This is a genomic window from Ruegeria profundi (assembly GCF_049800715.1).
GTDB classification, from domain to species: Bacteria; Pseudomonadota; Alphaproteobacteria; order Rhodobacterales; family Rhodobacteraceae; genus Ruegeria; species Ruegeria profundi_A.
Map to the genome: position 1 here is coordinate 115343 of NZ_JBNAFO010000008.1, position 57671 is coordinate 173013.

At 53.2% G+C, this 57671-nt stretch carries 38 protein-coding genes (2 of these 38 running past the window's edge); 29 read left to right on the top strand and 9 right to left on the bottom strand.

The window, feature by feature from the left end; all coding sequences use genetic code 11:
• Positions 1-19, top strand: the 3' end of a protein-coding gene (locus ACP15L_RS14150) for an RraA family protein (protein ID WP_425084658.1). It extends 677 nt beyond the left edge of the window; 19 of the gene's 696 nt are visible here — the last part of the coding sequence; the start codon falls outside the window, past its left edge; it ends in the stop codon at positions 17-19.
• Positions 20-411: 392 nt separating this feature from the next.
• Here the strand turns inward: ACP15L_RS14150 and ACP15L_RS14155 are convergent, their stop codons facing one another.
• Positions 412-1542 (bottom strand): hypothetical protein, encoded by a 1131-nt coding sequence (locus tag ACP15L_RS14155; RefSeq protein WP_425084659.1) that lies wholly within the window; start codon positions 1540-1542, stop codon positions 412-414.
• 1101 nt (positions 1543-2643) lie between these two features.
• Here ACP15L_RS14155 and ACP15L_RS14160 point away from each other — a divergent pair.
• The 5 genes from ACP15L_RS14160 (at position 2644) to ACP15L_RS14180 (ending at position 8581) form a co-directional block, all read left to right on the top strand.
• Complete coding sequence (locus tag ACP15L_RS14160; RefSeq protein WP_425084660.1) at positions 2644-3771, top strand: DegT/DnrJ/EryC1/StrS family aminotransferase; 1128 nt, start codon at positions 2644-2646, stop codon at positions 3769-3771.
• A gap of 350 nt (positions 3772-4121) precedes the next feature.
• Positions 4122-5420: a glycosyltransferase gene (locus ACP15L_RS14165; RefSeq protein WP_425084661.1), complete on the top strand. Its 1299-nt coding sequence runs from the start codon at positions 4122-4124 to the stop codon at positions 5418-5420.
• 328 nt (positions 5421-5748) lie between these two features.
• Positions 5749-6777, top strand: coding sequence for a glycosyltransferase family 2 protein (locus ACP15L_RS14170; protein ID WP_425084662.1), 1029 nt, complete (start codon positions 5749-5751; stop codon positions 6775-6777).
• A 7-nt stretch (positions 6778-6784) separates the two neighbouring features.
• Positions 6785-7177 carry a GtrA family protein gene (locus tag ACP15L_RS14175; RefSeq protein ID WP_425084663.1) on the top strand — a complete coding sequence of 131 codons (393 nt, stop codon included), beginning with the start codon at positions 6785-6787 and terminating at the stop codon, positions 7175-7177.
• A gap of 9 nt (positions 7178-7186) precedes the next feature.
• Positions 7187-8581 (top strand): hypothetical protein, encoded by a 1395-nt coding sequence (locus ACP15L_RS14180; RefSeq protein ID WP_425084664.1) that lies wholly within the window; start codon positions 7187-7189, stop codon positions 8579-8581.
• Positions 8582-8823: 242 nt separating this feature from the next.
• On the opposite strand, the gene ACP15L_RS14185 is transcribed toward ACP15L_RS14180, so the two are convergent.
• On the bottom strand, positions 8824-9759 hold the full coding sequence (locus ACP15L_RS14185) for a hypothetical protein (RefSeq protein WP_425084665.1): 936 nt from the start codon (positions 9757-9759) through the stop codon (positions 8824-8826).
• A gap of 337 nt (positions 9760-10096) precedes the next feature.
• On the opposite strand from ACP15L_RS14185, the gene ACP15L_RS14190 reads away from it, so the two are divergent.
• The 4 genes from ACP15L_RS14190 to ACP15L_RS14205 are packed head-to-tail and all read left to right on the top strand — an operon-like array spanning position 10097 to position 14008.
• Positions 10097-11527, top strand: coding sequence for a UbiA family prenyltransferase (locus tag ACP15L_RS14190; protein ID WP_425084666.1), 1431 nt, complete (start codon positions 10097-10099; stop codon positions 11525-11527).
• Positions 11524-11952 (top strand): GtrA family protein, encoded by a 429-nt coding sequence (locus tag ACP15L_RS14195; RefSeq protein ID WP_170380976.1) that lies wholly within the window; start codon positions 11524-11526, stop codon positions 11950-11952. The genes ACP15L_RS14190 and ACP15L_RS14195 overlap by 4 nt, the downstream gene beginning before the upstream one ends.
• Positions 11949-13274: an FAD-binding oxidoreductase gene (locus ACP15L_RS14200; RefSeq protein WP_425084667.1), complete on the top strand. Its 1326-nt coding sequence runs from the start codon at positions 11949-11951 to the stop codon at positions 13272-13274. The genes ACP15L_RS14195 and ACP15L_RS14200 overlap by 4 nt, the downstream gene beginning before the upstream one ends.
• Positions 13271-14008, top strand: a complete 738-nt coding sequence (locus ACP15L_RS14205; protein ID WP_425084668.1) for an SDR family oxidoreductase — start codon at positions 13271-13273, stop codon at positions 14006-14008. Before ACP15L_RS14200 ends, ACP15L_RS14205 begins: the two co-directional genes overlap by 4 nt.
• Before the next feature lie 21 nt (positions 14009-14029).
• Here ACP15L_RS14205 and ACP15L_RS14210 read toward each other — a convergent pair whose 3' ends face one another.
• Positions 14030-15664: a hypothetical protein gene (locus tag ACP15L_RS14210; protein WP_425084669.1), complete on the bottom strand. Its 1635-nt coding sequence runs from the start codon at positions 15662-15664 to the stop codon at positions 14030-14032.
• 342 nt (positions 15665-16006) lie between these two features.
• Between ACP15L_RS14210 and ACP15L_RS14215 the strand changes: the two genes are divergently transcribed.
• Positions 16007-17596: a hypothetical protein gene (locus tag ACP15L_RS14215; RefSeq protein ID WP_425084670.1), complete on the top strand. Its 1590-nt coding sequence runs from the start codon at positions 16007-16009 to the stop codon at positions 17594-17596.
• Between the two features lie 150 nt (positions 17597-17746).
• A complete protein-coding gene (locus ACP15L_RS14220) occupies positions 17747-18946 on the top strand; it encodes a hypothetical protein (RefSeq protein ID WP_425084671.1) in 1200 nt (399 codons plus the stop codon).
• Between the two features lie 487 nt (positions 18947-19433).
• Here ACP15L_RS14220 and ACP15L_RS14225 read toward each other — a convergent pair whose 3' ends face one another.
• Positions 19434-25196, bottom strand: a complete 5763-nt coding sequence (locus tag ACP15L_RS14225) for a PA14 domain-containing protein (protein ID WP_425084672.1) — start codon at positions 25194-25196, stop codon at positions 19434-19436.
• Between the two features lie 746 nt (positions 25197-25942).
• Between ACP15L_RS14225 and ACP15L_RS14230 the strand changes: the two genes are divergently transcribed.
• Entirely contained in the window at positions 25943-26728 is a 786-nt protein-coding gene (locus ACP15L_RS14230; protein ID WP_425084673.1) for a WecB/TagA/CpsF family glycosyltransferase, read from the top strand.
• Positions 26729-26829: 101 nt separating this feature from the next.
• On the opposite strand, the gene ACP15L_RS14235 is transcribed toward ACP15L_RS14230, so the two are convergent.
• From ACP15L_RS14235 to ACP15L_RS14245, 3 genes are read right to left on the bottom strand one after another with little or no spacing between them, the layout of a single operon-like run.
• The gene (locus ACP15L_RS14235; RefSeq protein WP_425084674.1) at positions 26830-27666 is read right to left on the bottom strand and encodes a CpsD/CapB family tyrosine-protein kinase; all 837 of its coding nucleotides are present in this window, start codon (positions 27664-27666) and stop codon (positions 26830-26832) included.
• Between the two features lie 15 nt (positions 27667-27681).
• The gene (locus ACP15L_RS14240) at positions 27682-29238 is read right to left on the bottom strand and encodes a GumC family protein (RefSeq protein ID WP_425084675.1); all 1557 of its coding nucleotides are present in this window, start codon (positions 29236-29238) and stop codon (positions 27682-27684) included.
• Positions 29235-30131, bottom strand: coding sequence for an ExeA family protein (locus ACP15L_RS14245; RefSeq protein WP_425084676.1), 897 nt, complete (start codon positions 30129-30131; stop codon positions 29235-29237). The genes ACP15L_RS14240 and ACP15L_RS14245 overlap by 4 nt, the downstream gene beginning before the upstream one ends.
• An 853-nt stretch (positions 30132-30984) precedes the next feature.
• Here ACP15L_RS14245 and ACP15L_RS14250 point away from each other — a divergent pair.
• The 16 genes from ACP15L_RS14250 to ACP15L_RS14325 all read left to right on the top strand — a co-directional run bounded on the left by ACP15L_RS14250 (position 30985) and on the right by ACP15L_RS14325 (position 56324).
• Positions 30985-31950 carry an NAD-dependent epimerase/dehydratase family protein gene (locus ACP15L_RS14250; protein WP_425084677.1) on the top strand — a complete coding sequence of 322 codons (966 nt, stop codon included), beginning with the start codon at positions 30985-30987 and terminating at the stop codon, positions 31948-31950.
• A 3-nt stretch (positions 31951-31953) separates the two neighbouring features.
• Complete coding sequence (locus tag ACP15L_RS14255; RefSeq protein ID WP_425084678.1) at positions 31954-32796, top strand: sugar phosphate isomerase/epimerase family protein; 843 nt, start codon at positions 31954-31956, stop codon at positions 32794-32796.
• On the top strand, positions 32793-33845 hold the full coding sequence (locus tag ACP15L_RS14260; RefSeq protein ID WP_425084679.1) for a hypothetical protein: 1053 nt from the start codon (positions 32793-32795) through the stop codon (positions 33843-33845). Before ACP15L_RS14255 ends, ACP15L_RS14260 begins: the two co-directional genes overlap by 4 nt.
• Positions 33842-35017: an FAD-dependent oxidoreductase gene (locus ACP15L_RS14265; protein WP_425084680.1), complete on the top strand. Its 1176-nt coding sequence runs from the start codon at positions 33842-33844 to the stop codon at positions 35015-35017. Before ACP15L_RS14260 ends, ACP15L_RS14265 begins: the two co-directional genes overlap by 4 nt.
• 4 nt (positions 35018-35021) lie before the next feature.
• Positions 35022-35417, top strand: a complete 396-nt coding sequence (locus tag ACP15L_RS14270; protein ID WP_425084681.1) for a GtrA family protein — start codon at positions 35022-35024, stop codon at positions 35415-35417.
• 4 nt (positions 35418-35421) lie between these two features.
• A complete protein-coding gene (locus tag ACP15L_RS14275) occupies positions 35422-36264 on the top strand; it encodes a glycosyltransferase family 2 protein (protein ID WP_425084682.1) in 843 nt (280 codons plus the stop codon).
• 515 nt (positions 36265-36779) lie between these two features.
• On the top strand, positions 36780-37349 hold the full coding sequence (gene rfbC / locus ACP15L_RS14280) for a dTDP-4-dehydrorhamnose 3,5-epimerase (protein WP_425084683.1): 570 nt from the start codon (positions 36780-36782) through the stop codon (positions 37347-37349).
• Positions 37346-38386: a dTDP-glucose 4,6-dehydratase gene (gene rfbB / locus ACP15L_RS14285; protein WP_425084684.1), complete on the top strand. Its 1041-nt coding sequence runs from the start codon at positions 37346-37348 to the stop codon at positions 38384-38386. The genes rfbC and rfbB overlap by 4 nt, the downstream gene beginning before the upstream one ends.
• Positions 38383-39252: a dTDP-4-dehydrorhamnose reductase gene (gene rfbD, locus ACP15L_RS14290; RefSeq protein WP_425084685.1), complete on the top strand. Its 870-nt coding sequence runs from the start codon at positions 38383-38385 to the stop codon at positions 39250-39252. The genes rfbB and rfbD overlap by 4 nt, the downstream gene beginning before the upstream one ends.
• A gap of 11 nt (positions 39253-39263) precedes the next feature.
• Positions 39264-40133 (top strand): glucose-1-phosphate thymidylyltransferase RfbA, encoded by an 870-nt coding sequence (rfbA, locus tag ACP15L_RS14295; RefSeq protein WP_425084686.1) that lies wholly within the window; start codon positions 39264-39266, stop codon positions 40131-40133.
• 469 nt (positions 40134-40602) lie between these two features.
• Complete coding sequence (locus ACP15L_RS14300; RefSeq protein WP_425084687.1) at positions 40603-41295, top strand: sugar transferase; 693 nt, start codon at positions 40603-40605, stop codon at positions 41293-41295.
• Positions 41296-41590: 295 nt separating this feature from the next.
• Positions 41591-48034, top strand: a complete 6444-nt coding sequence (locus ACP15L_RS14305; RefSeq protein ID WP_425084688.1) for a type I polyketide synthase — start codon at positions 41591-41593, stop codon at positions 48032-48034.
• Positions 48035-48036: 2 nt separating this feature from the next.
• Entirely contained in the window at positions 48037-49047 is a 1011-nt protein-coding gene (locus ACP15L_RS14310) for a glycosyltransferase family 2 protein (RefSeq protein WP_425084689.1), read from the top strand.
• Positions 49048-49049: 2 nt separating this feature from the next.
• The gene (locus ACP15L_RS14315) at positions 49050-53696 is read left to right on the top strand and encodes a MupA/Atu3671 family FMN-dependent luciferase-like monooxygenase (RefSeq protein ID WP_425084690.1); all 4647 of its coding nucleotides are present in this window, start codon (positions 49050-49052) and stop codon (positions 53694-53696) included.
• Between the two features lie 81 nt (positions 53697-53777).
• Positions 53778-54710, top strand: a complete 933-nt coding sequence (locus ACP15L_RS14320; protein ID WP_425084691.1) for a hypothetical protein — start codon at positions 53778-53780, stop codon at positions 54708-54710.
• Between the two features lie 120 nt (positions 54711-54830).
• The gene (locus tag ACP15L_RS14325; protein ID WP_425084692.1) at positions 54831-56324 is read left to right on the top strand and encodes an O-antigen ligase family protein; all 1494 of its coding nucleotides are present in this window, start codon (positions 54831-54833) and stop codon (positions 56322-56324) included.
• Here the strand turns inward: ACP15L_RS14325 and ACP15L_RS14330 are convergent.
• Both ACP15L_RS14330 and ACP15L_RS14335 read right to left on the bottom strand, forming a co-directional pair.
• Positions 56321-56881 (bottom strand): serine O-acetyltransferase, encoded by a 561-nt coding sequence (locus ACP15L_RS14330; RefSeq protein ID WP_425084693.1) that lies wholly within the window; start codon positions 56879-56881, stop codon positions 56321-56323. The genes ACP15L_RS14325 and ACP15L_RS14330 overlap by 4 nt on opposite strands.
• A gap of 19 nt (positions 56882-56900) precedes the next feature.
• Positions 56901-57671, bottom strand: partial view of a 2OG-Fe(II) oxygenase gene (locus ACP15L_RS14335; RefSeq protein ID WP_170380734.1) — the 3' portion only. The gene runs 69 nt beyond the window's last position; 771 of the gene's 840 nt are visible here — the last part of the coding sequence; its start codon lies beyond the right edge, outside the window; the stop codon is at positions 56901-56903.

Below are 57671 nucleotides of genomic sequence, written 5' to 3' on the forward strand. Positions count from 1 at the left end.
CGAAAAGGCAAGGGTTTGATTGCTGCAAACGAGTGACAGACCTCGCCCGAATAGTAGGCTACAGAGCTCAAGTCTCTGGAATGACATCACAAGTCCAAGTCTGACCTTCACATCTTGGTCGGTGCATGACAAAGGCAGCCTTATTGTAACGTTGCCAGAAACCAGGATTGACGGAGCATAACCGTTCGTCAGATGGCGCCTTAGAACCGGCCAGATTCAAAACCGTGTTGACTGAACAGCCAGTCCACTCTTTCTTTTAGGGATGATTGGGTTCCAAAACTAACAACACGACCAACTTGAGCAGCGGTAATGCAGAGATTGCGTAGACATCGTTAGGCCGTCACGAAGTCCAACGCTAAGTCCACAAAAAAGTAACTACCGCTGCAACCCGTATTTCAACGCAAATCCCCATCACAGAACAACCAACAGGGCATGAACGAAATTAAAGGCAAAGCCTTCAATTGGTTCAGGCGCGATCTGGTTGATCCCGATCAATAAGCAAAAACACAAAACCAAAGCATAGGGCAACTTGTGCATTGGAAGTTTCAAGCCATCCCGGGTCTCTGCAAGGATCAAAAGTAAAAAGGTCATTACAAATACCTGCATCGACAACCAACGGCTCCAGTCAGTGGCGATCGGATAAAGCAGAAATGGAGTGCAAGCACTCAACAGAAACAGACTCCATTCAAAGCCGCCACTTAACACCCGGGTCGCTGCCCACAAACAAGGCAACATTAACAGTATAGTCATCAACACTACGACAGGAACATTCACACGATCCAACACTATGATCTTGACCGCCGAGGTCGTACCTCCAAATCCGTCTACAAGCCATGGAAATATCCCGCCGCACAACCGGTCCGACAGCCCGGCGGCCAACAGACGCGAGCACATAGCGTCGGTATCCGGAACGCTGACATAAACTGTGGAGAACACGGCTGCTGTCAGCGAGATTATGCATAGGCATGCAATCGGACCAAACGACGCTTGTTTTCCGTGACGCAAATAAAACGCTACGCTCAATCCCGGAGCCAAGACTAAATTTCCTTCATGAAAAAAGACAGATACGCCATAGAGAATTAGGGCGGTCATAGTTCCGATAAAGCCGCTACTTCTGGCAAATAGCAATGGAAGGAACGCGGCTAAACCAATCAGCTCTTTGCGATACGCAGACGTAGTATCGTTGACCCAGAATAATACGAGTGCAGGGCTGACCAAAAGGATCACAACCACATCCGGCATTTTTAGTGAAAGACCTTTGCAGAAAAGGATAACAATTATCAGAATTGTCAAAGCCGCTTGTACCAGGCTTACCAACACCAAGGGACTGACATTCGACAATTCGGAAAGTTTCAGAAAGAACTCACCCGAAATGCCCCGTCGAACGATACCACTTGAGAAGTTCACCAACCAATCCGCGTGCTGAAACTCGCCCCCACCTGCTTTGGTCAAGTAAATCAGGCGCCGCAACAATAGCGCTATCGACACAAGAAAAACAAATGAAACAAGCAACACGTTAAAGCGCCTTGACCCAAACAGCATGTATTCCCACCCTTAATGATCAAATTTGTTCAAACATATTGTTGGTTAGGATGCTAAGCTGCGTTCAAGATGTTCTCAAGCAGGCGCCGAGTAGTCGTTGGAAAACGTATTGGTTCTGAAAAAATTCGGGAAATGTATTGAACAACTTTCACCGCGAAAAATTTGCGCGATTGCATCGGATTTGCGAGGTTCTGCTGACAGAGGCCAAGATAAGTCTAGGTTTCGGGTTAGATCGAAAAATTGAAGAGTTGCAATAGTTGTTCAAGCTTAAGGAGACCTTCAGTTGCTCCGACTCAAGCAAACAAGGCATCCAAGTCCCTGCTATCACTCTGAGTTTGGTTCAGTGGGGCGAAGGGTCACTAATCGAACTTTCGGTCTTAATTGAATATCGAGCTGTTGCTGGATTTCGACAACGCAACTAACTGGTATGCAACTCACGTGCATCGCGGGTTCACCCAGAAGGTCCTTCCATTTCACCTCGGGGGATGCAGTCACTTTTGGGACTATCGATCCTTGCCCCCGCGCATAGAAGTATATCCCAATCTAGCGATGCCTAAAATTTCGTCGCACAAGACAGATCTTTAGTCGGTAGCTTGCTTGATTGAATGCATCCGCATCAGCAAAGTTACATCTTAGAAATTTGATGAATTGTTTTTCCTTGCTCGGAAGCTTCAGCCCAATCTGGGTTTCAGAACGCCCGCTCTCAAACTGCTATGGAACCTTGCCAGAACATGTACCCGTTCTGGCCACTCTGCTTGGCAATTCAACAGAATTTTGTTTTTATCCAGCTTTTTTGGGATATCCACAAAACGGAGCGGGCGGTTCCTTGAGCTTTGTTGAGCAGGATAGCGTTGTTATCCAAATCATGGCAATCTATGCCGCAGTTATCTCCGAACCCATCACTTTGGAGTGTCAACAAGACCGAAAATGTATCGCGAAATCCACAGGAAGACGCGCACTTTCATAATCTATAAGCATTTTTCATTTGTGTAGCCGATTGAAGCGTGAGTGGTGAAGTTCTCGACATACTAGTGACTAAATTGCGTATAAATATGACAAGAATCGCCAACCCCGTAAGCTGTCAGTTTTTGTGTTTGAGGAATGCTTGATTTGGAAAACCGTCGTCCGACCTTTGTCACTCGGCCTGGCCTTCCGGAAATAGGTGATGTCCTGCCCTACCTTGAACGGATATGGTCCTCTCGTGTTCTCACAAACGGCGGTCCACTGGCGCAAGAACTCACAGTGGCACTACAAGACTATCTGGGTGTCGCGCATCTAAGTCTTGTTTCGAACTGTACCAGTGGCTGTATCGCGGCTTTGCGCGGCCTCAAGGTAAAAGGCCAGGTTATCACGTCTCCTTTTTCTTTTGTCGCAACAGCAAACTCGATTGTACTTGCGGGTGCAGAGCCGGTTTTTGCGGACATTGATCCGGTAAGCCTTAACCTTGATCCGGAACAAGTGGAAAGGCATCTAACCTCGGACACTGCCGCTATTATGCCTGTACACAGCTTCGGGAATCCCTGCGACCATGCCGCACTTGAAGAGATTGCCAACCGCCGAGGTATTCCGCTAATCTATGACGCTGCACACGCATTTGGAGTGAAGTCGAATGGTCAGAGTTTAACAAATCTGGGAACTTGCTCGGTTGTTAGCTTTCATGCCACCAAAGTATTCAATACCTTCGAAGGCGGCGCCGTCATCACGCACGACGAACAGTCAAAGGCAGCCGTGGAGCGCTTGATCAATCACGGTATAGAACATGAAACCTCAGTGCCAGAGATTGGTTTAAACGGCAAGATGAGCGAACTCCACGCAGCAGTTGGCTTGGCGCAACTGCCTTATGTGGATGAAATCATCAATCAACGGATGATGATTGCAAATAAATATTCTGCTCGGCTTAGTGGCACACAGGGAGTACATTTGGTTCAGCCGTCGCCGGACGTGCGGTATAACTATTACATGTTTCCTATACTTCTTGATACAACTTACCCGCTGTCCCGCGACGAACTTTGCGCGACAATGGAGGCGGAAGGGATTTTTCCTCGGCGCTACTTTTTTCCTTTGGTTTCCGATTTACCTTCTTTTCAACATCATTCTTCAGCTGAGCCGTCGAATCTTCCGGAAGCCCGGAGAGTTGCGAATAGCATTGTCTGCCTGCCGATTTATCCTGACCTCCCATCGGTTGTTCAGGACAGGATCATAGAGATAGTTTTAAGTCCAACGCGCTGATGTGGATTATCCTCCGGTCGCAACGAACAAATCGTGCCTTAGACAGCGCCCAAGTTCAGACGCCGCCGAACCAACTTTCACAGGCTGATGTACGCAGGCCTGTGAATCCTCCTTAAGCAATCTATCTGTTCGATATTCAAACAGATTGAGTAACTCTTCGAAGGCTCATGTTGGCTGGCAACACAAAGACCTCTGGGTCATTTGGCCGCCCGCGGAAAGTTAAGGTTTACAGCGACCCAAACCTGCCACGCTTCGCATGTGTGGCGCTCAGAATGTGGGCTAAGGTTATTCGATCCGTGCTTGGTCAGAGCAATCGAGTTCGCCATACCTGCACAAGAAAACTAGAATATTTGGATAAGCCCATTGAATTTCAGGTTGGCGAACTTCCGGATCATGGCTACGTTACACGCCGTCATGACTTCTACAATCCTTTGGAAAATTTTTTGATCGAGCGCGGCCTGTCTAATGAACTTATTCTAATACCGGTGTTGAAGGCTCATAGAGGACCCAACGGCGGATTGGTTCTAACGCAAAAGTATCTGGATGGCGCGGTTGAATATGCCAAACACTGGGATGGCCCCGTAACCACGCTTGCCGAAGTTTCTCAGACTCCCTCAACAGATATGGACCATGTTGAGGTGCAGGCAGATTGCGATGCGCAACACCGGATTGAGGAACAGCCAAAAACACTTGATACCTTGATCTCTCGCCTTCAAAACGCAGGGGCTGTGGTAGGATTTCTTGATCCCAGTCAGGGGGCGATGACGCGGCAGTGTTTTCAACTCGGGGTTCCGGTCATTCACGTGTGCGAATACACCCTGAAAACTGAATTTCAGATCATCGATGCATCGCCGGTCAACCCACTCATTAAGTTGCGCAGGAAAATCTGGATTCGGAACGCGGAGCGAACACGCAGAGCCTTGCTTGGCTCGCTGGCCGGACTGCAGTGCAATGGTGTACCAGTCTTCGAAGCGTATAAACCTGAGCGCCCCGACGCGTTCCTTTTTTTTGACAATCGCGTCAGAAAAGCCGATGTGGCGAGCGACCAGGACCTGGAAAGAAGGGCGGCAAGATTGAAAAAAGGCGAACGTCTCCGTCTTTTGTTCGGCGGTCGTTTTGTCCCAATGAAAGGGACGCGCTATCTTCCCCTCGTTGCGCATGAGCTTGTAAAAAAATGTGTCGACTTTCAATTTGATATCTACGGATCTGGACCGGAGCGAGGTCAACTGGTTGACGCGATTCGAAAACTTAAACTTGAAGATCGGGTAACGGTTCACCCACCCGTCGATTTCATGTCAGAATGGGTTCCTCTTCTGAAAAATGCGCCGGACTTATTCGTCAGCTGTCACCCACAAGGTGACCCGTCGAGCACCTACTCAGAAGTGATGTCGTGCGGCTTACCAATAGTTGGCTTTGATAACGAAGCATTTAAGGGAATTGTAGCGCATTCCCGTAGCGGATTCTTAACACCTTTGGGCGATACAGAAAAGTTGGCAGACCAAATTGCTAAACTTGATCAGCACCGTGAAGTATTGACCCAAGCTGCTCGCCGAGGTCGCGATTTCATGCGAAGCCACTGTTTCGAAGAGACTTTTGCGCGGCGCACGGCGCATTTTTCTAAAGCTGCAGAAACTAGGCGGCGCAATTAGAGTTGCTCATTCCTGGTAAAAAATCCTCATTTCTTGGACATCCAACAATTGCTTAACTACACGGGTGAAACAAGGAAAGTATGCCTTGTCACATGGAATCATCGCGTCCTCTTTTTGGGCTATAAGGCCGAAGCACAGACTGTTGAACCTGCCATGAAACTAGCCATGCTGCCGTAATTGAGGTAGACGTAAGGGGAAGTTTCGGTATCTGAAGGCACGTTCAGTCGAATATTTCCTTAACTGCAACAATTGGCGTAGAGAGACTTTTTTGTTACTCGAACCTGAGGAGATCCCCCTTTTTGGTTTTATCTTCTTAACTTAGAAGAAATTGCCGACTATTCTGATCACTGAAATTTTAACGTTCGCTATAGTTGGTGTTATGGTTCAAATTGATGTCCCAAAGCTGAATGCAACGGAAACTGAACCTTCGCTGACAAGCGTTGCCGTCCTTGTACCATGCTACAACGAAGAAGCTTCAATCGGTATTGTCGTACGCGATTTCAAAGCCGTGCTCCCGAACGCAACGGTATATGTTTACGATAACAATTCGAACGATCGCACTGTTGAGGTAGCCACAGAAGCCGGTGCTGTGGTGCGCAGCGAAACCCAACAGGGCAAAGGACATGTCATGAGGCGAATGTTCGCCGATGTTGATGCCGATTGCTATGTGCTGGTCGATGGCGACAACACTTACGAAGCAGCCGCGGCCCCGCGTCTGGTAAATATGCTGCTAGCACAGAATCTTGATATGGTAACTGGATGTCGTGTTACGAATATTGAGGAAGCTTACCGGCCCGGGCATAGGTTCGGCAATTGGGCATTGACCGGTTTGGTGCGGTGGATTTTCGGAGACCGCACCCGTGATATGCTCTCTGGGTATCGCGTTTTTTCGCGCCGATTTGTTAAAAGCTTCCCAGCTTTGTCACGAGGTTTTGAGATCGAAACCGAACTTACAGTGCACGCACTGGAGTTGCGCATGCCTATCGCGGATGAGGAAACGGCTTATATCGACCGGTTACCCGGATCCGAAAGCAAACTCAGCACATTTCGAGACGGCTTCCGCATCTTGCGGCTTATCCTCACTTTAATAAAGGAAGAGCGCCCGATGCCTTTTTTTTCGGCAATCGCCGCCTCCCTGCTGGTACTTTCGTTGGCGCTTGGATACCCAATTATCGCTGAGTTTATCGAAACCGGGCTTGTGCCACGTTTTCCCACGGCAATTCTGGCCGCAACCATCGCCGTTATTTCCGTCCTGTCGTTCTTTGCTGGCTTGATCCTGGACACCGTTACGCTTGGGCGGCGTGAAATGAAGCGGCTACACTACCTTTCGGTACCAATCAGAAACCACTGTGAGTGACTAGTGGATGCCAAGTTATACTAGTTTCTTTCGGTTCTGTGTCGTTGGCACAATCGGGTTCATTACTGATGCCACTGTGCTTGCTTTGTTGCTGGAAAACGGTGTTTCTCACTATGTCGCCCGGATACTCTCTTTCCCGGTAGCTGTCTTTGCCACATGGTGGCTAAACCGCGTTTGGACCTTCAGCACTGCGAACCGTACCAGGACTGGTCGACAAATTGTGCGCTACTTTACGGTTCAAATCCTAGGAGCGATTGTAAACTTAATGACTTACCTGTTGGTTTTGCTGTTTATCGAAAAAACAGTCGTCAACGCATTATTCGCGCTTTCGGTCGGTTCGGCAGCGGGGCTTGTCGTCAACTATCTTGGCGCCCGACGCCTCGTATTCCTGACCAACTGAGGCCGCGTCATGACACGTTCGTCATTTACCTTCTCTGTAGCCTTGTTTGTGTTCGGATGGGCTCTTTACCTGGCGATCTTATTTCCTGGCTTTTTGAGCGTGGACTCAGTTGTCCAACTACTTGAGGCCCGTAGTGGGGAAATCGGCGATTGGCACTCGCCTTTCATGACTTTGCTTTTCGGAGTGGTGGATCAGTTCTTTCCGGGACCAGTCGGCATGCTTATCCTGCAAATCACCTTGCTGTGGGGCGGGTTGATGCTGTTTTGGTACGCGGCGTTGGTTCCATTTGCCCCACGGCTTGGGGCAGTCTTGCTTTTTTTGTTAATGTTTTACCCGCCAGTTCTGGGTATCAACGGAGCAATCTGGAAAGACATTCTAATGGCGGGCATGCTCACTGTGTTGAGCGGTGCCCTTGCAGGTGTTTATTCAGGCCGTTTGCCTCAAGGGCCAATGATTGCACTTGTTTTAGTGACCGCGTTTGTGGCGCTTCTGGCCCGTGTGAATGCAGTCTTCTGCTTGACACCTCTGTTGTCGCTTCTAGCGATCTGCATCATCCGTCCGCACCGTGTCGTTGGGTTTACAGGCTCTATATGCCTGGGCGCCGGGCTGGCCCTGAGCATTGCGCTTGGGTCGATGAGTATTAATGGCCAAATTGCCGATCGCTCGGAAAACCCAATGTTGTCGGTAGCCCTTTTTGATGTAAGCGGCACAATCGCCTATCTGCCAGATGGAGAACGGCGAACCCGTTTGCACTCTAAATTACCAACTCCACTCACCGAAGGGCTTACACCTCAGAACCTGAGCGAAAGCTATTCACCGCGCGATTGGCAATCTGTTTTTTACGGGGATCAACCCGGATTAAATGCACTGAATCAATCCCAAGACACTCATGTCCCGACCGATACATTTGGTGCTTTGGACCCGGAACAACAATCCGAGATACTTGCCTCCTGGCGCCATGCCATCACTACCGAACCGAAGGCCTATCTAAGTCACCGCCTCGCTGCATTTGATTGGGTGTTGGCGTTCCGAAAAACACTTTGGCAACCGGTCTTATTTGATCCCGCAAACTATTCCGAAGAAATGCAACAGATTGTACCACCTATTTCAGAACAGACATCGCTGCAAAAAGAGTTGGCTTTGCTCTTCAACAAGCTGGCCTATTACCCGCCATACAAACCTTGGCTATGTCTGGCAGCGGCGATGACCTTGCTCGTCATTTTGTTGTTCAAACCAGCTGGCCATGGGCTGGAGATAGCCCTTTTACTCGCCGTTCCTGCACATTTGTTCGGTTTGTTTTTGTTGGCGCCGACACCGGACTTTCGCTATTCGCACATTATATTTTTGTTCACTGGGTTAGCCTTCAGCAGGGCAATATGTATCCTTTTTAAACCCCGTACCTGAAGTAACCTTTTGAAGGCAACGGTCGAAGTGGCCGTTCGCAGACAGGAAGGTTTTTTGGCAACCATCCTATCGTTTCTAAAACTGGCACCAGACAGCATTCAGCCCTAGTGATCTGGTACGTGAACCAGTACACGCTGCAAATTCACTAGGCTGCATTTTACTACGATCAGAGAACCCAGCCCACAGTAAAGCAACCCACAAACTGGGGTTGGGAATGTGGTCAGATTCGTTCGATATCGTCCTCAGGATCCTATGTAGGGAGTGACAACTTCAAAAACATGAGATGCGATTTCGTCATAGTTGTCCATGAATACCCCGTTGACGTCCAAGCCGGAAACATCAGGCCTAGGGGCCGTTTCTTCAAAGATAGTCGAATACACGATCATCGCTGCCAGCAGATGCAAAGTGTCATGCCCATGAGGGGCATCGTCTGCGAACCAGTCATCGGCTGAAAGCGTTGACGCAGGCGTGTTTTCCATCACGGATACCATTGTACGCGCGACAGGAATGAGTTTGATACGTGATGCCGCATCAGGAACGTTTTCCCTCACCCGCTTGACCAAGTTGTCGAACCATCCTGTATAGTTGAATTGGGTCGTCGTTCTTTCACGCCAAGCGGCAAAATCGCGCGACGATCCTGCACCTGTTGCCTCATCAAACAGTTTGCCCCCATCCGACCAACCCTCGTAGATCCAGTAATTCGGCTGACCAGACGTGTTTTCTTCGTGAGAGGAGACGACAACAGTAAACATCCCTGCCCAAACAGTAGACTGCCCTTCCGCAACTCTCCAGGGAATAGGGCCACCAACACTCGGATCGGGGTCAGGGCCTTGTGACGTGTAAGCAGGTGGCCCGGAAAAGTTATCCGTCACCATAAAGATATCCGTGACATTTGCCCGATCTACCGCAGGCCACGAATTTCCAGCTCCGGTGGATGGAACACCAAACCGTGTCCAGTTTTGGTCCCAGTTTGGCGCTGCAGGCGGCTGAACGCCATAGCTTCCCTGTGCCGCAAAAAACTGCTCGCCGTTTGCCTCGGTCAGCAGTTTCATCATGGGAGGGATACGATCGTACAGGCTGTTCATGTATGCACCCGTGGCGCGCCTTTGCTGTACTTCGCCGTTTGCATCAGTGGGTAAAGAAGAAAAGGCCATCAAAGAAACAAGGGCTGCACTCAAAAATCGCACTGCTTAAACTCCATGTCGGTTGGTTGTCTGTCAGAGAGAATATAGCGCTCTTTTTCAAAGTACATCCTGGATCAAGCGTTTACTGAATGCTCGCCTCTAAATTCACCATCAATGCGGTCACTATCGCCAAAACCGAAACAACCAGAACCGATGTTTGCCTTAAAATTAGGTGATGAAATGCCCTTTTGCGGCCATAGAGCCATACCTTTGACCTGTCTGTGAAATAGCTCCTCGCCAGACATACATCCGCCGTATTATATGCATATCGGAGTCAATTAGACTCTAGTTAGCTAAAAAAACATTTGAGGGGCCTTGGCCGTTAGTTCGCATGACGAGTGAAGCACGTAAACCAGTTCTGGTGGTTGACCTAGACGGAACGCTTTTGCGATCCGACATACTCTTCGAAACTTTTTGGAGCGCGTTGGGAAAAAACTGGCAAACACTCTTTAAGTCGGCTAGCGCATTGTCGCACAGCAAGGCCAGGCTGAAGCACGAGCTCGCCGAAGCAGGTCCTGTCGACGTCGAAACGCTCCCCTATGATCCGGAGGTTATCGCCTATGTCGAAGATTGGCGGCGAAAAGGCGGTCAGACGGCTCTGGTAACGGCCAGCGACGAGACCATAGCCAAGGACATTTTCGACCATCTTGGTATTTTTGACGAGGTCTATGGGTCAGACGGTGTGAGAAACCTCAAAGGCCCGGCGAAGGCCACCTTTCTGAAAAACCACTATGAAGACGGCTTCGCGTATATGGGGGACGCCCAGGCTGACATTCCGGTTTGGTCGCAAGCTAACCGTGCAATCACCGTCAACGCACCCACGAAGTTGCGCAGTACCGTGGACGATCTTAGCCCAGAGGTTGACCATTTGAGCACTCAGGTCACTTCCTTAAAGCCTTATATTAAAGCTATTCGGCCCCATCAGTGGTTAAAGAACATTCTTGTTTTCCTTCCGATGCTTGCCGCTCACCAGTATGATTGGGGGACATTTTGGGCGTCGTTGCTGGCGTTCATCTCATTTTCCATGGTCGCGTCCAGTGCGTATGTCATGAACGATCTTCTGGACTTAGCAGCTGATCGCGCACATCCGCGCAAGTGCAAGCGCCCATTTGCATCAGGCGCGATCCCAATCGCGCATGGAACTTGGATGGCCTTCGGAATGCTTGCCACAGGCGCTATTATCGCGGCCAGCGTCAATTGGGCTTTTCTGGGCGCGATGACCTTCTATTACGTCGCAACCACTGCCTATTCGCTAAACATAAAGCGCCGCATTGTAATCGATATCATTACGTTGGCTGGTCTCTACACTACCAGAATCATTGCCGGGGGGTATGCTACTCAGATTCCACTGTCTGTGTGGCTTTTGGCATTCTCAGTGTTTTTCTTTCTTTCACTTGCATCAGTAAAACGCCAGGCCGAACTAATCGACACCGCCAAGCGTGGCGCAATGGAAGCCACAGGACGCGGCTATCAGGTCGACGACCTGCCGCTAATCAGCCAGGTAGCTATCTCTTCCGGATATGTTTCAGTTCTGGTTATGGCGCTATACATCAACTCTCCCAACGTGATGGAATTGTATCGCTCTCCTACTGCGCTTTGGGTGGTGTGTTTGATTCTTCTGTATTGGTTGACTCGTGTCACCATGATCACCCACCGCGGGCATATGCATGATGACCCCGTCGTCTTTGCCGCGAAAGACAGAACCAGCCAGTTGTGTTTTCTCGCCATACTGTTTTGTGCTGTTTGGGGTGCCTTGTTATGACCTTGGGGAGTTTGATACTTCGGTATGGAACATTCGCGATCATCGCGACCGCCGGGAACCTTGCTACGCAACGGGTTTTCTTGATGTGGGGTGAAAGCCTAACCCATTTTGTTGTCGCACTATGTGCTGGAACCCTCGTGGGTTTGGTCATCAAATACCTATTGGACAAACGTTGGATTTTTTACGACTTGTCCTCCGGAGTGGTTGAGCACAGGAAAAAGTTCACGCTCTATACGATTATGGGGTTAGCTACGACTGCAATCTTCTGGGGTACTGAAACCGCTTGCTGGCTGATATGGGGGACCGATTTGGCTCGCGAGATTGGGGCTATTGTTGGTCTAACCATAGGCTATGTGGTCAAGTACAATCTGGATCGGCGGTTCGTGTTCACCGATTCAACCCTTTCGCTGGGACGTGCGACATGATGCTGAGTGGGTGGGGTCGATTTCCAGTCATTTATTCACCGATAGTCAAGGCCCCGCGGTCCGATGTCGAACTGGCTTCTGCGTTGCGTTACGGGGGTGTCATCGCACGGGGCAACGGACGCTCCTATGGCGACAGTGCGATCAGCCGGCGCGGTACAATTGACATGCGGCGCTTCAACCGCATGATTTCGTTTGACAATGAAACTGGAATCCTTGTGGCAGAAGCCGGCGTTCTGCTGGCCGACGTAATCTCGTCCTTCTTGCCGCGTGGATGGTTTCCTCTTGTGACGCCCGGGACAAAATACGTGACACTTGGCGGAATGATCGCCGCCGACGTGCACGGGAAGAACCACCACCGTGACGGTTCAATGGCCAAATCACTGGAATGGGTCGATGTGATGGACGCTTCGGGCCAAGTGCACCGTGCCTCGCGCGACGAAAATCAGGAGCTTTTCAACAGTATACCAGGGGCCATGGGGCTGACTGGGATAATACTTCGGGCCGCGATCCGGTTACAGCGGGTCGAGACAGGCTGGATCCAGCAGAAAATGATCCCCGCGAGCAATCTTGCTGAGGCGATGGAAGTATTTGAAGCCAATAACCAGAGTCTTTACTCGGTTGCCTGGATTGACTGCCTGAAGCGCGGCGCGAACCGCGGTCGATCATTGGTAATGCTCGGAGAGCACGCTTCGCTCGATATGTTAAGCGCTCGGCAAAAACTTGACCGCTACGCTATGAGACCTCGGCGAATGAAACGGGTGCCGTTTGACTTTCCAAGCTTTGCAATGTCGGGCCCTGCGGTGAAGGCTTTTAACGCGCTGTACTACCGTTCTGGGTTACGCAAAGCCGGTGACAGCATTGTGGACTGGGATAGCTATTTCTATCCGTTAGATGCGATATTGAATTGGAACCGGGTCTACGGTCGCAAAGGTTTGCTGCAATTCCAATGTGTTTTGCCCTTGGAGACATCCCGTGAGGGCTTAAACGCCTTACTGGACACGATCTCTGAGGCCGGCTCTGGCTCTTTTCTGGCGGTTCTTAAGCGTTTCGGAGAACAAATCAGCGCGTTTTCTTTTCCAATGCTCGGCTATACTCTAGCGCTAGATTTCCCCGCCACCGACAAGAACCTCAGCCTGCTGGAACGCCTTGATCAAATAACGATAGCGCACGGTGGAAGATTCTATCTTGCCAAGGACGCCCGTATGTCAGCCCAAACATTGATGGAAAGCGACGCGCGTACGGCCGCTTTTGTCGCACAGCGACAGAACAGCAATGCATCGGTGGCCTTTCAATCCTCACAATCCGAAAGGCTTGCACTATGAGCAAAGGCCCCGTACTCATCCTTGGCGCGCGTTCCGACATTGGTCTCGCCGTAGCAAAAAATTTCGCCAGCCTAGGACACCCCATCCAACTTGCCGCGCGCGAAGCTCAGAAATTGGCTCCTGATCGCGACGATATCTCCACGCGGTATAATGTAGAAGTCACGCTGCATGAATTCGACGCGCTGCACCCCGACAGATTTGCTGGTTTCCTCGACAGTTTGCCAGAACTTCCAGAGGTCGCTGCTTGCGCAATCGGCTATATGGGCGAGCAAGAGGATAGCGAAAGTAACCTGACAGCCGCCAGCCTTGTGATGCGTTCAAACTATGAAGGCCCTGTCGGCATTCTGTCCGAGCTAGCTAATCGGTTCGAAGATCGTGGGTCAGGTGTAATTATCGGGATCAGTTCGGTGGCCGGTCAACGTGGCCGCGCCACAAATTATTTCTATGGCTCGGCCAAAGCCGGCTTCACTGCCTTCCTTTCAGGACTGCGCAATCGACTGGCCAAGAAAGGTGTGCATGTAATCACAGTTTTGCCCGGGTTCGTTGCGACACGTATGACTGAAAATCTCGATCTGCCCAAAAAACTGACGGCTCAACCTGCAGAAGTGGCCGAAAAGATAGCGTTGGCAGTCAAAAAAAGCAGAAATGTAATCTACGTCCGCTCAATTTGGTTTTTGATCATGACAATCATCTGCAACATCCCTGAAAGCATTTTCAAGAAGATGAAGCTGTAATGTTCAAGGCGCTTCCGTCTTTCAGTCGGACGGTGGGCAATTGACTTCGAGCACATAACCCGGGCTTAGCAGAGTGTCAAAAACCGCAACTGGTTTATAAGAACATGATCTTTCGTCCAATACCTGCCTCAGTCCTGCGGTTGCCCGTCCCGGTAACCCAGGCCAGCTCGCATGTATCGACGCTATATAAAAAGTCCTGCCATCTGACGGCCTGGAATCCAGAACGAACCTTGCCAATGGACTGAAATCAATTCTTCGGCGCAACAAAATGTACATCTTTGCCCAGCCGATTGGATCGTTTTGCAAGATGTTCTCCACCTTTTCCGAGAACAGATGGCTATCGATTTCGTTCCATTCTGAATCGAAATAAGATGGGTCGATCGCACCACTTTGGGTCGAAAGACTAGGTGCGTACCGGTGCTGCGCAATTGGCGCGCCCCTTTCGATCATCAGCGGAATCAAACGGAAGGTTCCAAAATAATACAGCACGTCCGAGGGCGGCAAATTGGCAAGTGTCTCGACCACCTGTTCGCTTGAACCTTCGACCAATTGCGGCGGCCACTTCATCGCCACCCGTAACCCGGAGGCAGCGAAAGCAATTCCCAGAAAAACCAAGCAGCCCAGCGCTAGTCGGCGGCGTGGGTCATCGCGTGGCACGAGCAACGCATCGGCCACCGCTCCAGCTAGAACCCCTACGACCCCCAAAATCCAAAAAAGATGACGTGAGCTGACCGCAGGATATTTGCCTATTGCGGCCAACACTAAGAAGGTCAAAACGATAGTTGCGATGAACAGCAACAAACTGACAAGTTTTGAACGTCGAGTGTCACCACAAATAAAAAGTGCGGCGCCAGAACTTCCCAAAAGTACCAACACAATAAACACCCCTCGTGATTGCAACAAGAGCATGGTGGCTTCATCGAACCGCTTCAGGGCATCAAAACCCAGAGCCCCATAGGCGTCCGGAAATCCGGTTAATTGAATTTTTGTCGCGTAACCGATTTGCAAGTAATACGCCACGGCAACACCGCAGAAGAGCGCGGCCAAAGCGACCTCCTTCCACTCTAGCTGTCTCCGTTTCAGACGTTTGAGCAGAAAAAAAGCTACAACCAGACACCCTGCGACAATTGTAGATAGACCCAAAAACAATCCAACAAACAAAACCGCCATGTCCCGTAAACCAAAGGGTGCGTCACGATTTTTGCAGTAGATCCAGGCAGCAAATATGGCGAAACCAGCCGCATCGAACGCGTAGAACTTCAACATCGAGCCATTGATCAGGAAAGATGGCTGCGACAATAGCACAAATAGACCTGCAGCAATTGGAATAGGGCGCCTGTCGAAAGCGAAGGCCATAGCAATAGTGATGATGCCAAGCGTCGTCAGGATCACGATCCATCGAGCCGTTTGAATTGATAGGTGTGAAATCGAATGCAAAAACAGATTGAAAACGGGCGGGCCGGCTTGTTGCGCCTGCGGCAAGGGGCCAAAGGCTTGCGCAAGGTTGTCCAAAGGAAAGTTTAGAAGTTGAGAAACTTCATCAATCCAAATACTGCGATCTGTCCAAAAAAAAAGCTGCACACCCCCGAAAGCTATAACTAGAACTAATATCGCAATGCCAAACGGGCTGTCCGAGCGGGCAATATCCTTTGGCATCGAATTCTCTCTGAAATCGTTTGATTGTCTGTGATTTAATCGGAAAAGCGTTGTGGACTCAAGTTGGGGTTTCTGTTCAATCGCGACAGACTGAACACGCTTAAGTCCCCACAGTTTAAGGCGATGTACTCTGCGCTCTAACCAAGGCTGCCGACAAATAGCTCTGTTGGCCCTTTCGAGTTGTTTCGCCTACCAAATCACTGCTGTCAGCCAATCAGAAATGAGGTCTCGCCTGAAGGTCTGACCTTGATGGGAAATTGCCACGAGTCCGTATTTTTGTGCATGCCCACTAGCTTTTTTTTTCGTTTTAGCTAGCGATAGTAACGGTCATTGGAGAACGCCATGCTGCTTTTCAGGCTTTGCCTTGTCGTCGTTATTTTATCAGTGCTCCTGGATTACGCAGTTAACCTGTCCGACACACGCTGGAGCTGGGACATCAACCATATGATGTATTTCGGCCAACGTCTTCTCGAAAACGACCTTCATTGGACGGTTGAGTTTGATGACAAACTGCCAGTTAACCAATTCCTCTTCGTTATCCCAGCCGCATTCGACAGCGTTCTGGCATGGCAAATCCTTTCCATCTTTGCAATGCTGAGTGGCGCGATTGCGACGGCGTTTGTCACTCGGCAGGTTCTTGTCTCCGGACTGGATCTGCCGGATCGGGTTACGACGATGTGTGCGCAAACGTCAGCAGTCGCAAGCTTAGCGGGTTTTGCGTTCCTTCCCGGCGGGATTTACCACATCAATCCCTTGGCAAGCGCCTCGGCAATTGGTGCAATAGCCTTGCTTATGGCTGCGGTTGCGCCCATCCGCTTTGGAAAAACCCCGTCTATTTGGCTTTTCGCTTTTTCAGCTCTGCTTGCAAGCCTTGCCATAGGGATACGCCCCTATTTTTTGCTGTGTCTCTGTTGCGCAGCATTCTGGTTGACTTTGCGCCTTATACCAACAGGGCTTACTCTGCTAAAGGCCGTTTATGTCGCTACATTCTGGATTGCTGCCGTCGGTTTGGCCGGAGCGCTGACGAACGTCATGCCATACGTTCTCGCCGGCAACTTACAGGCCTTTTTGGATGGAATGCAGTTGCTACGACAAGACCTGATCCTCCAATCATTGACGAGCAATTTGAAAGAGCAACACAGCTGGTTCACCGATCGCGTTCTTCCTGTTTTTCCCTTCCTCGCACTGGCTTCGGTCTCCACTGCGATCGCAGCTGTTATACATTTGGTCCGAGGTCGAAAGACGCGACTATCAGACCAAACAAAGGGTCTTTGGACAGATATCTTAGTGCTAACCTTAATATTGCCCGGCCTGATCGAGGCAGCGATACTCTACAAGCATTTTTGGTCACACTACCTACAACTGTTTGTACCGTTTTTTGCTATCGGAACAGGGTTCTTCGCCGCTCTTTTGTGGCGTGGGCCGTTGCAAGCCAGAACAGGAAGCGAAGTTCTAAAGTTAGCGCTGGTCTTTTTGACAATGCTGCCACTATGGCGGATTTCGCTGGAGCATGTCCGTTGGTTTGCATCCCGGGACAATACAGCTGAGGAGATCGACCTGCTGTCCAACCAGATCGCGCAGGTTCAAGAGACACTGCCCAGTGGGTCACGCGATTTTCTGGCGCCGAATCTGATGTATGAACATTGGAGGTTGCGCGAACCGCGCCATGGCTTTCCTCATGCCGCCAATACCGATTTTATCGTTGGTAAGAACTGGTGGGGCGATCTAGAGATTCCAGCAGGATACGACCTGCCGAAAAACTACAATGAGTACTGCAACCAAATCGACCGCAAAGGTCCCAGCATCATCGTACTTAAAATCCAAGACGAGCTTGCAAACTGTCTCAGACAAAGCGCATTGTATTCGGCCTTTGAACCGGAGAACGCGACATCAGATGACGTCTTGTTTTTTTTACGCGGAAACGGAAGTTGAATCTTTGAAGCGTGTAAATGCAGTCGGATTAAGGAAGGGTTTCATAAGCGCAACCATCCCAATGCCCAGGGTAAGTTGGATTCCTAGTCCTCTTTTACACACGCTGGGCTTGGCTTATGCTGTTTACCCTTACTCAGGCGTAGCTAACCTTTGATACAGGCCATTACTTTGCAGAGATATATTTACTCCATTCCGATGCTTTTGATTTGGGGATTCACACTCTTCATCGCCTTGACTGCCTATCAGGACTTTCTGCTTGGCGGCAATTCCTGGAAACAGGGTGATTGGCTTATCAACAGTATAGAAATCACTATCCGCCGGGGGATGATGGGCTCGATGCTGCTTAAGGTAGCACAGGGTTTGTCGATTGATGTCCTGCTATTGGTTGTCGTTGTGCAGGTCGGCTTGCTGCTTGCAACCGTGGGACTAACTACTGTTGCGCTTAAGCGAAAATGCAGTCCTTCAACCCTTTGGCTTTTGATCCTGTCCCCGGGCTTTTTTATCGGTTTTTGGGCACTGGACAGTCAAGGTGGTTTGCGGAAGGAATTGATTTCCTTTTTTGCCTTTGCATTGATGCTGTTTGCCGCCAGTCAACATACTCCGAACAAGTTTTTGATCTATTTTTCGGCTGTCGTCTTCGGGTTCGCAACTATTAGCCACGAGGGAAACCTTTTCTTTGCGCCCTTCTTTGCGTTCTGCTTTTGGCTGGCTCGATCTAGACTGGTGATCTCGCGGTTGGACTTCGTCGCCTTGCTAGGAATTATCGGCAGTGCTTGCCTGATCGCCGTGCTAATTGCGTTCGCAGTTGGAGAGTTGACTGACTATATGGCCGTATGTCAGCCCATACTGAACGCGGGTGTTTCGGCGGAAATGTGTGAAGGCGCAATCAAGGCGCTTGAGATTCCCCTGAGCGAATACATGACGGCAACCTTTTGGGTTTTGTTTTCATCGAAGATCTTTTCGTTCGCGCTTTTGTATGCGTTGACTGCAGTCTCGATTTTGGTCATCGGATCCTACCTAATAGGCGGGCGCATTTTTGTGCGTGCCTACATTGCGTCGGCATTCCTTTTTCTCCCGCTTTACGTTGTTGCCTTAGATTGGGGCCGATGGGTCAGCTGGCATACAACCGCTGTTGTTTTCACTTTGCTAATTGCGATCAGCTTTGGTGTACAAAAACGAGCAAATGCTCAAGAAATGCCAATTCGGATGTTTTCGGTACTCTTGGTTTTCAATGTAGTTTGGGGATTTTCACACTTCGTGGACGTAATTTGGGGCGGTATTGCCTGGAAAACACTCAAAAGCACATTCATTCTCCTCGGTCTCGACCATGTTGCTCTACCGGCCACGTAGGCCACGAGCGACGGACAGAAGCGGCTTCCAATCAGGGTGTAGCCCATACCTCCTTCGTTTCGGCGCGAATAGGCCTTAGTACGACCCTGGCTGCCTTAGTCGCGACAATGAAACGATGTACTGAACCAAGACCCACCAGCAACTAAGCGATCCAGCCAGACACGCCTCCGTTACGCTTAAACTTGAGATTTCAAACGACGGAGCGGGGAACTTTCTGCGAATGGATCATCGGCAGACAACGAAGCAACGACCAAACAAATGGTAGATCGCGCCAGGTCGACGGCCCATTGATCACGTGGGTAGCACTAAAGTTTTCGACGCTACCCAACCTGGAAACAAACCGGCAATGAGTCCGGCCAGCATAACCAAAAGCCACGCACCTGAGATACCCTTTTGCACGATGGCAAGCAGGACAACTCGGCCAAGCATGGCTTTTGTAGGCAGTACGGCCTCTTAAGACATCTGCAGATTACGTGCGAAACTCAGATCATAGGTCCCACACCTCAACCACGACAGTCGCCTCAGACAGTTGACCAGACGAGTCCGCTACCCAGTACTCAAATGTGTCGGTGCCCTCGAAGTTGATGTTTGGCTGGTACAGCAGCTGCCCATCTTCTTGAACATATACATCGCCATTCTCGGGGTCGGTGAAACCACTTACATTGAGTTCAGCACTTTCTGCATCTGAATCATTGGCAAGCACGTCAACAAGAACACCCTGGTTCATTCCAGTGGAGAAATTGTCGTCCACTGCATCCGGAGCCGAACCTCCCAGATCAAGCATGCCGTTAAACCGGGCACCGTTCGCGTAGTTGTTAATCATCCAGTTGTTGGCTAGTTCACCGTCCGTCATTTCAAGCGTGACAACATGGGTGATCTTCATAACTTCGCCGGTTGCTCTATCGGTGATAAAGTCGTCGATCAAAAGCACATTCCGCCCGTCTTCTGTCCGGTAGTATCCGTTTTCGGAGATCAGATAGATGATGTGCTCATAAAACTCGATCTGAAGCGGCTCTTGCTCAAACGCCCGGTCTCGGGTCCCAATCGAGTCGGTTCTGACACCATCAAAGCTGAAGTTTTCACCTAGCGCGATGCTAAGACCACCGTCATGGACAAATTCCAGCCTGCCAGGAGTCAAATCATCCGACGTCAGTATCTGGTGAGCAGCGGGGTTGTAGCCAAGGATATCTGTGCCGTTATTGATCGATTCAAAATCAATCAGGATATTTGCGACATCGCTATCCGGGAACGAAGCTGTGAAATCCGAGCGGAAGTCAACGGCCGCATCAAAACCTTCCACACGCAGCCCATTTAGAACCATGTCGTAGATGTTTGTTCCGAAGTCTATCCCGTAATTATTGACGTCGCCCAGGCGCTCTCTCGCGTTGATGAGATCGAAGTCAATGAACGTATAGTGCGAGGTGTAACTCAGGTTAGCGCCGGTGGAAGTTTCCCAGTTCAGAAAACCGTCAAAAACAGTGCGAAGATCGTGCTGCGTCTGCCAAGGGAAATCCTTGATGACTATGATCCCTGTGTTGGTGCCAAAAGCCTCGTTGTCGCGAAACCCTTGAATCGGCGCCAGGTTGTTCAGAATGGTATCCCGGCCATACCCTATCTCAGGGTGATCCAAGTTATCGACTGAAGGATCGGCTTTGTTGTTGCGCATCATCCAGACGAAACCATTGTTGGTATTCGCTGCGACGTTTTCCGCTGCCTCAACCAAACGACCAGCGAAGAAGAACCCGTCGCCAGTATGTCCGATATCTTGACTCGAGACACGTGCTCCGTCCTTGACTTCCCAATCGCCCCAGTTCGTACCTTGGGCATTGATCGCCATGTTTCTGAACCAGGAGCCTGTCTCGTCACCGGCTTCAGCTACAAATGCAGCCCCGAAAACATCAAAGGCGACATTCTCTGCGAAGTTAGCATTGCTGGAATGGTGGACAAATCCCCAGCCAGGCGAGCCATCAACGGTATTTCCAACAGCAATCGCCGGGTTGTCCTGATCAGAAGTGCCCGTCAAGTGGAAATGGAATGAATAGCGACCTTGGATGTTACTGTCCGGTTCCACAACCGCCAAGTCAGCAGTGCTAAGTGCGGCGGGTGTAGATTTGTCGGTCCGTCCCAGGTCTTCGAATGCTGCGTAGCGGACGTCGACGTCATCATTGTGCATGAACATTACGTGCCCACGGTGATGAGTCTGGGTGGCATCCCCATCCTCACTCGAGAACGTAATGTTTCTGGACATGTTCGCGACGTAAGCAAACAAATCGTCACGCGGTGTATCGTGATCATGCTCCAGTGGAGGTTCAAAGGTGATCTGATTGCCGTTGATAGCGGTGATCGTGATCTCTTCGTCTTGGCTTTCGATGTAGCCAAGAGCTGTACCAGTATGACCAGTTTGGTGCGTTCCTGTCAGAACCAGATTGTCACCGACTTGCCATCCATCGGGGATTTCGGAAAGCGACAGAGTGTTCTCACCACGCATCGGGGCTTCCGACACGGTCAAGAACGCTTGCTTTTCTGCTCCGTGAATTTCGACTTGACCATGCGAGATCACACCGCGCGACAGCAGGGTCGGATCCCAACTGACGTCAATGTCACCGTTGTTGGCAATGACAATTTCGGCATTCACATTGGCTGCAATCGGATTGTCTTCTGTTCCAATTTCAAGTCGGCCGGATGTGTCGACAACCATCGTGTCAACGACCATGCGCGTGTTAATGTTGGTCGCGAAGGACAATTCACCATCAACACGAACTGTGAACAGTGATGCATCGCTCACACCATTGTAGGTGACTGCGATGTTCTTCGGAATCAAGACGTTAGCACCTTCGTCCGGGATGCGCCCTTCATACCAAGTGTTGGGGTCAAACCAATCGCCATCTGATACGGCCACATGAGTGGCGTCAGAGCGATCAACAAGATCCAGCAGCGCACCATGCTCCGTGGACATAGTCATATTGTCGCCATGCGCGTGCGCATTGGGCTCGGCCATTACCGCCGCAACAAACGCGTCATGTTCGGAAGGGTCAGTTGGCTCTGGGATCGTGCCAGGAAGGTTCTCACCACCATGATCCACTTCGTCGCTGTCGGCATGATCATCGTGGCCCGTATGGCCATCATCAGTCCCGCCATGATCGCCGTGATCAACCACATCATCGGTGGTATCCGAACCATCCGTTCCATGATCTCCGCCGTCGTGGACCATGTCGCCATCATCGGTCCCGCCATGATCGCCGTGATCAACCATGTCATCGGTGGTATCCGAACCATCCGTTCCATGATCTCCGCCGTCGTGGACCATGTCGCCACCGTCGGCCCCGCCCTGATCACCGTTATCAACCACGTCGTCGGTGGAATCCGATCCATCCGTTCCATGATCTCCGCCGTCGTGGACCATGTCGCCATCATCGGTCCCGCCATGATCTACCTGATCAACAGCGTCATCGGTGGTATCGGATCCATCCGTACCGTCGTGACCATCATGTACGGTATCGCCGTCCGGCAACGAATGACCGAGGCTATCTCCGGAAATGACTTCGGTTACACCGTTCGTGTCAGGACCACTCCACTCCAGCCTCAGGACCTGGTCGCCCCAAATCTCAAAATAGCGGACTTCGAGGTCGTGCTCGCCAGCTTCCAAATCGACCACGACCGGAATGGTCACAGCTCCATGAGGGCCATCATTGTCGATAATGCGCTCACCGTTCAGGTATACTGCGGACCCGTCATCGGATGTCAGGTAAATCGTGTATGAACCAGCCGTTTCAACATTCAGTTTACCTCTGTAACGGGCCGCGAATTCATCCTGTGCGCCATTTTCCCAGAACGGGTTATTTGAGTTCTCGAAATTCAGCTCCGAGACGGTGCTTGTCAGATCGGGCGTTGCGTCAAAATCAATTTCAGCAAGGCTCCAAGCCGCTGTCGGCAAAACAAAATACTGAGCAACCAGACCACGGTTCTGTGATGTTTGGTCGTCATTGCTGTCATGCCCGCCGTCGTGACCCATATCGCCACCGTCGGTGTCAACATGATCACCGTGGCCTGCGTCACCATCATCGGTCCCGCCCTGATCTACCTGATCAACAGCGTCGCCGGTGGTATCCGATCCATCTGCACCATCATTTCCGCCGTCGTGGACCATGTCGCCATCGTCGGTCCCGCCCTGATCTACCTGATCAACAGCGTCGTCGGTGGTATCGGATCCATCCGTACCGTCATGACCATCATGTACGGTATCGCCGTCCGGCAACGAATGACCAAGGCTATCGCCGGAAATGACTTCGGTTACACCGTTCGTGTCAGGACCACTCCACTCCAGCCTCAGGACCTGGTCGCCCCAAATCTCAAAATAGCGGACTTCGAGGTCGTGCTCACCAGCTTCCAAATCGACCACGACCGGAATGGTCACAGCTCCATGAGGGCCATCATTGTCGATGATGCGCTCACCATTTAGGTAGACTGCGGACCCGTCATCGGATGTCAGGTAAATCGTGTATGAACCGGCCGTTTCAACATTGAGTGTACCTCTGTAACGGGCCGCGAATTCATCCTGTGCGCCATTTTCCCAGAACGGGTTATTTGAGTTCTCGAAATTCAACTCTGAGACGGTGCTTGTCAGATCGGGCGTTGCGTCAAAATCAATTTCAGCAAGGCTCCAAGCCGCTGTCGGCAAAACAAAATACTGAGCAACCAGACCACGGTTTTGTGATGTTTGGTCGTCAGGGCTGTCATGCCCGCCGTCGTGACCCATATCGCCACCGTCGGTGTCAACTTGATCACCTTGGCCCGCATCGCCATCATCGGTCCCGCCCTGATCTACCTGATCAACAGCGTCGTCGGTGGTATCGGAACCATCCGTGCCATCATTTCCACCGTCCTGGCCCGTATCGCCACCGTCGGTGTCAACATGATCACCATGGCCGGTATCGCCATCATCGGCCCCGCCCTGATCTACCTGATCAACAGCGTCGTCGGTGGTATCCGAACCATCCGTACCATCATATCCACCGTCCTGGCCCGCATCGCCATCATCGGTCCCGCCCTGATCTACCTGATCAACAGCGCCGTCGGTGGTATCCGATCCATCCGTACTATGATCTCCGCCGTCGTGGACCATGTCACCATCATCGGTCCCGCTCTGATCTCCCTGATCAACAGTGTCGCCGGTCGTATCCGATCCATCCGTGCCGTCATCATCAGTAACGCTGCCTGGCAGCGAATGACTCAGGCTTTCTCCCGCTATCAGAGTTCTGCCACCCTGAGTATCCGGTCCGCTCCATTCCAAGACCAAGGTCTGTCGACCCTTGTTCTCGAAATACTGAAGCTCAAGATCATGCGAACCTGCAGTTAAGAACAGTGTCACCGGGATCATGACGTCGCCATGCAAGCCATCGTTGTCGATCACTTGTTCACCGTCGATAAACAGCGCTGAGCCGTCATCCGAGGTCAGATAAATTGTGTATTCCCCAGCTGTCTCGACATTCAATTGGCCCGTGATCTCGGCGGCAAATCTATTCCGAGCGCCACCGTCCCACCATGCATCCCGACCCCGTTCGAATGCGACTTCGGACAGGATCATCTCCGAAACCGGATCAGCGTTAAAGTCGATCTGCTCCAGACGCGAAGTACCGCCTTGGAGTTCGAAAAACTTGGCAACAAGTCCCAGACTCTCTGTCGCCTGCGGCGCAACATCTGCATCAGAAGAAGCTTCGTCAAATCCTTCTGTGGCTGTTTCTGCGGCATCAGAAATAGAGTAGTCCACGACGTTAGAACTGATCAGCTGCCTTTCGCCTCCGGTATCAAGACCCTCCCATTCCAACTTGAGCGTTTGTAAACCGCCGCTTTCGAAATAGCGGATCTCGATATCATGGGACCCAGCGTCGAGCAAAATGTCGGTCTGAATCAGCCTGTCACCATGGTTTCCATCGTTGTCGATGACAAGCTGTCCATCAATGTACAATGCCGAACCGTCATCAGACGTAAGGTAGAAGGTGTAGACGCCAGCCTGGCTTACGTTGAGGGCGCCCGAATACCTTGCTGCAAACGAGTCTTGGGGACCGCCATCCCAGAAAGCTTCAGTTGAGCGTTCAATATCCAGCTCCGAAACCACCTCAACCGCGTCAGGTGTTAGATCGAAGTTTACCTCCGAAATACTGGAAACCCATTGGGGTAACGTGTAGTACTCTGCGATAAAGCCCAAGCCTTCGGTCGGAATGCCGAAAATCCGAGTGTCGATGCTGCTCATTACGTTATCCTTGGTGCATTTGATGAAACCCTGGTGAGGCTCCAATCAATGTGGTGGTCGGTCAGGAGGTACAGGTCCAGAAGGGCGAAAGTGCGGCAGGAAGCTGGCACAAGATCATATCTGCGGCGAAACTGTGTCCATTTTGTAAACCGGGTGTCTCAAAGTTTGCCGTCGAATTATTATCCGAGGCTAAGTACTTCAGTTTAGGTGCCATCCCAGCCGCCTTTTCATTTTGTCCATTCCAAGCGTTTCCACGACCCGTAAGCCGCGAGAATCGAGTAACATTTGAAGTAACGAAAAAACTAGTTCACCATCCCTGAACAATGGCATACCCAGACCTCAAATTGCCCACAACCCGGAAATACTCAGAGCTATTCAAGCAAGCGAGACATTGCCGAGCGTGTCCAGATTTCCGCCGAGTTTCTAAGTGAAATCATGGTTTTTTTGCATTTTCGCCCCATTCCCGACCTCAATTCGCTCCAAATTTCATCGGTTTTTTAATGAAATTTCGTATACGCTCGAAAGTGAAGCACCCGGTAAGCGAGAAGATTGCTGATTTGGAACAATTTCCGACTGTTTTCGCTCTAAAACCGGGGCTGGAGCAAGGTTAAAAGCAAAGGCATACAAGCGCACTGCTGTGATGTTCGTCTTTTTTGTTGTTCTCGCAAGGACGCAGCTAGCGATAGACAATTCCGCTTCGCTGAGCCATCAAAGGGTATTGGTTATTAAGTAGTGGAATAGTTTTTGTGAATTCCGAGACTGACATCGCTTCGCATCAATTGGCACAAGGGCCCGAGTTTCTGTCGCTGATCAGCCAGCCCACGAAGGCAGCGCTTTTTGCGAGCGTGAGTGACTGCTGGAATCGGGGGCAGGGCTTTACTCTGGCGACCTTAAACCTGGACCACATCGTTAAAATGCGTGAGATGCCCGATTTTCGTTCGGCCTATATTTCGCACAGCCACGTGGTAGCTGACGGAAACCCAATTGTGTATCTTTCGCGGCTTGCGGGGCGCCCAATCGAATTGATCCCCGGCTCAGACCTAATCGCGCCGCTGGCAAAGTTGGCTGCGCAACATGGCGTACCTGTCGCGCTTTTAGGGGCAACACAGTACACATTGGACCGGGCGGCGGATCAGCTGGAGAACGACAATCCAGGGCTTTCCGTTGTTGCTAAAATCGCGCCGCCCTATGGGTTGGATACCAATGGGCCTGAGGTTGCCACCTACTTTGAGACCATCCAATCATCTGGAGCACGCCTTTGTTTCCTAGCGCTAGGCGCGCCGAAACAGGAAATTCTGGCGGCACGGGGTGCTCAAATTGTGCCGTCCTGCGGATTCGTCTCAATTGGGGCAGGCCTGGATTTCATAGCAGGCAGTCAAACCCGCGCGCCGTCCTGGGTACGAAAGCTGTCGCTGGAATGGGTTTGGCGCATGGCCAACAACCCGAGGCGACTTGCGGGCAGATATGCTCGGTGTCTCGCGATTTTGCCCAAACTATTCTTCCAGGCTTTGCGCGTACGCTTGGCACGTTGATCACCGTATGAAACGGCGTTTCCAAGGCATTGACTGAATTTTCGGCGCTTGCGCAATTCCTGATCTGTGTATTCATCAGGTGCCGGATCCGGGAACAGCAGTCAGTAACCGTATTTATCCAATTTCTCGAGGTAACGGCATTTGTTTAGGACCACACCCAGCAGATTGCAGCGCCCAGCGATCTCGTCCTTGCACTTCTCCAGTTCATCAGCCGAAGTATCTTCGGCCGCGGCCACTAACAAAACGCAATCAATCTGATCGAGAAATGCATATGTGTCGTCGCAAGCGAGCATAGGGGAAGTGTCAAAAATCATGATATCTGGCTGATACCGCTCTTCAATCCGATCAATAACGTGAGCAACGTCTTTGTCCTGCAGCAGTTCGGCAGAGTTCGCTACCGAATCGCTGTTCAAAGCAAAAGCCAGCTTCCGATCGTAACAGACCATGTGGTCCTCGGGCTGGCTTTGGCCTTCCAAAGCGTTGGCAAAATTGCATTTGCTTGTACCCAGAAGTTTGTGAGCTGATGGACGTCGCAGGTCCAAATCGACCAGCATCGACCGGATATTTCTCTGGCGGGCGATACTGAACGCCAGATTTAGACTCAAAGTAGTCTTTCCGCAGGCGGACCCTGGTGAAGTGATCGCAACTCGACGCCAATTATTACTAGCCATCTGATGCATCATACGTGTGCGCAAAACATCAAATGACGCAGAATCTGCGGACGCCTCGTAACCAGAGATTCGGGCCCGCTTCAATTGGCTGGGCTTCAGATCGTACTCAGGCAAGTCCGCCCACAGCTTATCAACGAGCGGGACAGCCGGATTCTCGGGCTGCAGAGCTTCCACGGTAGCGCCTGCAGGCTTCGGAGCGATTTCGTCGGAAGCCGACACACGCCGCGCTTCTCGGGCTTTTTGAATGGCAGACTGAATACGTTCCATAACCTTTGGATCCCGTTATCCCAGTTTCAACCGATCAAGCAAATCCGTCGCGCCTAGCTTTTCGGCTACTTTCTCGAGAACAAGATCAAGTGGTAGATAATATAGGTGAACTAAGTACAAAGCTGCAACCACTCCAACAATTGGGAGGCTCAGACCAGCTACAATCATGGCTCGCCGAACAGCAATCTCTCGTTTAGTCCATAAATACGGCACAGTCCCAAACACAGGCACATCAAAACGAGAAGAGATATCTGCCGGTCTGCGCAAGGTTGAATTGAGAATCTCCAGCAAAACAAACAATCCTCCCGCGATCGCGAATCCAGCTGCAATACCCATCGCTACGATCTTTTTTCGGCTGGGTTCTGCGGGAATTGTCGGCACTACGGCATTCTCTGCTACAGTGATGCGCTGACCACGAGACTGGGTTTCGATTTGATCGCCTGTACGGGCTTCGGCAAGGCTGGCAGTCGCCTGAGTGTATTGCAAACGCAGATTGTCATAATCCCGTTCGAGAGTACCCAGAGCAATTGCATTAGTTGGAGTCGCCTCGATGGAACGCGCCAGTGCCTCCAACTCTGCATCGACATCGGCCTTTTGAGTCTCGATAAAATCGATCTGCCCATCAATGTCCGAGACCTGCAGATCAAAGGGTGTGAAGTTGGGCGCTGTCTCGGTGCCAAGACCCAACTGGATATTGGCTGCCTCCAATGCCGCTATCTGACCATCCAATGACCGAATGCGCGGATGATCCGATGAATAGATAACCAGAGCCGAAGCACGTTCGTCCTGTAATTGCCTTAGGCGGCGCTGTTCCGGTGTCAGGCTCTCTCCGGCCAAATCTGAACGCCCAGTCCGTTCGTAGACCTCAACAAGCCGAGCACGGCGGTCGCGCAGACCTGACAATTCGCGATCCAGCTGAAGCATCCGTTCCTGCAACGAAGACTGACGCTCACGGCTGTAGTTCAGACTTTCTGGCAATGCGTCTTGATGGGCTTCCTTGAATTCAAGGATCTTGCGACCCTGCTCTGCCATCTCACCATCCAGTCGAGCAACTTCCTGAACAAAGAATTCCAGTGTCTGCGCCGCGACACCTGTGCGCATCGCAACGTTTTCCCTTAGTATCTGCGCGACCAATTCATTGGTAACCATAGCTGAAACCTCAGCATCGGCCGATGCAAAAGACACCGTCACAAACGCCGCCTGGTTTAGAGTATTATAGGGTATTTCAAGCTCAATTCGCTCTTGCATATCCCAGACTATCTCATCTGGAGTCAGTTCAGGCTGGTCATCATGCAGCGCAAACCGGCTCGACAAGTCTAGCAAATTGGATCGCGCCAAAACCCGCTGCTGGATGACTTGGAGAATTTCCACAACACTCGCCTGTACGGTGGTCGATGCAAGATCACCCGGAATTTGAGCAGATTCTACAACCAGTCGGGACTGCGCTTTGTACACGGGTGGCAGCGTAAACGCTGCGTAGACCGCACCAAGCGTACAAAACGCAATAATGGGAACGATGAAATAGAGCCTGCGCCAAACCAAAGAAAGGTAGAATTGGATGTCCCTGATCATGAACTTGAACCACCGCTATCTGAATGCAAGCTCGCGGCAAAAAAGGCGCCATCTTCAAGAACCATTTCGACCGTTTTCCGCACGACGCGCTGGCGTCCGCGGGTAGAGGCATACACCATCGACAAGTCGCAAAGCTGATTGACCAGACGCGGCACTCCATGTGTCGCCTCGTAAATCAGGTCCGTCGCGGCGGGGCTGAAAAAGTTGCGCTCGGCCCCAGCAACACTAAGCCTATGTGCCACATATTTTCGCACCGTTTTCCTATCCATCGCCTTCAAATGAAAACTGGAGGCAACGCGCTGCGCAAACTGACGCAACTCGGGGCGGCGGACGATTTCCTGCAATTCGGGCTGACCAACCAACACCAATTGCAGTAGTTCGTCTTTGTTCGCATTGATGTTGGTGAACATCCGGAGCTCTTCCAGCGATTCTGGCGTTAAGTTCTGTGCCTCATCGAAAATAAGGATCACACGGTGACCTTTAGCGTATTCCTCGATTAGATGAGACTGGAACATGGCAAACAGATCAACATACGTGGCTTCCGGAGGGGCCGGTTGATCAAGCGCCATCAATACCCAGCGCAACAATTCGCCACGGTCTCCATGCGCATTTGAGATCAGACCAATCTTTACGTCACTGCCCACACTTTTCAGGAGATGGTACAACAATGTTGTCTTGCCGGCTCCAACGTCACCCGTAATCAGTGTTATCGGAGCGCGTGTCAGGATACCATATTCGAGCATCGTGTAGGCCTGCAGATGCGCTTGCGACCAGAAAATGAAGTCCGGGTCCGGCAGCAACGAGAACGGTCGCTCGTTTAACCCGAAATGAGCGGTGTAGATATCAAGCGAGCTTTCGCTGCCGCCTGGTGTATCGTTGGAATGAATATTCAAATCCTCATACTCATATTAATCGCAATGCCATCTTCGGACACTCTGGTATCCTAATCCTGACAAGGGATTTCAGTCTTGTCATCGCAGTATACCAAACTACCTTGTTCACGTTTAGGGCATTTCGTAGCAACCGCATGTGACCTAGGCCACAATTTAAGATGCTTCCGGAGCAACGCAATCAATTATCTTGAACCTGCTATGGGGTATGTCCTGTCTGAAACCCGGTTCTCCAGAAAGCTAGCCAATATATCCAAGCTTCTCAGCATGTCGCAAGCTGAGCTTCAGCAAGGTGAACGCTCAACCCATTGTTTTCATTCTCATTGAGACTTGGATGTGTTTTGGAACTGCCTCCAAAGCGCGAAAGTTTCAGCAGTGTTTTGACCACGATTATCACGCGCCAAAGAGGCAAGATTACGACAATGATGCAGCCGAAACAGACGCCTCGCCAACTACAGAAGGCATGTAGAAAAACCTAGCAACTCTACAATTGGAAAATGCGAAATGGAAACAATCAACCCATTAGGCAGTGATTATCAAAGATGCACATAGTGCAGATCAGATTACATACAGCGCAAATAATCATTGAGATTTGCTTGTACTTAGCAAGATTCGCAAACTCCGGGACCGGCCCGTTAGACAATCCTGCATGCTGGACTGTTTCTCTTTGACAGAAGCCGAACCGGAGCGTAACCCAACTATTAGGTTGCTCAACTGATTGAAGGGCGCCGTGTGCAGTACCCGCCGGCCTGCCAGCAGGCCGGCTTTAGACTGCTGGGTGCTGATATATTTGTGACTCCGCGGCTCGCCCGCGTTATTAATAACGAGTAAGAAGCCGATTGGAGAATATCTGACCATGGCGCCACGATCAGATATCGGTATTTTGGGGTACTCCGGGTTTGTTGGGTCGACCCTCGCGCGGGCGCTCCCTGATGCAAGCGGATTTAACTCGCGCACCGTGAAGCACGCCGAAGAGCAGCGATTTGATACGCTCTACTGTGCTGCAGCACCCGGCTCGATGTTTGAAGCCAATAAGTATCCGGATCGCGACGCTGAACGCATCGACGCTCTGATCGCCTCGCTTTCGCGAATGCAAGCGAGCAGATTTGTATTGATTTCGACCATCGCCGTACTCGACCGCTTCGATGGAGGGTATACCGAGGCCGCTTCGAGTTTTCAGGAAACCGTTGCTTATGGCGTCAATCGGAGAAGGCTGGAAGAAGCCTGTCAGGCTCATTTCCTTAGGTGTTTGATCATTCGCCTACCCGCGCTGTTCGGGCCCGGTTTGATGAAAAACTTCATCTTCGATTTGATAAACCCCATGCCAACAATGCTGAATACCACCGGTTATGATAAGCTTGCAAACCAACTTCCAGCTTCGTTGGTTCCGGCCTTGGACAGTATTTACTCGATCAGTGACGCGCTCGGCATGTATGTGATCGATCGCGCTGCGCTGGCAAAACTGCCCGCACGAGCAGCGCTGACTGCCGAGGCAGATAATCTCGGAATTAACGCGGTAATGTTCCACAATCGCGAGACAACCTATCAATTCTATGAAATGGATCGTTTGAAAGGAGACATTGATCTCGCATTGGATGCCGGGCTGGACGTTTTACATCTTGCACCAGAACCAATCAAAGCGTCCGATGTTTATCGCTCTCTTCTGCAGAACGAGATGCCTGAAACCGCCGGAAAGATTCACAAAGAGGATATGCGTACCCAACACGCAGAGCTTTTTGGCCAAAACGGCCACTACAATCGCAGTGCAGATGATGTCATGGCCGCCCTAACCGCGTTTTTCAATGCCACTGTAGAAGTCTAGGTCATGAAGTACGCCGTTTCGAATATCGCATGGTCTGCAAGTGATCGCCTTAAAGCATATGCCAAACTTCAGGCAGCAGGGATCACTGGGCTGGAAATCGCCCCGGGACTGTTATTCAGCATGGCTGATGATCCTTTTGACCCAACCGAGGCGGAGATCGCATTGGTCCAGAATGAACTGGATCGTTTTGGGCTGTCACTGGTTTCGATGCAATCGCTACTGTTCGGCGTCGAAGGGGCTGAACTGTTCGGTGACGCCTATGAGAGGGCTGCTTTTGAACAGGGATTGATGCGAGCCATAAAGTTGGCAGGTCGGCTTGGAATCCCAAATCTTGTCTTGGGATCGCCCAAACAACGACAGCGACCGTCGGGAATGGAGCCAAACGCAGCAATCGACAAAGCCATCGAAATCCTGACACCGCTGGCCGATGCTGCTGCTTTTGCAGGTACAAAAATCGCGATGGAGTGCAACCCAGCGGAATATGGCACCAATTTCCTAACAACGCCTGATGAAACGCTTGCTTTCGTCAAACGTGCTAATCATGCTGCGATTATGCTAAATTTCGACGTTGGTGCTACGCTGCTAACTGGCACATTTGATCACGTGATGGATCAGTTGATCGCGGCGGGTCCAGTTCTGAACCATGTCCATATCAGTGAGCCGTATTTGTCACCTGCGCCAGCAAACCCGCAGGACGCCGCGAAGGTGTTGCAAACTCTGGAAACGCTAGAGTATCAGCACGTTGTTTCAATTGAGATGCGCCAACCGCAAGATGGTCTGGCCGGTTTGGACACGGCGCTGGAAAATTTGCTGGAGGCGCGTGGCCTAGCCGGAGAGGCCCGATGAACGGTCCAACACTGCGCGATGACATTCTTGTATCCGTGTGTTTCACAGATGCACACGCCCCTGACGCCGCAGTCCCGCGGATCGCTGCAACTGCAAATCTGTTGAAAAAGCACTACCGTTACTGGGAGATTCTTGTCGTCAACGAAACCGACTACGATGCTGCTTTGGAAGAAGCACTCGTTGCGGTACCGAACGTCCGCTATCTTTCGGTTGTGCGCGGGCTGGACAACAGCCAGCGCCGCGTGATTGCAGCTTCTGAAGCGATTGGAGACTTTGTGGTCATTACTTCGGTAAATGAGGTCACAAGCTTCGACATTCCTGCAATGATTGATGACGCACAGGATCGCAATGCCGTAATCCTTGGACAACGCAAAGCCACTTTTTTGGCCGAGCCATTTATCGCTCTTCTTGGCCGCGCCAGCGGGTTTCACGCCAGCACTCGTGATATGCAGACCACTGCGATCCCGCGTACCGTTCTTAATCGGCTGCTGAACGATCCGAACCCGGTTCTTGCCCTGCGCTTTCCGCCACGAGACAATTCTCTGACGGTGCTGCGGCGAAGGCCTGATTTCAAAGACTCAACAAAAGTGCATGAGCCTACCTGGTCAGGACGCATGGCCAGCCGGTCCGATCTGATGTTGCGAATGGTGACTGAAGCGGGACCATCACTGCTCAGCGCAGTGGCCTTGTTCTCCGCATTCATGTTTGTCAGTGCAGTATTCTTTGCAATCTATGTGGTGATTATCTATCTGACCAAAACCGATATTGCGGAAGGCTGGACCACCCTTTCGCTATCAATCTCAGGGATGCTCGCCTTTTTGGGTGCCGCGTTGTTTGCGATTTGTGTCACCCTGCGCAAAGCGATGGAAATCATGCGCGGCCGAACGATCGACTATCTGGTGGCTGAGCGAAGCTCCGTTGATCTGTTTGAAAGCGTGTCAAACGCGCTGAATGTCGACACGGATGGCACCGAAAGCTTGGAAGATCGGCGAGAAGCCACGCCAGACTCGAAACTGGTCCATAAGCAGACGGCTGGAGGTGCACCGTGACATCTCCGCGACGCGTTAAGTATCTGGTGATCGGTGGTGGATTCTATGGCTGCTGCTTGGCTCTTTTCTTGCGCTCGACCACGCAGGATGTGACTTTGGTAGAGGCAAGCTCCGAGATTATGACTCGCGCATCACGGGTCAATCAGGCGCGCTTGCATTCCGGATTCCACTACCCGCGCTCAATGCTAACCGCACTAAAATCGCGTAAGCTGTGCCAGCGCTTTGCAACAGATTTTCCCGACGCAATCGTATCGGACTTCCAGATGCTCTATGCTGTAGCGCGTCAGCGGTCCAAAGTATCTGCCAATCGATTTCGCAAGATGTTTGAAAACATGAAGGCCCCAATCGCGTTGGCGTCGCGTCAAGAAGCCGCAATGTTCGACGACGACAGGATCGAGGCGGTGTTTCGCGCAGACGAATTCGCGTTTGACTACTCTGTTTTGGCAAACCAACTGATGGCGCAAATTGATGCGTTCGACCTCGATCTGAGATTAGGAACCGAGGTGGTATCGATCGATGACAACCCTGATGCCGAGGCGGCGATCGTTCACCTTTCTGACGGCAGTGAAGTCCTTGCTGATCATGTCTTTAACGTCACCTATGCGCAGATCAACCATGTTTTACGGGACTCCGGGCTGCCGCTGGCAAGACTCAAACATGAGATGACCGAGCTCGCTCTCGTTGATCCGCCGGACGAAATGCAGAATCATGCCGTCACGGTGATGGATGGACCGTTTTTTTCCCTAATGCCCTACCCGGCAGCGGGCAAATACTCGTTAACGCACGTTCGCTATACCCCGCACGTAAGCTGGACGGATCAAGCTACTTCGGTTTCACCGTATAAAGCATTCGACCAAATTGAACTCGAAAGCCGCCTCAGACACATGGTTTTGGACGCCGCGCGTTATTTGCCATGCGTTGGTCAAATTACGAGTGGCGAGTCAATCTACGACGTCAAAACCGTGCTTGTGAAGAATGAAGTCGATGACGGGCGCCCTATCCTGGTGCACGAAGAGCCACCAGGTGGACGGGTCACATCCGTTCTGGGCGGCAAGATCGACAATATTTATGACCTGTTTTCCCATTTAAGGGCGCGGCATGATGCCTTAAAATATGCCGATTTCAGATACATCCTTACGGGCTCAGACATACATGTCACGGCGTCGGCATGACTTCTTGCGATACGGCGCCACCGTGGCGCTCGGCTTGGTCGTCGATCTGACCGCCGCACGAAGCGCTCTGGCGTTTGGCGTACCACTTGAATTGTCTGCCATAATTGGTGTTGCATGCGGTGCACTCTTCAATTTTATCGTACTCGATCTTTGGGCTTTTGCAGGTCAAAAAGCCAAAGGTGCTGGATCGCGGCAGCTGCGCTACCTTGGGGCTCTCGTCGTCACAATGGCAGTTCGGGCGGCTGCTGTTTGGAGCCTCGCTGCCATTCTTCCTGCGCAAACTGCACCCATGATCATACTGTGTCTGGCCGTCGGCGTGTCGTTCACCATCAATTTCTTGCTTTCAAAACACTGGGTTTTTCAGCGCAGCGACCGGCCGCAATCAACATCTGGAGAATGATTGGATGCACTCCGATACAAATACCGAGGCACGCGAAGACGTGCATTCATTTCCCTCCTGTGACGACACAAATTGGCAGGTTCCCGAGTTTGATGTTTTGGACCTAGGTTCGAAACAGCACAAATTCGTCCTCGTGATACCTGTCCTGAATGAGGGCCAGCGGATTCAAGGTCAGCTACGCAACCTCGCCGCTCTGAACCACCCGATTGATATTATTATTGCCGATGGAGGCTCGACCGATGGCTCTTTAGAAGCCGATTTTCTAAGAGAAGTCGGCGTTCGTGCGCGTCTGACGAAAACAGGACCCGGAAAGCTCAGCGCGCAGCTTCGAATGGCTTACGCCTGGGCATTGCGGCAAGGGTATGAAGGTATAGTTACCGTTGATGGCAACGGGAAGGACGGGATGGAGGCCATACCTCTGTTTTTAGAAAAAATGTCCAACGGTTACGACTATGTACAGGGCTCACGCTATCACACGGATGGTGCTCACGAAAACACTCCGCTTGAGCGCACTATGGCCAACCGGATGATTCACGCGCCAATTCTCAGCCTTGCGTCTGGCACAAAGCTGACTGACACCACAAACGGCTATCGCGCCTATTCCGCTCGATTTCTGATGAACCCTGCCGTGCAGCCTTTCCGAAACGTGTTCGACGCGTACGAACTCCTGTTCTACCTGAGTGTGCGAGCGGGCCAACTTGGCCTACGCGTCACAGAAGTGCCTGTATCGCGCAGCTATCCTCGGAGCGGTAAAACCCCGACCAAGATCGCGGGATTTTCCGGCAAGTTGAAGATCCTCAAACAAACACTTGCCGCTGCGCTGGGTTCGTTTTCACCTAAAGACTGACCAAGCAATGCGGAAAACATGACTGTCTTGAATGGAAATGACATAAGGCCCACCGTCAAGGCCTGTTACGTACACCTGAACAATTGCTGTCTGTGGTTAAATGAATGTCAAATCTCGCCATACGTTAAGGGGGTGAGTATCGCCTGAAGGCATTTCTTGGGCTCCGCTAGGTGTTCAGCCCAAGCGTCCCGTGAGTTGAATTTGGGACGAACCGGTCGTTCAATGATGTCCAGAATTTGCAGGTTTATTCATAATGGGTGAGTCCGCTCGGCGTGTCCAATTTGCGAGCACAATCATAAGCATCCAGGCAGCCATCAAACGACCGAAGGCCAAATCTCGGATCGATGAAATCAATTGGGATTTTCTGCCAGAGCAAACTCTTAGTCTCTCGTCCTCGCTGACATCTGAACAGTCGGTTCATTTTTCGGTTCATTGACAAAGGCTTATGTGATAGAAACAACTGTCTGAGCGCTGCCGAGTGATGAGCCGGCGCGCAAAAGGAGAGATTCAAATCCATGGACATAAAGCCTCTTGGTATTCCTGATATAAAACTGATTACACCTCGGCGTTTTGGCGATGATCGTGGTTTTTTCGAAGAAACCTATAACCTGGACAGCTTTGTCAGCCATGGGATCGAAACAGTTTTCGTACAGGACAACCATTCCCTGTCAGCAACTGTTGGAACCGTACGCGGACTACATTTTCAGGCTCCGCCAATGGCTCAGGCGAAACTCGTGCGATGCGGGCGCGGCCGATTGTTCGACGTGGCCGTAGATATCCGCAAAGGTTCCCCCACTTTTGGCAGATGGGTCGGCGCAGAACTCAGCTTTGACAATGGGCAGATGCTATTGGTTCCCGAGGGTTTTGCCCATGGTTTCATGACATTGGAGCCGGACACCGAGATCGTATACAAGTGCTCAAATACCTACGCTCCGGAAACAGAGGGTGCCATACGGTGGGATGATCCTGATATTGGAATTAATTGGCCCCTCGACGTGGCGGAAATCAAAGTATCCGATAAAGATATCAGAGCCCTGCTTTTGAGAGATTTTGATTCCCCGTTCAGGTTCGAGGATGTTTTATGAAGATTTTAGTCACAGGCGGCGCAGGCTTTATCGGCTCTGCTGTGATACGGCGTGCAATTGCTGACGGCCATTCCGTAGTGAATGTCGACGCTCTGACCTATGCGTCCTGCCTCGATAATGTGGCTGAAGTGGCTGACTCAGCAGACTACACTTTTGAACATGCTGATATTCGCGATTCAGAAGCTATGTCTGGCGTTTTGCGCAAGCATAATCCATGTGCGATAATGCACCTTGCGGCCGAAAGTCATGTGGACCGTTCTATCGACGGACCCGCCGCCTTTATCGAAACCAATGTGACTGGGACCTACGTGCTGCTTGAGGCGGCACGCGATTTTTGGGTGACTTCAGGCCGTCCCGAGAACTTCCGTTTTCACCACATCTCTACCGATGAGGTTTTTGGTTCCTTGGGTGAGACAGGTTTTTTCACCGAAGACAGCCCTTATCGGCCTAACTCACCTTATTCAGCTTCAAAGGCGAGCTCAGATCATCTTGTCCGAGCCTGGCACGAAACCTTTGGATTGCCCGTCGTGCTGACCAATTGCTCTAACAACTACGGCCCCTATCAGTTTCCGGAAAAACTGGTCCCCGTGGTAATCCTGAGCGCGCTGTCGGGAAAGCCCATTCCCATTTATGGCGCTGGCGATAACATTCGCGACTGGCTGCATGTCGAAGACCACGCCGAAGCGCTGTTATTGGTTCTGGAAAAAGGTGCGATTGGGCGCAGCTACAACATTGGCGGAGAGAATGAGATGACCAATCTCGACTTGGTAAAAATGCTCTGCGCTATTCTCGACCGATTGAAACCACACACAACTCCCTACGCTGACCAGATCAAATTTGTCGCAGACCGGCCGGGGCATGACCGTCGGTATGCCATTGATCCAACACGCATGCGAGAAGAGCTAAAATGGAGCCCGTCCTACACACCCGAAAAGGGCCTTGAACAAACCGTACGCTGGTACTTGGACAATAGCGCTTGGCTAAGTGCATTGCAGGCCCGCAGCGGCGTGGGTGAACGGCTCGGTATTGCGCAATGAAAGCATTGGTCTTTGGCCATGGAGGTCAAGTAGCGACTGAACTCCGAAGGCACGCGCGCCGACAGGGCATTATCCTTGAAGCCTTGGATCGATCTCAGGTTGATTTGTACAATCCTGCAGCGTGCGCGGAAGCAGTCCGAGGCACAAATGCTGAGGTGATCATCAATGCTGCCGCTTATACTGCGGTGGATCAAGCCGAAGACGAACCGGAGCTGGCTCAGTTGGCCAATGGAGACGCTCCGGGTGCTATGGCGCAGGCGTCAGCCGAGTGCGGTCTGCCGTTTCTCCACCTCTCTACCGATTATGTTTTTGACGGATCCGGCGAGGCACCCAGGTCTGAGGCCGACCCCACCGGACCACTTGGGGTGTATGGCCGCACCAAACTCGACGGAGAACGCCAAATCGCCGAAACCGGAGGTTGGTACGCTGTTCTACGGACCAGTTGGGTTTTTTCGTCGCACGGAAAGAACTTCGTCAAAACTATTCTACGGTTAGCCGAGACTCACGACAGACTTACTGTCGTTGCGGACCAGATCGGAGGACCAACGCCTGCCGCGGATATTGCCGAGGCTCTTCTTTTGATCGCCGCGAAAGCGCGCACGACTGAAGGCGGCATCTTACATTATTCCGGCGCTCCAAGCGTCAGCTGGGCAGATTTTGCGCGCGAAGTGGTTTCGCAGGCAGGATTGACCGCTCAAATCGAAGATATCCCGACCGTGGACTACCCCACCCCGGCCAAAAGACCATCGAATTCGCGCCTCGATTGTTCGCTGATCAAGGATATCTACGGCATTTCTCAGCCCAATTGGCAAACCGGCCTGACCCAAGTTTTGGCCGACTTGGAAGTGGCAGGCGCTAGGTTTTGAAAGGACGAACTATGCAACGCAAAGGCATTATCCTTGCCGGTGGATCGGGAACTCGGCTTTATCCAACCACCATTGCCGTTTCAAAGCAGCTTTTGCCCATTTATGACAAGCCGATGATCTTCTATCCGCTCAGTGTTCTGATGTTGTCGAACATCCGAGAGATTGCGATCATCACGACTCCGCAGGACCAAGAACAGTTCCAACGCCTATTGGGCGATGGCAGCCAATACGGTCTTTCCCTGACATGGTTGACGCAGCCTTCGCCGGATGGCTTGGCGCAAGCCTATATCCTTGCCGAAGAGTTTCTGGCAGGTGCACCATCGGCAATGATTTTAGGAGATAACATTTTCTTTGGTCATGGTTTGCCCGACCTTTTGCGATCTGCTGACGCGCTAGATCAAGGTGGCACCGTCTTCGCATATCGGGTGACCGACCCCGAGCGCTACGGCGTAGTCGACTTCGACGACAACAACAAAGCATGCGCCATAATCGAGAAACCCAGCGTGCCGCCTTCGCATTATGCAGTTACCGGGCTGTATTTCCTCGATTCAGAAGCACCGGCTCGCGCCCGCAAGGTGCAACCATCTGCTCGCGGCGAACTTGAAATTACGTCGCTACTTGAAACTTACCTGGTCGAAGGGCGTTTGGATGTCCAAACGATGGGTCGCGGCTTTGCATGGCTGGACACTGGCACCCATGGGTCACTTTTGGATGCAGGTAATTTCGTCCGCACTTTAACCGACCGGCAAGGTATGCAAACCGGAAGTCTAGACGAAATCGCTTGGGCAAATGGCTGGATCAGTGATGACGCTCTAGCCGATCGCGCGAAGCTCTTCGCAAAATCTACCTATGGCGCATATCTCGAACTGCTTTTGAGTTAAGAACGAAAGCAAAGACGACGGCGGCGTCGTTTCGGCTGGCATCAACTCACTTCAGTTTTGCCAAATAGCATATGGTGTTCACGGGCTTTCGATACGCGACTAAAAAATGGGCGATTCGACCTCGAAAACACGATCTCGTTTAAGCATAGACAACTGAAACTCATTTGCCCGCCACGTATAGGCTCAGCGAAGACTTGAAACTCAACTCAAAATTGATCCCGTTTCCGATAGAGAGAACAATGCCCGAGAATGTGCTCAATTGTGCGGCGAATGCGGCGAAAAAATGTCGAACAGGCCCGATTCACTCTTTGAGAAGTTATTTGTAACTGTATAAACTAGTTCACGTACTAAGGGCACAGTTTCGTGTTAGGTCTTGTCTACGGTAGTTCGTGTGTTGGGGAATTTTTTGGTCCCCTTGAGTTACCGCTTAATTGGTGAAGCCAGATTTGGCTTAAGGTTAAAGGTTGAAATGTCTATTCAGGATACGAACTTTCGCACCGACACCGTTACATGCGGTTCAGTTGTTGAGGCCGGCAAAGCCTCGGTAAACGCCGCTCAACCCTACCGCAACACATTCAAACGCCTGATAGATTTGGCCATTGTGTTGGTGACCCTACCAATCGTGGCGTCAGTAGTACTGGTTCTCGCGCTTATGGTTGCGCGAGACGGATCAAATCCCTTCTACGCCCAATCCCGCGTTGGTCGCGGTGGAAGAGTCTTCAAGATGTGGAAGTTGCGCTCAATGGTTCCGAACGCGCAGTTATTGCTCGAAGACTATTTGACAGAAAACCCGGCTGCTCGGCAGGAATGGGACGAAACCCAAAAGCTGCAGAATGACCCCCGAATCACGCCGTTCGGTCATGCCCTTCGCAAGACTTCTCTGGACGAACTGCCGCAGTTGTGGAACGTACTGATGGGTGAAATGAGCCTGGTCGGACCGCGCCCGATGCTTCCTGAACAGCAAGAGCTGTATCCGGGCGTAGCATATTTCACCCTGCGTCCCGGCATGACCGGATCTTGGCAGGTGTCCAAGCGCAATTCCAGCTCCTTCGCAAGCCGCGCCGAGTTCGACACCTCATACGCCGACAATCTAAACTTCAAAACCGATCTGGGTATTCTGTATTCGACGGTTGGTGTAGTCGTACGCGCCACGGGCATCTGAGCGAATACTCTCAACTGCAGCGGAGTTGAATCGCGTCAGTAAATGGCTTGCCGTGGCTGGCGCAATAATTCTTCTGGCTTCAGATTGTAGAGAATTCGGAAACCATCGAAGAGCGCTTTTCATTCCCGGAAATCCACGGTCCAAAGCTCGCGTGTGGTGTTTTTTTTGGCATTATGAGGCCCCTACACCATAATGCTGGGGATTGCGGGCAGCACAGGCCGTAAAATTCAGCGCACACGCATCACTTTCGTTTGGCAATCCCTACAGCGGGACTTAAACTCAAATCGGTTTATTTATGGATGGTTCTACTGTGAGTATTTCTGCCAGGGACGGCGACATCGCAATCGTTGGCATGGCCGCGCATTTGCCCGGTTCGTCTTCGATTGAAGCATATTGGTCCAACCTGTGCGAGGGGGTGGAATCTATCCACCAGCTCAGCAGGGAACAGCTCATTGCGAACGGTGAGACTCCACATTTGCTTGAGCGGCCTGACTATGTGCCGTTTGCCGCGCCGCTGGATCGGTTCGAGGAATTTGACGCCGAGTTTTTCGGTCTTTCCCCAAAAGAAGCCGCCATCATGGACCCGCAACACCGCCAGTTTCTGGAGGTGGCTTGGGAAGCGCTGGAAAACGCTGGCCATCCGCCTGAAAACTTTCCCGGACCTATCGGCGTGTTCGCAGGCTGCGGCATGGGCAGCTATTTTTATTTCAATGTCTGCTCGAACCGGGATCTGGTCGACGATGTGGGCATGTTCTTGTTGCGCCATACCGGCAATGACAAGGATTTCCTGTCGACCCGGCTGAGCCATATCCTCGACCTCAAGGGGCCGAGCGTGAATGTGCAGACAGCATGTTCGACCTCGCTGGTCGCAACGCATTATGCAACGCAAGCTTTGTTGACCGGTGAGTGCGATATGGCGATTGCTGGGGGGGTTACGATCGAACTCCCTCATAACAGAGGTTATGTTTATAAAGAGGGTGAGGTTCTCTCACCCGACGGCCATTGCCATGCCTTCGATCATCGCGCGCAAGGCACTGTTTTTGGCTCGGGCGCTGGCGCTGTCATTTTGCGGCGTCTGTCTGATGCGATTGAGGATGGCGACCATATCTGGGGCGTGATCCGCGGCACGGCGATCAACAATGATGGTGCGGCCAAAGCCGGGTACTTGGCGCCATCTGTGGATGGTCAGGCCGCCGCGATTTCCGAGGCCCATGTGATGGCCGATGTTCAAGCCGACACGGTGGATTACATCGAATGCCACGGCACCGGCACCTATCTGGGTGATCCAATCGAAGTGGCCGCGCTGACACAGGCATTTTCGGAGACCACACAGGAAACGGGCTTCTGCCGGCTGGGCTCGGTCAAGACCAATATCGGCCATCTGGATACCGCCGCCGGGGTGGCCAGCTTGATCAAGACCTCGCTGGCGCTGCATCACAAACAGATCCCGCCCAGCCTGGGCTACGAGAAACCCAACCCGGCGATCGATTTTGAGAACAGCCCGTTCCGGGTGAATGACACTCTGACCGATTGGGTCTCGTACAAAGGTCCGCGCCGAGCCGGGGTGAATTCTCTGGGCGTCGGCGGCACGAATGCTCATGCCATTCTGGAGGAAGCGCCCGAGCAGGCCGCATCCGAGCCGTCAGATTGGCCGTTTCAAATCCTTACGGTCTCGGCGCGGGGCAAGAAAGCGCTGGATGCCAACAGTGCGGCACTGGCCGAACATCTGCGAGCCAATCCCGATCAGGATTTGGCCGATATCGCATGGACCCTGAAAAACGGACGGCGCGGGTTCGAAAAGCGGCGCGTTATCGTCGCTGAAACCCATGAAGAAGCCGCCGCGATCCTTGAGGAAAGCGATCCACGTAGGGTGTTCACCCATACGGTGATTTCGGACGCACCAGAGCATGTCTTCATGTTCCCCGGCGGAGGCGCTCAGTACGCCGGTATGGCGCGCGACCTCTATGAGACCGAGCCGGTCTTTGCCGATTGGATGGATCGGGGTCTGGATATCCTGCAGGCCAAGCTGGACTATGATATCCGCGCGATCTGGCTGCCTGAACCGGGCCGGGAAGAGGCTGCGGATGAGCGGTTGAAGACGCCCTCGGTGCAGCTGCCGCTGATCATGATCACCGAATATGCGCTGGCGCAGCTTTGGATGGAATGGGGTGTTCAGCCCACCGCTCTGGTCGGCCATTCGATGGGCGAAAACACCGCCGCTTGCGTGGCCGGTGTGATGTCGTTTGAGGATTGCATCGGTCTGGTGCATCTGCGCGGGCAACTGTTTGATACGGTGCCCGCTGGCGGGATGCTGAGCGTCCCCCTGCCCGCCGATGATCTGCGGCCGCTACTTGGCGATGACCTTGATCTGGGTGCCGTGAACGCCCCCAGCCTGAGCGTTGCAACCGGACCTCAGGCGGCGCTGGACGATCTGGAGGACCGCCTGCGCAATCAGGGTGTCGACTGTCAGCGTATCCCGATCGATATCGCCGCACATTCGCGGATGCTGGAGCCTATTCTGAAGGAATTCGGCGACTATTTGCGCTCGATCGAGTTGAAGGCCCCGCAGATCCCCTTCCCCTCGAACCGCAGTGGCAACTGGATCACCGAGGCCGAGGCCACGGACCCCGAATACTGGGTCGGCCATCTGCGCAACACCGTCCATTTTGCTGATTGCATCACCACGCTGTCCGAGAACCCTGAGCGCATCTTTATCGAAGTCGGCCCCGGCAAGGCGCTGGCCTCTCTGACCGGACAGCATGACAAGGTCGACGCCAATCAGGTGATCAGCAGCCTGCGTCACCCAAATGATGATGTGGCTGACGATGCTTATTTCATGGCCATGCTGGGCCGGATCTGGGCTTTGGGCGGCGCGTTCGACTGGGAACAGATCTGGGGCGAGGCGCGGCGCAACCGCGTGCCTCTGCCCACCTATGCCTTCCAGCGCTCACCTTACTTCATTGAACCCGGCACGACACAGATCGAGACAGCCAGCCAATGGCTGATGCGCACCGAAGACCCTGCCGATTGGGGCTATCGCGTGGCCTGGACACCGAAATATGCGGCCTGCGATGTGGATGTCACCGGCGATCTCTCGGATGCGGCACAGGAAAGCTGGCTGATCTTTGCGGATGAGGCTGGGCTGTGTACCAACCTGACCGAGCGCCTGAAGCAAGCCGGTCACAAGGTGGTCACGGTCATGCCCGGCGATGCCTTTGCGCGCATCAGCGAGGATCATTACCAACTGGCCCCCGAACGCGGGCGCGAAAGTTATGACGCGCTGATCCGCGATCTGGTTGCACAGGAACACCTCCCAACCCGAATTGTGCATGGCTGGCTGCTGACACAGGCCGAGACCTTCCGCCCCGGCGGTAGTTTCTTCCATCGCAATCTGGAACAGGGCTTTTACAGCTTGTTCTTCCTGGCGCAGGCCATTGGGGACGAAGATCTGCCGATGCCCCTGCACCTTCATGTCCTCAGCTCGGGCGCGCTGCAGGTGAGGGATGAAGCCCTGCCCTATCCCGAGAAAGCCACGGTCACCGGCCCGACCCGCGTGATCCCGCGCGAAATCCCCGGCCTGACCTGTGCGCTGCTGGATATCGATCTGCCGCAGAACGCTGGCAAGCGCCGGACCCCTGCCCTGCCCGACGGCCTAACCGATCAGGTGCTAGAAGACCTGCTGGCTCCGCCCGCTTCGTTTACAGCGGCGATCCGCGTGGGCAAGCGTTTTGAACAAGGTTATCGCCCGCAGGCTCTGACAGAACCGTCTCTGGACGATCTGCCGTTGCGCGATGGCGGCAACTATCTGATCACCGGCGGTTTTGGCGGCATTGGCCTGACTTTGGCCGAGGCGCTGATTACGAAGGTGAATGCCAATATCGTCCTGCTCGCGCGTGGAGACCTACCGCCACGGGATCAGTGGGAAACCGTGCTCAACAACTCGGCCCCGCAGAACAAGACGGCCCGCCGTATCCGCGCCATCGAAAAGCTGGAAACGACCGGGGGCAAAGTGCTGCCGATGTCGGTAGATGTCAGCAACGTTGAAGAGATGCGCCGCTGCGTCGAAAGCGCCACGCAGGAATTCGGCCAGATTAACGGTGTGATCCATGCGGCTGGCCTGATCGACGATGCGCCGATCATGACCAAGACCATGATGGAGATCGAGGATGTCTTTACGCCCAAGATCCATGGCACGCAGGTCATCGACCAGATTTTCCCCGATGGATCACTAGACTGGCTGGTTCTGTTCTCGTCCAGTTCGACCGCAACGGCACCGGTGGGTCAGGTCGATTATGTGGCCGCCAATGACTACCTGAACGCCTATGCGCGCGCGCGTTCGGGCGACAAAACGCAGGTTGTGTCGGTCAACTGGGGCATCTGGGCCGATGTGGGCATGGCTGCGGATGCGATGGAGGCTCGGACCGGCACTGCCGAGCCTGCGCCGGTCACGTCGGCAGATGTGCCAATGCTGGATCGGGCAACATTCGATGACACCGGAAACCGCCTGCTCAGCGCAACCTACAACGCCCATGACCGCTGGTTCCTGAACGATCACCGGACCAAGGCCGGGCATGCTCTGGTGCCTGGCACCGGCTATCTGGAACTGGCGTCTGAGGCACTGCGCGTGCAAGGCGAAACCGGTCCGTTTGAAATTCGCGATCTGTATTTTCTGCGCCCCCTTGCAGTGTCCGATAGCGAAGATCAGCAAGTCCGCCTGCGCCTGCCGCGCAGCAATGTGGGCTATGACCTAACGGTCGAGAGCGGGTCGGACGATGCGTTCGAACTGAACGCCCAAGCCAGCTTGTCTCTGTTGCCGTTAATCGCGCCCGCACCGCTGGATGTGGCGGCCATCGCCGCCCGTTGCGGCCCGGCCCATCAGGCCGAAGGTGCAGGGCGTCTGCGATCCCCGCAGGAGGCACATCTGAATTTCGGCCCGCGCTGGCGAGTGCTGACCTCAACCGCGCTGGGGCAGGATGAAGGTCTGGCCCATCTGGCTCTGCCCGAGGGCTTGCAAACGGATATCGAGGCAGGCTACCACCTGCATCCGGCCCTGATGGATCTGGCCACGGGCTGGGCGATGGAACTGATCGCGGGATATCAGGCCTCGCACCTTTGGGTACCAGTCTCGTATCGCTCGGTCCGCGTTTATGCACCGCTGCCCGCGCAGATCGTCAGTTGGGTCCGCAACGCGGGCGATAACCGCGCCGAAGGCGAGGCCGCCAGTTTCGACGTCACCATCGCCGCCCCGGACGGCACAATCTGTATCGAGGTCGAGGGCTTCTCGATCCGTCGGATGGAAGATGCGGTGGATTTCGCCTTTACCGAAAGCGCCCCGACGATCACCTCTGAGGTCGACGCCCCCGCCCCCCTGTCCCCGGCCGAGGAACGGCTGCGTCACAACCTGTCTCAGGGTATTCCGGCGACAGAAGGAGCGGACCTGTTCTTCAAGGCACTGGCCAGCGGGCAATCGCAGATCATCCTGTCCTCGCTGGATCTGGAGGGACTGATCGCGCAGGCCGCCGATAGCGGCGCATCCACCGAAAGCTCGGATCAGAAATTCCAACGGCCCGAGTTGGACTCGGATTACGTTGCGCCGGAAAATGACATCGAACGCCGCCTCGCCGGGTTCTGGCAGGAACTACTGGGTGTTGATGAGATCGGTGTCGAGGACAGTTTTTTCGATCTGGGGGGACATTCCCTGATCGCGGTGCGCCTGTTCGCGCAAATCCGGAAAGCCTATAATGTGGATTTTCCGATTTCGGTCCTGTTCGAGGCCCCAACCATCCGCAAATGCGCCGACCTGATCGCTGCCCGCGGCGTGCCGAAAGAGGGCGACGAAGGGGACGCACCAGCAGCGGCCCCGGCCACACCGGAACGTCGCTTCACCCATCTGGTGCCAATGCATTCCGGCGAGGGTGGGCCAAAGACTCCGTTCTTCCTGGTGGCCGGCATGTTCGGAAATGTGCTGAACCTGCGCCATCTGGCGCATCTGGTGGGCACCGACCGTCCCTTCTACGGCCTACAGGCGCGCGGTCTTTATGGTGATGAGGAACCGCACCGCGATCTGCGCGAGGCCGCCAAGGACTATATCGCAGAGATGCGACAGGTACAGCCCTCGGGGCCGTACATGCTGGGCGGTTTCTCGGGTGGCGGTATCACGGCTTATGAGATCGCTCGTCAGCTCACTGAGGCCGGGGAAGAGATCGCGGCACTAGTCATGCTGGATACACCCCTACCGGTACGGCACCCACTTAGCAAAGCGGATCGTTTCAAGATTCAGCTGCAGGAGATGCGGAACAAGGGCGCAAGCTACCCCATTCAATGGGCCAAGAACCGGATCGCCTGGGAAATCCAAAAACGCCAATCTAAGGAAGAAACAGCTGAGACCGGCCAGCAATTCCACGACACCGAGATTGAGGCCGCATTTTTGGAAAGCGTCAACAGCTATCCCTTGCACCCATGGGATGGCCCCCTGACCCTGTTCCGGCCGCCTTTGGTCGGGAAATGGGAACTGGGGCCTGGGAAGCTGGTTCACCAAGAACGCTACTATCTATCTCATGACAACGACTGGACACCCTGGGCCCCAAGTATCGAGGTGTTCGAGGTGCCCGGAGACCATGACTCGATGGTGCTGGAACCGAACGTGCGGGTGCTGGCAGCACAGATGAAAACCTGCCTTGAAAACGCAGAACGCCGAATATTGCACTTCAGACGCACTCTGCAAGAGGCAGCGGAATAGCCATGTCTGATCCAGTACTCCTTACCATTATTCTTAACTACAAAACCGCGGACATGACGTTGCGCTCGGTAGAGGCCGCTCGGAAGGCCATGGAAGGGATCGCAGGAGAAATCATCGTTGTAGACAACGACTCACAGGATGGATCGTTCGAGGCCATCTCGAAACGCGTTCAAGAACAAAATTGGGATCAGGACAGTCGCGTTCGGACCATCCAGTCTGGGCACAATGGTGGCTTCGGTGCTGGCAATAATGTAGGTATTCGCGCGGGCCTTTCCGATGGGACGCGACCGGACTACGTCTACATCCTGAATTCCGACGCCTTCCCTGCTACGGACGCCGTCCGCATATTGATGGAGCATCTGGAAACCACGCCGGAAGCTGGTTTTGCAGGCAGCTATATCTTCGGCGATGACGACGAGCCGCACCTGACAAGCTTCCGCTTTCCTTCTGTCGCAAGCGAATTTGAAAGCAGTATCAACTTTGGCCCTGTCACTCGGTTGTTCAAGAACCGGATCGTGCCCATTCCCATCCCGACCGAGACCCGGCCCGTTGACTGGTTGGCTGGGGCCAGCCTGATGATGCGGCAGGACGTGTTGGATGAGATCGGCCTCTTTGATGAAACGTTTTTCCTGTATTTCGAGGAAACCGATCTCTGCCTACGGGCCGCGCGCGCCGGGTATCGCACCGATTACGTGCGTACCAGCGCTGTGATGCACATCGGTTCGGTGACCACGGGTATGAAAAGCTGGAACCGGGTGCCAACCTATTGGTTTGACTCCCGTCTTCATTACTTCGTCAAAAACCATGGCGCAATTTATGCCGCATGCGCCACCTGTGTGCATTTGACAGGTGGCTTTCTGCACTGGCTACGATGCTTAATAACACGCAGGCAAAGCGGTGTGCCGCCCCATTTTTTGCGTACTCTTGCTTGGCATGACTTGTCCGCATTCATGCGCGCGCCTTGGCGCAAACGCAGTTCGGACCAACAAACCAGGCCTGTTATTGGAGAATAAAGATGCCTTTCAGCACTTTTCTTGTTGGCCATGAATCCCTTGTCATTCAGTGCGGGGAATTACTGCTAGAGGCGGGGCACGAAATTCAGGGTCTGGCCACACGCAATCCGGATGTGGAGGCCTGGGCCAAGTCTCACGACCTACCTCTATTTGCACCCGGTCCCGATATGTCGGATCGGCTGGAAGGCGTATCGTTTGATTGGCTGCTCAGCATCGCAAATCTCGAATTGCTACCACAATCGCTGCTGGACAACGCGCACAAAGGGGCCGTCAATTTCCACGATGGCCCCCTCCCGCGCTATGCAGGGTTAAACGCGCCGGTATGGGCCATTCTCAACGGGGAAACACAACACGGGATCACCTGGCACATGATCTCCGGCGGTGTGGACGAAGGCGGAATCGTTGCTCAAAACCTATTTGACATCAGTGACAACGAAACTGCCCTGACCCTGAACACCAAATGCTACGGCGCAGCCATCGATAGCTTTAGCGATGTCATCGGGGCGCTTGAAACGGATCAGCCCACGACCCCGCAAGACCTGTCGCAGCGCAGCTATTTTGCAAAGAACGACCGCCCCGAGGCAGCCGCTCGGCTGGATTTTACAAAACCGGCGCATGAAGTGGCCGCTTTGGTGCGCGCCTTGGATCACGGTGACTATTGGAACCCCTTGTGCCGCCCCAAGATTCAGCGGGATGACCAACTTTGGCTGGTCGGCGCGGCCAAGGTGAGTGATCAGCCATCCGATGCCGAGCCGGGCACCATTCTGTCGAGCAACGCCGATAGTTTGACCGTTGCAACGAGTGACGGCGCTATTGAGATCAGCGATCTGCGAAATGGTATTGGTGCGTCTGTGGCGACTGATGGCGTTTTGAACGGCGGCAGCGCTTTGCCCCCGTTAACTGCAGAACAGGCGACAGCGATCAGTCAGTCAATTGCTGACACGCTGAAATCGGAACCACAATGGCGCATACGTCTTGAAGCGCTGCAAGAGAGTGACATTCCGCTGTTAAATTCAGCTATGCCATCTGGCGCGCCTCGGTCACAAACACTGCACGTGCCAGATGGGCTTGCTGATGCGACGGCCAAGGCTGCGTTTGCCGCCTTGATGGCGCGCCTTGGGGACGCATTCACCCTTGATCTGGCGTTCCGCCTGAACAACGTGTCGTCCCCGTATCTCAACGACTGGGTTCCGGTCCGCTTTTCTGCGGATCAGACATTCTCAGCGGCGCATAAGGAGTTTGAACAAACCATTGCACAGGCCCAGGCGATTGGTCCGTTCGCCTATGATCTGCCGGCGCGTCTGCCAGGTGCGGCGGCCCTGCAAACGCCTGTGATTGGTTTGTCTGATGACGTTTCGGAAGGTCTTGTTACAGGCACCAGCCTGACGCTGGCCACTTCTGGTCGAGAGGCGACGCTTTTTGCCGACAGCGGACATGTCTCTGAAGCTTCACTCCGCTTGTTTGCTGCACGGGTCGAGAGCCTGTTTGTGTCGCTGACAGATCAAGCCAACGCGGATCTACCGATCGCTGAACTTCCCATTCTCCCCGATACGGAACGCACACAAGTCCTGCAGGACTGGAACAAGACTTCCGTCGCCTATGATGAGGTCAGCTGCGTGCATCAGCATTTCGAGGCACAGGTCGCGCGCACGCCAGATACCCAGGCGCTGGTCTTCGAGAACCTCAGTTTCTCCTACGCCGAGTTGAACGCTCTGGCCAATCAGGTTGCGCATGTTTTGCGTGAGATGGGTGTGGGCCCCGATACGCTGGTGGGTTTGCATGTCAAACGATCCCCGCTGTTGCTGATCGGGGCGCTGGGGATCCTGAAGGCGGGCGGAGCTTATGTGCCGATGGACCCCGCCTATCCTGCGGACCGGACGGCGCTGTATCTTGAGGATAGCGGCGCGAAGGTGGTGCTGACGGAATCTGCTCTGGCCTCAAGTCTACCTGATCACGGCGCGCAAGCCTTGCTGCTGGACACGGACCCACGGCTGGGAACGGCTGCGACGGACAATATCGACAGCGGCGTGCGTTCGGAGAACCTCGCCTACATGATTTACACCTCTGGCTCGACCGGACGCCCCAAGGGGGTCATGGTCGAACATCGCAACGTGTCGAACTTTTTCACCGGCATGGACGATCGCATCAGTCATGATCCGGCCGGGGTCTGGCTAGCGGTTACCAGCCTGTCCTTCGATATTTCGGTGCTAGAGCTGTTCTGGACGCTGGCGCGCGGCTTCAAGATCGTCCTCAGCGATGATGAAAACCGCGCGTTGGTCGCAGGCGATGCGAGTACCGGGAAATCCATCACCGGCAAGGGCATGGAGTTCAGCCTGTTCTACTGGGGCAACGACGATGGTGTCGGACGCGACAAGTACAAACTGCTGCTTGAAGGCGCGAAGTTCGGAGATCAGAACGGCTTCTGCGCCGTCTGGACGCCCGAGCGTCATTTCCATGCCTTCGGTGGCCCCTACCCCAACCCGTCCGTTACGGGCGCAGCCGTTGCCGCCGTGACCGAGAATATCGGTGTCCGTGCGGGCAGCTGCGTCGCGCCGCTGCACCATACCGCGCGCATTGCCGAAGAATGGGCGGTGATCGACAACCTGACCAACGGGCGCGCGGGACTTGCCATCGCCTCTGGCTGGCAGCCCGATGATTTTGTCCTGCGGCCCGAGAACACGCCGCCGGAAAACAAACCCGCGATGCTCGAAGCGATCAGCATTCTGCGTCAGCTCTGGGCTGGCGAGACAGTAGAGTTCCCCACCAAGTCCGGGGATATGCACGGCGTGGTTACACAGCCGCGCCCGGTCTCCAAAAAACTGCCCGTCTGGGTCACCACTGCGGGCAATCCGGACACCTGGCGCGAAGCTGGGGCCATCGGCGCCAACGTGCTGACTCACCTTCTGGGCCAGAGCGTGCAAGAGGTGGCCGACAAGATTGGTATCTACCATGCTGCGTTGCGCGAAGCGGGCCATGATCCCGATGATCACACAGTCACCCTGATGCTGCACACTTATGTCGGGCAGGACCGCGAAGAAGTGCGCGAGGTCGCGCGCGAGCCGATGAAGGATTACCTGCGCTCGGCGGCCGGTCTGATCAAGCAATATGCCTGGGCCTTCCCAGCCTTCAAGAAACCCAAAGGTGTCTCGAATCCGTTCCAACTGGATTTGGGCAGCCTGTCTGATGAGGAGCTCGAAGGCATCCTCGATTTCGCTTTCCTGCGCTATTTCGAGGATTCCGGCCTGTTTGGCACTGTCGAGGATTGCCTGAACCGGGTCGAAGAACTTAAACGCATTGGCGTTGATGAGATCGCCTGCCTGATCGACTATGGTATCTCGGTCGATCAGGTGATGGAGGGTCTGAAGCCTCTGGCCGAGGTTCTGCGCTTGTCCAATCAGGATACAAAACTGGCCGAGGATGACTATTCCATCGCCGCCCAGATCATTCGTCACAACGTCAGCCATCTGCAATGTACTCCCAGCATGGCGCAGATGATCCTGATGAGCGACGAGGCGCGGTTCGCCTTGTCCAAGATCAAGCACATGTTGATCGGCGGTGAGGCTCTGCCCGGTTCGCTGGTTAAGCAGATCAATAAGCTGTCGCCAGCGCATATCGAAAACATGTACGGGCCGACGGAAACAACGATCTGGTCAACGACCGAAACCGCCGCTTCTGCCGAAGGCGTGATCAATGTCGGCACGCCCATAGCCAATACGCAAGTCTACGTGCTGGACGAACACAGACACCCCGTTCCCATCGGCGTGGCAGGAGAGCTGTACATCGGCGGCGCTGGCGTTACCCGCGGTTACTGGCAACGCGATGACCTGACCGCCGAGCGGTTCGTGCCTGACCCGTTCTCAGATATGCCGGGTGCACGGCTCTATCGCACCGGAGATTTGGTACGCTGGCAGACTGATGGTAAGCTCGACTTCCTGGGCCGAGCAGATCACCAGATCAAACTGCGCGGCTACCGGATCGAGCTGGGCGAGATCGAAAGCCTGATCGACGCGCAAGCCGGCGTGCGCCAGTCGGTTGTCATAGCGCGCGAGGACACGCCCAATTTGGTGCAACTCGCAGCTTACATGACCGTCGATCAAACTGTTGATGAAAAGGCATTACGGAAGGCACTGGCAGCGCAACTGCCAGACTACATGGTGCCCACGCATTTCGTGACGCTTGAGAGCTTCCCGCTGACACCGAACCGCAAGGTTGATCGAAAAGCCCTGCCTGCCCCGTCAGTGCAGAAGCCCCGAGTTGCGCCTCCGGTCACAGCCAAATCCGAGGCTACCGTCAGCGACTCGGGCAGCACAGGCGGGTCGGCGTCACAAAAGATTGCGGCGATTTGGTCCCGTATTCTGGGAGTTGCCGAGATCAGCGGGCGGGACAATTTCTTTGAATTGGGCGGTCACTCACTTCTGGCCGTGCAAGCCCATCGCGACATACGCAAGGAATTAAATGTCCCTGGCCTGAGCATCACAGACATATTCCGGTTTCCAACCCTCGCAGCTTTAGCCGAAACAGTGGACAAGAAAACTGGCGGAACCAAACTAGAAGCAGAACCTGCACCGCATGCCTCGGAAAAAGCCAGTACCCGCAGCGACGCCATGGCGCGGCGGCGCGAGATGCGGGCGCGCAGACGCTCGGCGTGACCCTCAACTAAGATCGCTATATGGCGCAGAAAAGCATAGGGTCGCGACCGTGATAGCGACACATAGCATCAGAGATGAATCGTGCTGAAACGCTTTGTTCCCGGGAGTGTGCTGGTGGCAGTGGCGGCCATCGCTGGTTTGCTGCGGCTGAGGGGCACGCAGCCAATCGACGACGCAACGTTCAAAGGCTTTTATGATCAGTCAGGACCGGCACCTGAAATACCGCAAATAGTGTTCCATCTGGGGCACAGTCTGGTCGGGCCGGACATGCCCGAGATGTTGAAACAACTGGCGGGTGACGCGCACGATTACAGCAGTCAAATTGGCTGGGGAACCCCGCTTAGGGCGCATTGGGACCCGAACGAGACTATCAATGGTTTCGAACTTCACAATATCCCGCACGAGTTCAAAGGTGCAAAAGAGGCATTGTCATCCGGCAGATACAATACGCTGGTTCTGACCGAGATGGTCGAAATTCGCGCGGCCATCAAGTATTTCGAAAGCGCAAAGTACCTGCACAAGTGGATTCAGCTTGGGCGGCGCGCAAACCCTGAGATGCGGATCTTTTTGTATGAGACCTGGCATCAGCTGGACGATCCGGAAGGCTGGCTAAACCGGATCGACACGGACCTGGATCGCTATTGGGAACAAGGCATTCTGCGTCGTGCCCTGTCTTTCGAAGACACTCCCAGCCCGGTCTACATCATCCCGGCTGGGCAGGTCATGGCCCGTTTTGTCCGCGAGATAGAACGCCGTGGTGGCGTTGGACCGATTGCAGGCAGAGGCGATCTGTTCACTGATGAAATCCACTTGAATGACTATGGCACCTATCTCGTAGCTCTGACCCACTACGCGGTACTGTACCAGACCTCTCCCCTGGGACTACGCCATACGTTGACTAAGTCGGATGGCAGTTTCGCAGCGGACCCGGGACCCGAGTCTGCGCTGCTGATGCAGGAAACAGTTTGGGATGTCGTGAAAAACTACCGCCCTTCAGGGCTGGGTCTGTCCTGAGTCCATTTGTTGCGCAACATTCGCGCCACAAAAGCTCGATTGCGCTTCGTAATCGTGAGGACAAAGATATCGGCGCCATGATATGACTGGCTGAACCCTGTAAACCCCACGGCCGGATCGATGCCTAACACGTTCGCTTATTTGATGCTTGCTCTCTGGCCGATTGTCATGGTCGTGCTGTTTAAAAAGCTGCCGCCTGCGCGGGCGTTTTGTATCTCGATTTTGGCGGCTCACACGATTTTGCCAACGGCGACATATTTCGACCTACCACTTGTCCCAACGCTGGACAAAAAAACCGTTCCAAGCATTTTCGCGCTATTGCTTTGCCTGACGATGTTCAACCAAAAAATTAGGTTTTTTCCGGGCTCGCCTATCGTTTCGGTCTTAATGATTGGCTACATCTTAAGTCCCTTTGTAACTTTTGCGAGCAATCTGGAACCAATCTTCGCGGGCACCTTGTACTTCCCCGGATTGACGGTCCGAGATGCAATCTCAGAATCCCTTAAACACGTGATAACCCTGATCCCGTTTGTCTTGGGATTCAATTTATTATCGACGCCGGATAACAAACGAGAGTTCCTTGCACTCTATATGATGACGGGCCTGATCTATTCGATTCCGATTTTAGTCGAAATCCGAATGAGTCCACAGTTCAACAACTGGTTCTACGGCTTTTTCCCACAGCTTTTCGCGCAACAAGTCAGGTTTGGCGGGTTCAGGCCCGTTGTGTTTATTGGTCACGGTTTGGGCGTCGCCTTTCTGATACTTATGTCGATGCTGGCTACGGCTGCTCTTTTGCGCGGATCATCCCGCAAGGATAGTGGCAATAAGTTCGCAATTCTGGCCTATCTGTCTCTTATCCTAGTACTGTGCAAAACCGTAGGAGCGGTTTTGTTCGCTGTTCTATTTGCTCCGATCGTCCTGTTCGCGCGACCCAAGGTGCAGCGATGGGTCATGATGGTATGCGCGGTATTCGTGCTGACATACCCAGTCCTGCGCGCCGCAGATGCAATACCGGTGGAACGTTTGCTCAGCTATGCGAGCATGATCCAAGCCGAGCGGGCGCAATCCTTGGGCTTCAGGTTTGAGAACGAAGAACAACTGCTAGAACGCGCCTTGGAAAAACCTCTGACAGGCTGGGGTTATTGGAACCGGAACCGGAACTATGACCCCGAAACCGGGCGAATTCTGACAGTTCCTGATGGCTACTGGATCCTCATCATCGGTGTTCTAGGGTGGTTCGGTTACATCTGTATTTTCGGGCTATTGACCTTTCCCCTGCTTAGGTTATGGGCGCAACGAAAGGAGTGCACTGGTTCAGCGGATGAGTTTGTGACGCATGGCGTCGCAATCATGCTGAGCATCAACTTGCTAGAACTGATCCCCAACGCCACTAACAACAACCTCACCTGGCTTATGGCCGGACTTTTAATGGCAAAAATTACCGAAACCGTTCAGGAAAAAAATACCCAACCCACGGAGACCCGCCCAGAATTGGCCACCGGTCAACACCCTAAACATGTGCGCAAGCCCCGTGGTGAGCAAAAAAACAGCACAGCCGAATATCCTGAGTTTCATCGCAGGAAAAGACATCCACGAACTTCGCAGAGTTAACGATTCAGCACCTTTGCCGGAACACCAGCAACTGTTGAACCTGACGCGACATCCCGGGTCACAACACTGTTCGCCCCCACCGTTACATCATCGCCGATTTTAAGTGGACCGATGATTTTCGCGCCTGCCCCCAGATCCACATGTCCGCCAAGCTCAACGGTTGAAACAAGCGTAACTTGATGAAAAATCATACAGTTTGGCCCAATGCGGGCAGTTGGGTGGATAATAATACCGGTCGGGTGCGGCAAGCGCAGCCCACCTTCGATATGGGTGTTCAGGTGGATTTCGGACTGTGTGATCACCGACCAGAACCTGTGAACCACAGTCCAATATTTGCTAAAAAGCGAGCCAAGAATCCCGCCACGCGCTTTGGCGGCCTGATACCGCCGTATCGCGCGCAACAGTTTATAGCCTGGGTCCCAGAACTGTCGAACCTCTTCACGCGACCAGTCCGGCACCGTGGCTGAGACGACTTGCGGCTGTTCTGTTGACTCTACCTGGAGGTTGCCTTGCATGAGCCTGACCTTTTGAACTGATGCGCATCCGTCCGGTGACACGAGGCGCGCATATCGCTGTTCAGAAGCCTAGTCGCGCAAGACGCGGATAGACCCGGCGGTACACAACTGGCGGCAACCAGTTTTCCAATATTTCCTGCCGGCGCGATTGACGGTCGAACTGATCCTCGGTTCCCGGGCGAGGTTTGAAGATCGTCGAGTGTGCCTTGCGGCTAGGGTCCCAGGTCGCCGTGTAATAATAAAGTGCGATCGACTGGCGGGGTTCACCTTTGGGATGGTTCACTTTCTCAGGATTGCCGTGAAATGTGTTGGACCCGGTTGAAAAGCAGCACATGCGGTTGAACGTGGGCACGAAGCTTTTGATCTTCGTGCTCATATCATTGCTCCAGATCTCGAAGGAACCACCCCATTCTTCGCGCCAGTCATCGTTGAGATAGATCAACACGTTCAGCCGACGTTCAACCGACATTTGCTTGTGCAGATTGAAATCTGCGTGAATATCCAGATGGCCCCCGTTGCTAACGCGGTGGATACCTGCGCCTATGTAATAGGGATCTGGGATCAGACCCTTGATCCCGGTCATTCCCTCGAGAAACTGGATGAAGGGGCGCGAGTTGAAGGCATGAAACAACTCACGCGAATAGGTCGGTAAACGTTCGGGATTGTACTGGGTTTTCAGGTTCTCCTGCGCGCGCTGAAATGTGTCACTGTCTTCGTTTTCCTCAAGCGACATCAAATCCTTCTGAACTTTGCGCAAAACCTCTTCAGGCAGAAAATTGTCGATGCAAATGTGATTGTAGGGCTGACCGCTCTGATATTCTTCTGCAAAGGG

Excerpts from the sequence above, each read along its gene's own strand:
- ACP15L_RS14155 (WP_425084659.1), bottom strand. The coding sequence starts at position 1,542 with ATGCTGTTTGGGTCAAGGCGCTTTAACGTGTTGCTTGTTTCATTTGTT.
- ACP15L_RS14160 (WP_425084660.1), top strand. The coding sequence starts at position 2,644 with ATGCTTGATTTGGAAAACCGTCGTCCGACCTTTGTCACTCGGCCTGGC.
- ACP15L_RS14175 (WP_425084663.1), top strand. The coding sequence starts at position 6,785 with ATGCCAAGTTATACTAGTTTCTTTCGGTTCTGTGTCGTTGGCACAATC.
- ACP15L_RS14180 (WP_425084664.1), top strand. The coding sequence starts at position 7,187 with ATGACACGTTCGTCATTTACCTTCTCTGTAGCCTTGTTTGTGTTCGGA.
- ACP15L_RS14190 (WP_425084666.1), top strand. The coding sequence starts at position 10,097 with ATGACGAGTGAAGCACGTAAACCAGTTCTGGTGGTTGACCTAGACGGA.
- ACP15L_RS14195 (WP_170380976.1), top strand. The coding sequence starts at position 11,524 with ATGACCTTGGGGAGTTTGATACTTCGGTATGGAACATTCGCGATCATC.
- ACP15L_RS14200 (WP_425084667.1), top strand. The coding sequence starts at position 11,949 with ATGATGCTGAGTGGGTGGGGTCGATTTCCAGTCATTTATTCACCGATA.
- ACP15L_RS14205 (WP_425084668.1), top strand. The coding sequence starts at position 13,271 with ATGAGCAAAGGCCCCGTACTCATCCTTGGCGCGCGTTCCGACATTGGT.
- ACP15L_RS14210 (WP_425084669.1), bottom strand. The coding sequence starts at position 15,664 with ATGCCAAAGGATATTGCCCGCTCGGACAGCCCGTTTGGCATTGCGATA.
- ACP15L_RS14215 (WP_425084670.1), top strand. The coding sequence starts at position 16,007 with ATGCTGCTTTTCAGGCTTTGCCTTGTCGTCGTTATTTTATCAGTGCTC.
- ACP15L_RS14225 (WP_425084672.1), bottom strand. The coding sequence starts at position 25,196 with ATGAGCAGCATCGACACTCGGATTTTCGGCATTCCGACCGAAGGCTTG.
- ACP15L_RS14235 (WP_425084674.1), bottom strand. The coding sequence starts at position 27,666 with ATGGAACGTATTCAGTCTGCCATTCAAAAAGCCCGAGAAGCGCGGCGT.
- ACP15L_RS14240 (WP_425084675.1), bottom strand. The coding sequence starts at position 29,238 with ATGATCAGGGACATCCAATTCTACCTTTCTTTGGTTTGGCGCAGGCTC.
- ACP15L_RS14250 (WP_425084677.1), top strand. The coding sequence starts at position 30,985 with ATGGCGCCACGATCAGATATCGGTATTTTGGGGTACTCCGGGTTTGTT.
- ACP15L_RS14255 (WP_425084678.1), top strand. The coding sequence starts at position 31,954 with ATGAAGTACGCCGTTTCGAATATCGCATGGTCTGCAAGTGATCGCCTT.
- ACP15L_RS14260 (WP_425084679.1), top strand. The coding sequence starts at position 32,793 with ATGAACGGTCCAACACTGCGCGATGACATTCTTGTATCCGTGTGTTTC.
- ACP15L_RS14275 (WP_425084682.1), top strand. The coding sequence starts at position 35,422 with ATGCACTCCGATACAAATACCGAGGCACGCGAAGACGTGCATTCATTT.
- rfbC (WP_425084683.1), top strand. The coding sequence starts at position 36,780 with ATGGACATAAAGCCTCTTGGTATTCCTGATATAAAACTGATTACACCT.
- rfbB (WP_425084684.1), top strand. The coding sequence starts at position 37,346 with ATGAAGATTTTAGTCACAGGCGGCGCAGGCTTTATCGGCTCTGCTGTG.
- rfbD (WP_425084685.1), top strand. The coding sequence starts at position 38,383 with ATGAAAGCATTGGTCTTTGGCCATGGAGGTCAAGTAGCGACTGAACTC.
- rfbA (WP_425084686.1), top strand. The coding sequence starts at position 39,264 with ATGCAACGCAAAGGCATTATCCTTGCCGGTGGATCGGGAACTCGGCTT.
- ACP15L_RS14300 (WP_425084687.1), top strand. The coding sequence starts at position 40,603 with ATGTCTATTCAGGATACGAACTTTCGCACCGACACCGTTACATGCGGT.
- ACP15L_RS14305 (WP_425084688.1), top strand. The coding sequence starts at position 41,591 with ATGGATGGTTCTACTGTGAGTATTTCTGCCAGGGACGGCGACATCGCA.
- ACP15L_RS14310 (WP_425084689.1), top strand. The coding sequence starts at position 48,037 with ATGTCTGATCCAGTACTCCTTACCATTATTCTTAACTACAAAACCGCG.
- ACP15L_RS14315 (WP_425084690.1), top strand. The coding sequence starts at position 49,050 with ATGCCTTTCAGCACTTTTCTTGTTGGCCATGAATCCCTTGTCATTCAG.
- ACP15L_RS14325 (WP_425084692.1), top strand. The coding sequence starts at position 54,831 with ATGCCTAACACGTTCGCTTATTTGATGCTTGCTCTCTGGCCGATTGTC.